The sequence below is a fragment of the Streptomyces sp. NPDC048383 genome (assembly GCF_040651775.1).
Taxonomy (GTDB): Bacteria; Actinomycetota; Actinomycetes; order Streptomycetales; family Streptomycetaceae; genus Streptomyces.
On record NZ_JBEZKS010000009.1, the window covers coordinates 54,771 to 110,017 of the forward strand.

55 protein-coding genes, 1 tRNA gene, 1 pseudogene and 1 riboswitch (2 of these 58 cut by a window edge) are annotated in these 55,247 nt (G+C 72.6%); of the genes and pseudogenes, 34 read left to right on the forward strand and 23 right to left on the reverse strand.

The window, feature by feature from the left end:
• Both AB0D46_RS09165 and AB0D46_RS09170 read left to right on the forward strand, forming a co-directional pair.
• Positions 1-227 carry the 3' portion of a hypothetical protein gene (locus AB0D46_RS09165; protein WP_362876658.1) on the forward strand. Its footprint begins 400 nt before the window's first position, so the window shows 227 of its 627 coding nt (coding positions 401-627); the start codon falls outside the window, past its left edge; the stop codon is at positions 225-227.
• Between the two features lie 115 nt (positions 228-342).
• On the forward strand, positions 343-681 hold the full coding sequence (locus AB0D46_RS09170; RefSeq protein WP_362876659.1) for a DUF2516 family protein: 339 nt from the start codon (positions 343-345) through the stop codon (positions 679-681).
• 53 nt (positions 682-734) lie between these two features.
• On the opposite strand, the gene AB0D46_RS09175 is transcribed toward AB0D46_RS09170, so the two are convergent.
• The 3 genes from AB0D46_RS09175 to AB0D46_RS09185 all read right to left on the reverse strand — a co-directional run bounded on the left by AB0D46_RS09175 (position 735) and on the right by AB0D46_RS09185 (position 4,675).
• The gene (locus AB0D46_RS09175; protein ID WP_362876747.1) at positions 735-2,063 is read right to left on the reverse strand and encodes a fused response regulator/phosphatase; all 1,329 of its coding nucleotides are present in this window, start codon (positions 2,061-2,063) and stop codon (positions 735-737) included.
• 425 nt (positions 2,064-2,488) lie between these two features.
• A complete protein-coding gene (locus AB0D46_RS09180) occupies positions 2,489-3,622 on the reverse strand; it encodes an NlpC/P60 family protein (protein WP_362876660.1) in 1,134 nt (377 codons plus the stop codon).
• A gap of 240 nt (positions 3,623-3,862) precedes the next feature.
• Positions 3,863-4,675, reverse strand: a complete 813-nt coding sequence (locus AB0D46_RS09185; RefSeq protein ID WP_362876661.1) for a class I SAM-dependent methyltransferase — start codon at positions 4,673-4,675, stop codon at positions 3,863-3,865.
• 275 nt (positions 4,676-4,950) lie between these two features.
• Between AB0D46_RS09185 and mshA the strand changes: the two genes are divergently transcribed.
• Together mshA and AB0D46_RS09195 are read left to right on the forward strand one after the other, a co-directional pair.
• Positions 4,951-6,300 carry a D-inositol-3-phosphate glycosyltransferase gene (gene mshA, locus AB0D46_RS09190; RefSeq protein WP_362876748.1) on the forward strand — a complete coding sequence of 450 codons (1,350 nt, stop codon included), beginning with the start codon at positions 4,951-4,953 and terminating at the stop codon, positions 6,298-6,300.
• Positions 6,293-6,787, forward strand: a complete 495-nt coding sequence (locus tag AB0D46_RS09195) for a YbjN domain-containing protein (protein WP_362876662.1) — start codon at positions 6,293-6,295, stop codon at positions 6,785-6,787. Before mshA ends, AB0D46_RS09195 begins: the two co-directional genes overlap by 8 nt.
• A gap of 51 nt (positions 6,788-6,838) precedes the next feature.
• On the opposite strand, the gene AB0D46_RS09200 is transcribed toward AB0D46_RS09195, so the two are convergent.
• Complete coding sequence (locus AB0D46_RS09200; protein WP_362876663.1) at positions 6,839-8,188, reverse strand: MFS transporter; 1,350 nt, start codon at positions 8,186-8,188, stop codon at positions 6,839-6,841.
• Positions 8,189-8,341: 153 nt separating this feature from the next.
• On the opposite strand from AB0D46_RS09200, the gene AB0D46_RS09205 reads away from it, so the two are divergent.
• Complete coding sequence (locus AB0D46_RS09205; RefSeq protein WP_281203648.1) at positions 8,342-9,103, forward strand: phosphoglyceromutase; 762 nt, start codon at positions 8,342-8,344, stop codon at positions 9,101-9,103.
• Between the two features lie 162 nt (positions 9,104-9,265).
• Here the strand turns inward: AB0D46_RS09205 and AB0D46_RS09210 are convergent, their stop codons facing one another.
• On the reverse strand, positions 9,266-9,415 hold the full coding sequence (locus tag AB0D46_RS09210; protein ID WP_362876665.1) for a hypothetical protein: 150 nt from the start codon (positions 9,413-9,415) through the stop codon (positions 9,266-9,268).
• Between the two features lie 155 nt (positions 9,416-9,570).
• A complete protein-coding gene (phoU, locus tag AB0D46_RS09215; RefSeq protein WP_042813786.1) occupies positions 9,571-10,248 on the reverse strand; it encodes a phosphate signaling complex protein PhoU in 678 nt (225 codons plus the stop codon).
• Positions 10,249-10,443: 195 nt separating this feature from the next.
• Between phoU and AB0D46_RS09220 the strand changes: the two genes are divergently transcribed.
• Both AB0D46_RS09220 and AB0D46_RS09225 read left to right on the forward strand, forming a co-directional pair.
• The gene (locus tag AB0D46_RS09220) at positions 10,444-11,682 is read left to right on the forward strand and encodes an ATP-binding protein (protein WP_362876666.1); all 1,239 of its coding nucleotides are present in this window, start codon (positions 10,444-10,446) and stop codon (positions 11,680-11,682) included.
• The gene (locus tag AB0D46_RS09225; protein WP_037795450.1) at positions 11,679-12,359 is read left to right on the forward strand and encodes a response regulator transcription factor; all 681 of its coding nucleotides are present in this window, start codon (positions 11,679-11,681) and stop codon (positions 12,357-12,359) included. The genes AB0D46_RS09220 and AB0D46_RS09225 overlap by 4 nt, the downstream gene beginning before the upstream one ends.
• A 150-nt stretch (positions 12,360-12,509) precedes the next feature.
• Here the strand turns inward: AB0D46_RS09225 and AB0D46_RS09230 are convergent, their stop codons facing one another.
• Positions 12,510-13,181 carry a DUF461 domain-containing protein gene (locus AB0D46_RS09230; protein WP_362876667.1) on the reverse strand — a complete coding sequence of 224 codons (672 nt, stop codon included), beginning with the start codon at positions 13,179-13,181 and terminating at the stop codon, positions 12,510-12,512.
• A 555-nt stretch (positions 13,182-13,736) separates the two neighbouring features.
• Here AB0D46_RS09230 and AB0D46_RS09235 point away from each other — a divergent pair.
• The 6 genes from AB0D46_RS09235 to AB0D46_RS09260 all read left to right on the forward strand — a co-directional run bounded on the left by AB0D46_RS09235 (position 13,737) and on the right by AB0D46_RS09260 (position 20,109).
• Positions 13,737-14,219, forward strand: coding sequence for a CarD family transcriptional regulator (locus AB0D46_RS09235; RefSeq protein ID WP_003953493.1), 483 nt, complete (start codon positions 13,737-13,739; stop codon positions 14,217-14,219).
• Positions 14,220-14,469: 250 nt separating this feature from the next.
• Positions 14,470-15,216 (forward strand): 2-C-methyl-D-erythritol 4-phosphate cytidylyltransferase, encoded by a 747-nt coding sequence (ispD, locus tag AB0D46_RS09240; protein WP_362876668.1) that lies wholly within the window; start codon positions 14,470-14,472, stop codon positions 15,214-15,216.
• Positions 15,206-15,712 (forward strand): 2-C-methyl-D-erythritol 2,4-cyclodiphosphate synthase, encoded by a 507-nt coding sequence (ispF, locus tag AB0D46_RS09245; RefSeq protein WP_362876670.1) that lies wholly within the window; start codon positions 15,206-15,208, stop codon positions 15,710-15,712. The genes ispD and ispF overlap by 11 nt, the downstream gene beginning before the upstream one ends.
• A gap of 195 nt (positions 15,713-15,907) precedes the next feature.
• On the forward strand, positions 15,908-17,308 hold the full coding sequence (cysS, locus tag AB0D46_RS09250) for a cysteine--tRNA ligase (protein ID WP_362876671.1): 1,401 nt from the start codon (positions 15,908-15,910) through the stop codon (positions 17,306-17,308).
• A 91-nt stretch (positions 17,309-17,399) separates the two neighbouring features.
• Positions 17,400-18,371, forward strand: a complete 972-nt coding sequence (rlmB, locus tag AB0D46_RS09255; protein ID WP_362876672.1) for a 23S rRNA (guanosine(2251)-2'-O)-methyltransferase RlmB — start codon at positions 17,400-17,402, stop codon at positions 18,369-18,371.
• A gap of 184 nt (positions 18,372-18,555) precedes the next feature.
• Positions 18,556-20,109, forward strand: a complete 1,554-nt coding sequence (locus tag AB0D46_RS09260; RefSeq protein ID WP_362876673.1) for a DoxX family membrane protein — start codon at positions 18,556-18,558, stop codon at positions 20,107-20,109.
• Positions 20,110-20,248: 139 nt separating this feature from the next.
• Here the strand turns inward: AB0D46_RS09260 and AB0D46_RS09265 are convergent, their stop codons facing one another.
• From AB0D46_RS09265 to ugpC, 3 genes are all read right to left on the reverse strand, one after another.
• Positions 20,249-21,019, reverse strand: coding sequence for a nucleotidyltransferase family protein (locus AB0D46_RS09265; RefSeq protein WP_362876674.1), 771 nt, complete (start codon positions 21,017-21,019; stop codon positions 20,249-20,251).
• An 80-nt stretch (positions 21,020-21,099) separates the two neighbouring features.
• Positions 21,100-21,513 (reverse strand): hypothetical protein, encoded by a 414-nt coding sequence (locus tag AB0D46_RS09270; protein ID WP_281203635.1) that lies wholly within the window; start codon positions 21,511-21,513, stop codon positions 21,100-21,102.
• 219 nt (positions 21,514-21,732) lie between these two features.
• Positions 21,733-22,824: a sn-glycerol-3-phosphate ABC transporter ATP-binding protein UgpC gene (gene ugpC, locus AB0D46_RS09275; RefSeq protein WP_362876675.1), complete on the reverse strand. Its 1,092-nt coding sequence runs from the start codon at positions 22,822-22,824 to the stop codon at positions 21,733-21,735.
• A gap of 356 nt (positions 22,825-23,180) precedes the next feature.
• On the opposite strand from ugpC, the gene AB0D46_RS09280 reads away from it, so the two are divergent.
• Positions 23,181-23,255, forward strand: a tRNA-Thr gene (locus AB0D46_RS09280).
• Between the two features lie 68 nt (positions 23,256-23,323).
• Here AB0D46_RS09280 and AB0D46_RS09285 read toward each other — a convergent pair.
• Positions 23,324-24,703 (reverse strand): FAD-dependent oxidoreductase, encoded by a 1,380-nt coding sequence (locus tag AB0D46_RS09285; RefSeq protein WP_362876676.1) that lies wholly within the window; start codon positions 24,701-24,703, stop codon positions 23,324-23,326.
• A 434-nt stretch (positions 24,704-25,137) separates the two neighbouring features.
• Between AB0D46_RS09285 and AB0D46_RS09290 the strand changes: the two are divergent.
• The 3 genes and pseudogenes from AB0D46_RS09290 to AB0D46_RS09300 form a co-directional block, all read left to right on the forward strand.
• Positions 25,138-25,308: pseudogene (locus AB0D46_RS09290) on the forward strand (hydroxyurea phosphotransferase); the annotation flags it as partial.
• Positions 25,309-25,375: 67 nt separating this feature from the next.
• Positions 25,376-25,873, forward strand: a complete 498-nt coding sequence (locus AB0D46_RS09295; RefSeq protein WP_362876677.1) for a GNAT family N-acetyltransferase — start codon at positions 25,376-25,378, stop codon at positions 25,871-25,873.
• 44 nt (positions 25,874-25,917) lie between these two features.
• Positions 25,918-26,598: a pentapeptide repeat-containing protein gene (locus tag AB0D46_RS09300; RefSeq protein WP_362876678.1), complete on the forward strand. Its 681-nt coding sequence runs from the start codon at positions 25,918-25,920 to the stop codon at positions 26,596-26,598.
• Positions 26,599-26,629: 31 nt separating this feature from the next.
• Here AB0D46_RS09300 and AB0D46_RS09305 read toward each other — a convergent pair whose 3' ends face one another.
• From AB0D46_RS09305 to AB0D46_RS09315, 3 genes are all read right to left on the reverse strand, one after another.
• Complete coding sequence (locus AB0D46_RS09305; protein ID WP_362876679.1) at positions 26,630-27,133, reverse strand: hypothetical protein; 504 nt, start codon at positions 27,131-27,133, stop codon at positions 26,630-26,632.
• Between the two features lie 161 nt (positions 27,134-27,294).
• On the reverse strand, positions 27,295-27,918 hold the full coding sequence (locus tag AB0D46_RS09310; protein ID WP_281203616.1) for a response regulator transcription factor: 624 nt from the start codon (positions 27,916-27,918) through the stop codon (positions 27,295-27,297).
• The gene (locus tag AB0D46_RS09315) at positions 27,915-29,129 is read right to left on the reverse strand and encodes a sensor histidine kinase (protein WP_362876749.1); all 1,215 of its coding nucleotides are present in this window, start codon (positions 29,127-29,129) and stop codon (positions 27,915-27,917) included. Before AB0D46_RS09315 ends, AB0D46_RS09310 begins: the two co-directional genes overlap by 4 nt.
• Before the next feature lie 478 nt (positions 29,130-29,607).
• Here AB0D46_RS09315 and AB0D46_RS09320 point away from each other — a divergent pair, with 478 nt between their 5' ends.
• Positions 29,608-30,168, forward strand: a complete 561-nt coding sequence (locus tag AB0D46_RS09320; RefSeq protein ID WP_362876680.1) for a heme-binding protein — start codon at positions 29,608-29,610, stop codon at positions 30,166-30,168.
• A 275-nt stretch (positions 30,169-30,443) separates the two neighbouring features.
• A complete protein-coding gene (locus AB0D46_RS09325) occupies positions 30,444-31,802 on the forward strand; it encodes a M1 family metallopeptidase (RefSeq protein ID WP_362876750.1) in 1,359 nt (452 codons plus the stop codon).
• A 74-nt stretch (positions 31,803-31,876) separates the two neighbouring features.
• Here the strand turns inward: AB0D46_RS09325 and AB0D46_RS09330 are convergent, their stop codons facing one another.
• On the reverse strand, positions 31,877-32,422 hold the full coding sequence (locus AB0D46_RS09330; RefSeq protein WP_362876681.1) for a GNAT family N-acetyltransferase: 546 nt from the start codon (positions 32,420-32,422) through the stop codon (positions 31,877-31,879).
• Positions 32,423-32,548: 126 nt separating this feature from the next.
• On the reverse strand, positions 32,549-33,124 hold the full coding sequence (locus AB0D46_RS09335; RefSeq protein ID WP_281203612.1) for a TerD family protein: 576 nt from the start codon (positions 33,122-33,124) through the stop codon (positions 32,549-32,551).
• Positions 33,125-33,276: 152 nt separating this feature from the next.
• Here AB0D46_RS09335 and arfB point away from each other — a divergent pair, with 152 nt between their 5' ends.
• Positions 33,277-33,702 carry an alternative ribosome rescue aminoacyl-tRNA hydrolase ArfB gene (gene arfB, locus AB0D46_RS09340; RefSeq protein WP_362876682.1) on the forward strand — a complete coding sequence of 142 codons (426 nt, stop codon included), beginning with the start codon at positions 33,277-33,279 and terminating at the stop codon, positions 33,700-33,702.
• Positions 33,703-33,812: 110 nt separating this feature from the next.
• On the opposite strand, the gene AB0D46_RS09345 is transcribed toward arfB, so the two are convergent.
• Positions 33,813-34,364, reverse strand: a complete 552-nt coding sequence (locus tag AB0D46_RS09345; protein WP_362876751.1) for a flavin reductase family protein — start codon at positions 34,362-34,364, stop codon at positions 33,813-33,815.
• A gap of 339 nt (positions 34,365-34,703) precedes the next feature.
• Here AB0D46_RS09345 and cdgB point away from each other — a divergent pair, with 339 nt between their 5' ends.
• Entirely contained in the window at positions 34,704-36,416 is a 1,713-nt protein-coding gene (gene cdgB / locus AB0D46_RS09350; protein WP_362876683.1) for a diguanylate cyclase CdgB, read from the forward strand.
• 68 nt (positions 36,417-36,484) lie between these two features.
• Entirely contained in the window at positions 36,485-37,504 is a 1,020-nt protein-coding gene (locus tag AB0D46_RS09355; protein WP_362876684.1) for a CBM35 domain-containing protein, read from the forward strand.
• 87 nt (positions 37,505-37,591) lie between these two features.
• Here AB0D46_RS09355 and AB0D46_RS09360 read toward each other — a convergent pair whose 3' ends face one another.
• The 3 genes from AB0D46_RS09360 to AB0D46_RS09370 all read right to left on the reverse strand — a co-directional run bounded on the left by AB0D46_RS09360 (position 37,592) and on the right by AB0D46_RS09370 (position 40,724).
• Positions 37,592-38,509 carry a 1-phosphofructokinase family hexose kinase gene (locus AB0D46_RS09360; RefSeq protein WP_362876685.1) on the reverse strand — a complete coding sequence of 306 codons (918 nt, stop codon included), beginning with the start codon at positions 38,507-38,509 and terminating at the stop codon, positions 37,592-37,594.
• Between the two features lie 131 nt (positions 38,510-38,640).
• Positions 38,641-39,792: an N-acetylglucosamine-6-phosphate deacetylase gene (nagA, locus tag AB0D46_RS09365; RefSeq protein WP_362876686.1), complete on the reverse strand. Its 1,152-nt coding sequence runs from the start codon at positions 39,790-39,792 to the stop codon at positions 38,641-38,643.
• The gene (locus tag AB0D46_RS09370) at positions 39,792-40,724 is read right to left on the reverse strand and encodes an ROK family protein (protein ID WP_362876752.1); all 933 of its coding nucleotides are present in this window, start codon (positions 40,722-40,724) and stop codon (positions 39,792-39,794) included. The genes nagA and AB0D46_RS09370 overlap by 1 nt, the downstream gene beginning before the upstream one ends.
• Before the next feature lie 212 nt (positions 40,725-40,936).
• Here AB0D46_RS09370 and AB0D46_RS09375 point away from each other — a divergent pair, with 212 nt between their 5' ends.
• From AB0D46_RS09375 to otsB, 3 genes are all read left to right on the forward strand, one after another.
• Positions 40,937-42,241, forward strand: a complete 1,305-nt coding sequence (locus tag AB0D46_RS09375) for an extracellular solute-binding protein (RefSeq protein WP_362876687.1) — start codon at positions 40,937-40,939, stop codon at positions 42,239-42,241.
• A gap of 103 nt (positions 42,242-42,344) precedes the next feature.
• Entirely contained in the window at positions 42,345-42,605 is a 261-nt protein-coding gene (locus tag AB0D46_RS09380) for a DUF3263 domain-containing protein (protein ID WP_362876688.1), read from the forward strand.
• A gap of 120 nt (positions 42,606-42,725) precedes the next feature.
• Positions 42,726-43,580 (forward strand): trehalose-phosphatase, encoded by an 855-nt coding sequence (otsB, locus tag AB0D46_RS09385; protein ID WP_362876689.1) that lies wholly within the window; start codon positions 42,726-42,728, stop codon positions 43,578-43,580.
• Between the two features lie 49 nt (positions 43,581-43,629).
• Here the strand turns inward: otsB and AB0D46_RS09390 are convergent, their stop codons facing one another.
• Both AB0D46_RS09390 and AB0D46_RS09395 read right to left on the reverse strand, forming a co-directional pair.
• Positions 43,630-45,093 carry a trehalose-6-phosphate synthase gene (locus AB0D46_RS09390; protein WP_362876690.1) on the reverse strand — a complete coding sequence of 488 codons (1,464 nt, stop codon included), beginning with the start codon at positions 45,091-45,093 and terminating at the stop codon, positions 43,630-43,632.
• 62 nt (positions 45,094-45,155) lie between these two features.
• A complete protein-coding gene (locus AB0D46_RS09395) occupies positions 45,156-46,106 on the reverse strand; it encodes a glucosyl-3-phosphoglycerate synthase (RefSeq protein ID WP_362876691.1) in 951 nt (316 codons plus the stop codon).
• Between the two features lie 185 nt (positions 46,107-46,291).
• Positions 46,292-46,449, forward strand: a riboswitch (SAM riboswitch).
• 17 nt (positions 46,450-46,466) lie between these two features.
• On the opposite strand from AB0D46_RS09395, the gene thrC reads away from it, so the two are divergent.
• The 4 genes from thrC (at position 46,467) to groL (ending at position 50,670) form a co-directional block, all read left to right on the forward strand.
• Entirely contained in the window at positions 46,467-47,756 is a 1,290-nt protein-coding gene (thrC, locus tag AB0D46_RS09400) for a threonine synthase (protein WP_362876692.1), read from the forward strand.
• Between the two features lie 34 nt (positions 47,757-47,790).
• Entirely contained in the window at positions 47,791-48,066 is a 276-nt protein-coding gene (locus AB0D46_RS09405; protein ID WP_281203600.1) for a MoaD/ThiS family protein, read from the forward strand.
• A 420-nt stretch (positions 48,067-48,486) separates the two neighbouring features.
• Complete coding sequence (locus AB0D46_RS09410; protein WP_008743607.1) at positions 48,487-48,693, forward strand: cold-shock protein; 207 nt, start codon at positions 48,487-48,489, stop codon at positions 48,691-48,693.
• 354 nt (positions 48,694-49,047) lie between these two features.
• On the forward strand, positions 49,048-50,670 hold the full coding sequence (gene groL, locus AB0D46_RS09415) for a chaperonin GroEL (protein ID WP_281203599.1): 1,623 nt from the start codon (positions 49,048-49,050) through the stop codon (positions 50,668-50,670).
• 98 nt (positions 50,671-50,768) lie between these two features.
• On the opposite strand, the gene AB0D46_RS09420 is transcribed toward groL, so the two are convergent.
• Positions 50,769-51,197: a GNAT family N-acetyltransferase gene (locus AB0D46_RS09420; RefSeq protein WP_362876693.1), complete on the reverse strand. Its 429-nt coding sequence runs from the start codon at positions 51,195-51,197 to the stop codon at positions 50,769-50,771.
• A 207-nt stretch (positions 51,198-51,404) separates the two neighbouring features.
• Between AB0D46_RS09420 and AB0D46_RS09425 the strand changes: the two genes are divergently transcribed.
• The 5 genes from AB0D46_RS09425 to AB0D46_RS09445 all read left to right on the forward strand — a co-directional run.
• Complete coding sequence (locus tag AB0D46_RS09425) at positions 51,405-52,019, forward strand: phosphoribosylanthranilate isomerase (protein WP_362876694.1); 615 nt, start codon at positions 51,405-51,407, stop codon at positions 52,017-52,019.
• A 126-nt stretch (positions 52,020-52,145) separates the two neighbouring features.
• Complete coding sequence (locus AB0D46_RS09430; RefSeq protein ID WP_362876695.1) at positions 52,146-52,886, forward strand: SDR family oxidoreductase; 741 nt, start codon at positions 52,146-52,148, stop codon at positions 52,884-52,886.
• Positions 52,887-53,129: 243 nt separating this feature from the next.
• Positions 53,130-54,311: a S8 family peptidase gene (locus tag AB0D46_RS09435; RefSeq protein ID WP_362876696.1), complete on the forward strand. Its 1,182-nt coding sequence runs from the start codon at positions 53,130-53,132 to the stop codon at positions 54,309-54,311.
• Between the two features lie 349 nt (positions 54,312-54,660).
• On the forward strand, positions 54,661-54,930 hold the full coding sequence (locus AB0D46_RS09440; protein ID WP_362876697.1) for a hypothetical protein: 270 nt from the start codon (positions 54,661-54,663) through the stop codon (positions 54,928-54,930).
• 114 nt (positions 54,931-55,044) lie between these two features.
• Positions 55,045-55,247 carry the start of a hypothetical protein gene (locus AB0D46_RS09445; protein ID WP_362876698.1) on the forward strand. 253 nt of this gene lie beyond the right edge of the window, so only the first 203 of its 456 coding nucleotides appear in the window; its start codon is at positions 55,045-55,047; its stop codon lies off the right edge, out of view.

The window sequence follows — 55,247 nt, forward strand, 5'->3', positions numbered from 1 at the left end:
ACATCGTGGACCTGGCCGACGTCGTGGAGCCCGACCCGAAGCCGAAGCCCGCCCAGGAGTCCGGCGCCGGGGCCACCGAGGCCGCTGCCTCCGACGCCCAGGCCACCGACGCGGCGGCCGCCGAGGCCGCGGATGGTTCCGCCGAGGCGAAGCCGGCGGCGCGGAAGACCACGGCGCGCAAGAGCACGGCCAAGAAGGCCGCCGCCACGACCGGCGGCGAGGCCTGATCGACGGATCGGACCGGGCACCTGAGCGGTGCCCGGTTCGTTCTCGTTTGGGAAGACGGCTCCGGCGGTAGCGTGGAGACAGGCGTGCCGGACGGGACAGAGGGCGGTTGAGACGATGCTGATGCAGGGGTTCGACAACGGGGTGCTCCCGCTGTTCGGCTACGCCATGCTGGCGCTCGCCGTCGTGGCGTTCGTCATGGCCGCGATGCCGAGCGCGCAGGCCTACACGGCGGCCGACAAGCAGACCAAGACCTTCTGGCTGGTCATCCTCGGCGTCACCGTGGTGGTGGACTTCTTCCTCGCGATGCTGTTCCTGCAGATCGCGGGCCTGGTGGCCACCATCGTCTTCTTCGTCGACGTCCGGCCGGCGCTCAAGCAGATCACGGGCGGCGGCGGCAAGCGCCGCGGCAGCAGCAGCGACGGCCCGTACGGGCCCTACAACGGCGGCCGGTAGTCCCGAGCGGTGGGCGCCGGCCGGCCGGCGGGCGTCGCCGGCCGGGTTCCGGCTCAGCCCGCGTTGCGGGAGAGCAGGACCACGGCGACGTCGTCGGTGAGTTCGCCGCCGTTGAGGCGGCGGGCCTCCGTGACGGAAGCCTCCAGGAGTGCCTCGCCGGTCAGTCCCCGGTCCAGGTGACGGTTGATCATCTCGACCATGCCGTCCTGCCCGAGGCGCTCCTTGCCCTCACCGATGTGGCCCTCGATCAGGCCGTCGGTGTAGAGCATCAGGCTCCAGGTGCCGCCCAGTTCGACCTGGCGGCGGGGCCAGCGGGCCCGGGGCAGCAGGCCGAGCGCCGGGCCGCTGTTCTCGTACGGCAGGAGCCGCGCCGGTTGGCCCGGCCGGGATATCAGCGGGGCCGGGTGCCCGGCCAGGCACAGGCCGGCGCGGCGGCCGTCCGGGGCGATGTCGACCGTGCACAGCGTCGCGAAGATCTCCTCGCAGGGGCGCTCGACTTCGAGCACTTCCTGGAGCGTGGAGAGCAGGTCGTCCCCGCACAGGCCCGCCAGGGTCAGGGCGCGCCAGGCGATGCGCAGCTCGACGCCGAGGGCCGCCTCGTCCGGGCCGTGGCCGCAGACGTCGCCGATCATCGCGTGGACGGTGCCGTCGGGGGTGCGGACCGTGTCGTAGAAGTCCCCGCCGAGCAGGGCCCGACTGCGGCCCGGTCGGTAGCGGGCGGCGAAGCGGAGGTCCGAGCCCTCCAGGAGGGGCGTGGGGAGCAGACCGCGTTCCAGGCGGGCGTTCTCCTGGGCCCGCAGTTTCGATTCTGCAAGTTTGTACTGGGCGATGTCCGCCCGCTTTCTCTCCACGGCGTAGCGGATGGCGCGGCTGAGCAGCCGGCCGTCGAGCTCGTCGCGGAAGAGGAAGTCCTGGGCGCCGACGCGGACCGCCTCGGCGGCGCGTTCGGCGTCGGACTCCGAGGTCAGTACGAGGACCGCGTGGCGCGGGGCCAGCCGCAGCACCTGGCGCAGGGTCGCGAGACCGTCCTCGGTGTCGGCGCCCGTGCCCGTGCCCGCGCCGGGGAGGGAGAGGTCGAGCAGGACGCAGTGCACGTCGGGGGTGAGCAGTCGCGCGGCCTCGGTGAGGTTGCGGGCGCTGCGCAGCCGGATGCGGTGGCCGTCGGCGTCGAGGATCTCGGGAACGGTGAGGCCGCCCGCGGGGTCGTCCTCGATCACCAGCAGGGTCAGTGACGTCTGGGGTGCCGGGGCGGGTGCGGGTACGGATGCGGTGGCCGGAACGGGGGCGGGGCCCGGTCCGGGTGTCGCGGGGGTGACGGAAAGAACCGCCGGACCGCTCTCCACGGGCGGGGTGTCCCGCTGCCGCGGTACGGGTACGGACATCGTCTCCGGTTCCTTCCCTCCCCCCGAGGGTGCGCTCATGGGCCGACCCTAGCGGGAGGGTGGCGACGAACGGAATGCCGGTTGGGGGGAGGGCCTCCGTCATATGCCGTTATCGCGGGGGATAAGCGGGCCGATGGATGACCAACGTCACGGAACCCCCACAACCCGGTCCCGCTCACCGGGACCCCGCGCCCCACCGCCGAAGCCCGTGCCGGACCCCTGTACGTGACGTCGCGCACCCCGCCCCCGCCCCCACCCCACCGCCGTCCCACGTGACGCTGCACACCTCCGCCCCGCCGGGCCGCGCCCGCGGGCTTCTCCGGTCCGGCGCCGCCGACGGCCGCGTGTGGGCCGCAGTGACTCCGCCCCCACGACCCGAGCCCGCCCGCGGCCCCGCCCGGGACCCGAATCCGCCCGGCCGGGGCCTACGCGTCGGGGCGGACCACGGCCTTGATCGGCATCGAGCCGACGCCCGCCATCGTCACGCTCCGGCCGGGGCGGGGCGAGTGGACCATCGCGCCGTCCCCGACGTACATCGCGACGTGGCTCGCGTCGTCCCAGTAGATGATCAGGTCACCCGGTCGTATGTCCTTCATCGCCACCTTCGGCAGCAGCCGCAACTGCTCCTGCGAGGTGCGCGGGATGGCCTTGCCGGCCGCCAGCCAGGCCTGCGAGGTCAGGCCGGAGCAGTCGTACGAGTTCGGCCCGGTGGCGCCCCACACGTACGGCTTGCCCATCTGCGCCGTCGCGAACTGCACCGCCCGCTTGCCGGCGTCCGTCGCCGACCCCTTCGCTTCCTTCAGCGCGCCCGTCGACAGCCACTGCGTCTGCGCCTTGTACTGGGCTTCCTGCTCCAGCTGGATCAGCCGGGCCTTCTCCTCGGCCTCCAGCTTGTTCTCCAGCTCCTCCGCCGCCTTGATCTTCCCCTCGATCTCCTTCTTGGCGGCCTCCTGCTTGGCCCGGTTCTCCTCCATCTTCTGCCAGAGCGCGCCCGCGTCCTTCGCGTACCGCTCCAAGTCGCTCTGCGTGCGGTTGAGTTCGGACACCAGGTCGGTGGTGGCCTTCTCGCCCTGCCGCAACCGGTTCGCCCCGTCGAGGAACTGGCCCGGGCTGTCGCTCAACGCCAGCTGCGCGCCCGGCGGCAGGCCGCCCGAGCGGTACTGGGCGCGCGCCGCGGCGCCCGCGCGGGCCTTCAGGCCGGAGATCCGGTCCTGGCCCGCCACGACCAGCTTCGCGATCTCCACGATCCGCTCGGACTGGGCCTTGGTCTCGCTCTCCGCGAGGTTGTACGCGTCCGTCGCGCTGCCGGCCTGCCGGTACAGCCCCTCTATGTCCTTGCGGGTCTGCTCCAGCGACTTCGCCCCGGGCGCCGGCGTCGGTGCCACGGGCGACCCGGGCGTCGCACCCGGCGCGGGCGGCGCCGGGGACGGGACCGGCGCGGCCGGGGCCGCGTACGCGGTGCCCCCCGCGATCGCGGGGGCCGTCAGTATCGCCATCGCGCACAGCAGTGTCAGGGTCGATGCCCCGTGCCGACGCGACGCTCGCTTCGCGGTCCCCATGGCTCCCCCAGGCGCCCCGAGTCCGACCGGACGACAGGTGCCTCACCCGACATCAGATCTGACTATTCATCAGTAACTTGTCACTGTCTCCGGGATGGTGCCACGACTCGGTGAATTCCAACACCCTTGCGGGTCACGGTCCGATCATGACCGGCCACGCCCCGCCCACCCCTGCCGACTCAACGGGCCGCCCACGGAGCCGGTTCCCCGTCGTACGAGGTTCACCCCATCGCGTGCGCGTCACCCCACCGGGCGCAACGCCTCCCACCGCACCGTCAGTTCCCCCTGGCGCCAGCGCACCGGGCCGTCCGCCAGCGGCCAGTCCCCGGACAGCGCCCGCGCCGTCCGGATCCACCGCTGCCGCGCCCCGTACGAGGCGTACGGGGCCGCGGCCGCCCACGCCCGGTCGAAGTCCCGCAGGAACGCGTGCACCGGCTCGCCCGGCACGTTCCGGTGGATCAGCGCCTTCGGCAGCCGCTCCGCCAGGTCCGACGGACGCTCCAGGGAGCCCAGCCGCGTAGCGAAGGTCACCGTGCGCGGCCCCTCCGGCCCCAACGCCACCCACACGTGCCGCCGGCCGATCTCGTCGCACGTCCCCTCCACGAGCAGCCCGCCCGGGGCCAACCGCGCGCGGAGCCGCTCCCACACCCGGGCGACCTGCTCCTCGTCGTACTGGCGCAGCACGTTCGCCGCGCGGATCAGCGCCGGGCGCTCGTCCCCGTCCAGCGGCACCTCGAAGCCGCCGTGCCGGAAGCTCAGCCCGTCCCGCTCGTACGGCTTGGCCCCCGCCACCCGCGCGGGCTCGATCTCGATGCCGACCACCCGCACCGCCGGCGCCGCCTCCCGCAGCCGCGCCAGCAGCTCCACCGCCGTCCAGGGGGCCGCCCCGTAGCCGAGGTCCACCGCCACCGGCGCGTCCGCGCGGCGCAGCGCGGCCCCGTGCGACGCCGCGATCCAGCGGTCCATGCGGCGCAGCCGGTTCGGGTTCGTCGTCCCCCGCGTCACGGTGCCCACAGGGCGCCTCGGGGGTGGTGGAGTGCTGCGGGAAGCCATGCGCCGAGCCTAAGCGGAGGGCCCTCGCCGGATAAAAAACCGGCAAACAGCGAAGGAAAGTCGGCCCGCCCCGGAATGCGGGCGGCGCCCGTCCGGGTTGCACTCCTTGCAAGGCGCCCCACAGCGCCCCCGCAGCCATGCCGCCCCACGGGGCGGACCGTCCCTCCGGGCCCCGCCCGGTCCGCCACCACCGTCCGTGCGCGTCGTCCCCGCGCGTCGTCCGAGCGAGAGGAACTGCTCCCTTGAGCCAGTACGTGTCCCGTCTCGGCGGCAGCATCAGCGGACGCCTCGCCGCCGCGCGCGGCACCCGCAGCGACGCGCCGCGACTGCGCCTGCCGGCCGTCGGCCACCACCGCAAGCCGCGCCGCGTCGCCATGCTCAGCGTGCACACCTCACCGCTGCACCAGCCCGGCACCGGCGACGCCGGCGGCATGAACGTGTACATCGTCGAGCTGGCCAAGCGCCTCGCCGCGATCAACATCGAGGTCGAGATCTTCACCCGGGCCACCACCGGCGGCCTGCCGCCGGCCGTCGAGCTGGCCCCGGGCGTCCTCGTACGGCACATCGACGCGGGTCCGTACGAAGGCCTCGCCAAGGAGGAGCTGCCCGCCCAGCTCTGCGCCTTCACCCACGGCGTCATGCAGGCCTGGGCCGGTCACCGACCCGGCTACTACGACCTCGTCCACTCCCACTACTGGCTCTCCGGCCACGTCGGCTGGCTCGCCGCCGAACGCTGGGGCGTCCCCCTCGTGCACGCCATGCACACCATGGCCAAGGTCAAGAACGCCGCGCTCGCCGTCGGCGACACCCCCGAGCCCGCCGCCCGCGTCATCGGCGAGACCCAGATCGTCTCCGCCGCCGACCGCCTCGTCGCGAACACCGCCGAGGAGGCCGACGAACTCGTACGGCACTACGAGGCCGATCCCGGCAAGGTCGCCGTCGTCCACCCCGGCGTCAACCTCGACCGCTTCACCGTCGGCGACGGCCGGGCCGCCGCCCGCGCCCGCCTCGGCCTGCCGCAGGACGCCGTGATCCCCCTGTTCGCCGGCCGCATCCAGCCGCTGAAGGCCCCGGACGTCCTGCTGCGGGCCGTCGCGGAACTGGTCGCCCAGGACCCGTCCCTGCGCCGCCGACTGTTCGTCCCCGTCGTCGGCGGGCCCTCCGGCAGCGGTCTCGCCAAGCCGGAGGGGCTGCAGAAGCTGGCCGCGAAACTCGGCATCACCGACCTCGTGCACTTCCACCCGCCCGTCGACCAGGACCGGCTCGCCGACTGGTTCCGCGCCGCGTCCGTGCTGGTCATGCCGTCCTACAACGAGTCCTTCGGGCTCGTCGCCCTCGAAGCCCAGGCCACCGGTACGCCGGTCCTCGCGGCGGCCGTCGGCGGACTGCCCGTCGCCGTCAACGACGGGGTCACGGGCATCCTCGTCCCCGGCCACGACCCGGTCGACTACGCCCGTGAGCTGCGCCGCTTCATCGACGACCCGGGGCTGGCCGACCGCCTGGGCGGGCAGGCCGCGCGGCACGCGCAGTTCTTCGGCTGGGACACCGCCGCCAGTGGCACCGCCGACGTCTACACCGCCGCCATGCATGATCATCGGCGTCGCGTACGCTCCCACCATGGCTGACACCGCCGCGATCATCGAGAGCGTCCTGACCGACGCCGAGCTGAGCTGGGAGAGCCCGCAACCGGGCTCGTACGTCGTCCGGCTCCCCGGCACGCGCAAGCTGAGCACCACCTGCTCGCTGCGCCTGGGCAAGCACTCCCTCTCCGTCAACGCCTTCGTGATACGCCACCCGGACGAGAACGAGGCCGGCGTCCACCGCTGGCTGCTGGAGCGCAACCTCAAGCTGTACGGGATGGCCTACGCGGTCGACCCGCTCGGCGACGTCTACCTGACGGCCCGCCTCCCGCTGTCCGTGATCACCCCGGACGACCTCGACCGGCTGCTGGGCACCGTCCTGGAGGCCGCCGACGGCGCCTTCAACACCCTGCTGGAGCTCGGCTTCGCGGGCGCGATCCGCCGCGAGTACGAGTGGCGCGTCTCGCGCGGCGAGTCGACCCGCAACCTGGACGCCTTCAAGCACCTGACCCGGCCGTCCCGCGAGGGGTGACGGCGGGGGCGCCGCCCTGACCGGCCACGCCGCCGGCGCCGCCCCGACCGGCTACGCCGCCGGCGCCGTCGCGATCGGCTTCGCGCCGGACGCCCCCGTACCCGCGACCTCGACCGCCACGGTCTCGACCGCGCCGGCCCGCCCGTCCGTGCCGCCGCCGGATTCCGCGTCCGCGTCGTCCGGCAGGTTCCGCATCAGTAGCCAGTACCCCGCCGCGGCCACCGTGCCGAGCACCCCGGTCGACCCCCACAGCCAGTGCGCGCCCAGCCGGTCCAGGACGATCCCGGCCATCAGCGGGGCCACCAGCGAGGCCACCGCCCAGGACATCGTGTACATCCCCTGGTAGCGCCCCCGCCCGTGCACCGGCGACAACCGGACGACGAGTCCCATCTGGGTCGGCGAGTTCACGATCTCCGCCAGCGTCCAGACGCACACCGTCAGCGCGTACGCCCACAGCGGCCCGGCGAACGCCGTCATCGCGAACCCGTACCCGGCCAGCAGCGCCGAGACCACCAGCAGCTTGCGCGGGTCCCGGTGCTCGATGAACCGCGTCACCGGGATCTGCAGGATCACGATCAGCAGCCCGTTGACCGCGATGACCAGGCCGTACTCGGCCGGCGAGAACCCGGCCGCGCCCATCGCCGCCGGCAGCCCCACCGAGCCCTGCATGAAGATCAGCGAGATGACGAACGACAGCCCGACGACCCCCATGAACCGCCCGTCCCGCAGCACCGTCCCCAGCCCCACCTCCGGCTCGGGGACGAACCCCTCGCCGTCGGCGTCCGACCCGGGCCGCCGCGCCCGCTCCGGCCGCGACTCCGGCAGCTTCGCGTACACCAGCACCGCGCACGCCAGCGTCAGCGCCGCCTCGCCCAGGAAGCCCGCCAGGTAGCTGTACTGCGCGATCAGCCCCGCCACCGCGGCGCTGATCCCGAAGCCGAGGTTGATCGCCCAGTAGTTCAGCGCGAAGGCCCGTGCCCGGTCCTCGGGTCGGACGATGTCCGCCATCATCGCCGAGACCGCCGGCCGCGAGGCGTTCGACGTCATCCCGACCAGCAGGGCCACCGCCGCGATCGCCGCCGGGCGCTCCATGAACCCCAGCAGCGCCACCGAGAACGCGGTCGACGCCTGCGCCACCAGCAGCGTCGGACGCCGACCCAGCCGGTCGGTCATCACCCCCGCCACCAGTGACGAGATGACGCCGCCGAGCCCGTGCAGGGCGACGACGAGGCCCGCGAAGGTGGCCGAGTAGCCCCGGTCCAACGTCAGGTACAAGGTCATGAAAGTGGCGACGAAGGCCCCGAGCCGATTGACCAGGGTGCTCGCCCACAGCCACCAGAACGCCCTCGGCAGACCCGAGACGCTCTCCCGGGCAGCCCGCCTCAGACTCTCAACGGACATAAGGGTCCCCCCGGGGATGTGTAAGTGTCCCTACTGAGCTCCGCACATTACGATCCAAGATCCCCGGACGGCCACTGAATTGTCACCATCCGTCAATCGACGGCCGTCCACACCGCGCGCGGGCGCCCCGGGCAGTCCATTAGGCTCGTACGCATGGCCGACGCACCGTACAAGCTGATCCTGCTCCGTCACGGCGAGAGCGAGTGGAACGCGAAGAACCTGTTCACCGGCTGGGTGGACGTCAATCTCAACGAAAAGGGCGAGAAGGAGGCGGTCCGCGGCGGTGAGTTGCTCAAGGACGCCGGCCTGCTCCCCGACGTGGTGCACACCTCGCTCCAGAAGCGCGCCATCCGCACCTCCCAGCTCGCGCTGGAGGCCGCCGACCGCCACTGGATCCCCGTGCACCGCTCCTGGCGCCTGAACGAGCGCCACTACGGCGCCCTCCAGGGCAAGGACAAGGCCCAGACCCTCGCCGAGTTCGGCGAGGAGCAGTTCATGCTGTGGCGCCGCTCGTACGACACCCCGCCGCCGGCCCTCGAGGACGGCACGGAGTTCTCCCAGTCCGGCGACCCGCGCTACGCGACGATCCCGCCGGAGCTGCGCCCGCGCACCGAGTGCCTCAAGGACGTCGTCGTCCGCATGCTGCCGTACTGGTACGACGGCATCGTCCCGGACCTCCTCGCGGGCCGCACCGTCCTGGTCGCCGCCCACGGCAACAGCCTGCGCGCCCTGGTCAAGCACCTGGACGGCATCTCCGACGAGGCCATCGCCGGCCTGAACATCCCGACCGGCATCCCGCTGGCCTACGAACTGGACGCCGCCTTCAAGCCCCTGAACCCGGGCGGCACCTACCTCGACCCGGACGCCGCCGCGGCGGCCATCGAGGCGGTCAAGAACCAGGGCAAGAAGAAGTAAGAAGAGCGATCATGCCCCCGACCTGCGCACACGTTGCGGGTCGGGGGCCCTCTTTTCCCCCGGGCCCACGGTTGACCCCCGTAGCGGCCCGCGACGAGGCGAAGGGCCCCCGCCCGCGAAGCGGGAAGGGGCCCTTCAGGGTCGGTCGGGGTCGGTCGGGGTTCAGCCGCCGCACTGGCAGGGCGCACCGGACTGGCAGCCGCAGCCGCAGCCCGATCCGCAGCCGCAGGCCGCGAGTAGGGGCAGGCGCAGCGGCTCCGGCCGTGGCGGCTGCTCCTGTTCCGGGGTGATGGGGACGGGGGAATCGGACATGGATCCTCCTCGTGGGGGCACACACGGCAGGTCGTACGCGTACGCGGTCGCCTTCGCCCTCATTCATGCCCAGCCGCACCGGCGCGTCAACGGCGCATTGGAGCGAGCCGCCGCACGCGGGGGCGACGGACCCGCTCGCCCCCGCGCGGCGGTCCTCAGACCCCGTCGACCTGCGTCGGCTGCTGGAGCTCGTCCGCGTGCTCGCCCGTCACCAGGTACACGACGCGCTTGGCGACCGACACCGCGTGGTCCGCGAAGCGCTCGTAGTAGCGGCCCAGCAGCGTCACGTCGACCGCCGTCTCGATGCCGTGCTTCCAGCGGTCGTCCATCAGGTGCTGGAACAGCGTGCGGTGCAGCTGGTCCATCTCGTCGTCGTCCTGCTCCAGCTGGAGCGCCAGGTCGACGTCCTTCGTGATGATGACCTCGGCCGCCTTCGCCATCAGGCGCTGCGCCAGCTGACCCATCTCCAGGATGGTCGCGTGCAGGTCGCGCGGCACCGCGCGGTCCGGGAAGCGCAGCCGCGCCAGCTTCGCCACGTGCTGGGCGAGGTCGCCCGAGCGCTCCAGGTCGGCGCTCATCCGCAGTGAGGTGACGACGATGCGCAGGTCGGTGGCGACCGGCTGCTGGCGGGCCAGCAACGCGATGGCGCGGGCCTCCAGGTCGTGCTGGAGGTCGTCCACCTTCTGGTCGGCGGCGATGACGCTCTCCGCGAGCTTCAGATCGGCGTCGAGCATGGAGGTGGTGGCCCGCCCGATCGCGGAACCGACGAGCCGGGCCATCTCGACCAGGCTTTCTCCGATCGAGTCCAGTTCCTCGTGGTACGCGTCCCGCATTGGTGTCCCTCTCTCGCCGACTCGCTACTGCTGCGTGGCTTCTTGCCCACGTTGACACGTTCGGCCCTGAACGCGTCCGACTCCGACATCACAAGTGAATCAACCCCGTCGCCAGGGTGAACTCTGGGCGACGAGTGTTCGAGGTGCCACCCGAACGGCTGTGGAAGTGCCGTCGTGCCTGCTTAACCTGGATGCATGGACGTGAACGCGGCGGTCGCCGCAGCTGCAGCGATCGCCGGTTTGTGCACCGGTGTGATCGCCATGCTGGCGTTCCGCTGGAGCGAGCGCGACCAAGCCCGCCCCACCAGGAGCTCCATGCGCCCCGACATCAACGCGGTACTCCCGCCCGGTGTGGACACGGTCCTCTCCGTGCTCCGCTCCTCCGCCGTCGTCCTCGACGAGGGGGACGCGGTCGTCAAGGCCAGCTCGGCGGCGTACGCCCTCGGCCTGGTCCGCGGCGGGAAGCTCGCCGTGGAACCGATGCTCCACATGGCCCGCGACACCCGCAGGGACGGAGAGATACGCCAGATCGAACTCGACCTCCCCAGGCGCGGCACCGGCCGCGGCGAGGCCCTCGCGGTCTCGGCGCGCGTCGCCCCGCTGGGCTCACGGCTCGTGCTGCTGCTCGTCGAGGACCTCACGGAGGCCCGCCGCATCGAGGCGGTCCGCCGTGACTTCGTCGCGAACGTGTCGCACGAGCTGAAGACCCCCGTCGGAGCGATCTCCCTGCTCTCGGAAGCGGTCATGGACGCCTCCGACGACCCGGAGGCGGTCAGCCGCTTCGCGGGCCGCATGCAGATCGAGTCCGCCCGCCTGATCAACCTCGTACAGGAACTGATCGACCTCTCCCGGGTGCAGAACGACGAGGCCCTGGAGGACGCCGAGCCCGTACGCGTGGACACGCTGGTGGCCGAGGCCATCGACCGCTGCCGCCACACCGCCACCTCCAAGCAGATCACCATGGCCGCGGGCGGCACCGCCGACCTGCGGGTTTGGGGACACCGGGGGCAGCTCGCCGCGGCCCTCGGCAACCTGGTGGAGAACGCCGTCAACTACAGCCCGGCCCGCACCCGCGTCGGCATCGCCGCGCGCCGGGTGACCGCGCCGGGTGGAGACTTGATCGAGATAGCCGTGACCGACCAGGGCATCGGCATCCCGGAAAAGGACCGCGAGCGCGTCTTCGAGCGCTTCTACCGCGTGGACCCGGCCCGCTCCCGCGCCACGGGAGGCACCGGCCTCGGCCTCGCGATCGTGAAGCACGTCGCCGCCTCGCACGGCGGGGAGGTGTCGGTCTGGAGCTCGGAGGGCCAGGGCTCCACGTTCACCCTGCGGCTCCCCGAGGCACCCGCACCGGCGCCCGCGCCGGCCCCCGCACCCGTCCGACCCCTGCCCCGACCAGAACCAGTCATCCCTGCCCCGGAGGTCCTTCCGTGACCCGAGTGCTCGTCGTCGAGGATGAGGAATCCTTCAGCGACGCCCTGTCCTACATGCTCCGCAAGGAAGGCTTCGAGGTCGCGATCGCGGCGACCGGGCCCGACGGGCTCGACGAGTTCGAGCGCAACGGCGCCGACCTCGTCCTCCTCGACCTGATGCTGCCCGGCCTGCCCGGCACCGAGGTCTGCCGGCAGCTGCGCGGCCGTTCCAACGTTCCCGTGATCATGGTGACCGCCAAGGACAGCGAGATCGACAAGGTCGTCGGGCTGGAGATAGGAGCAGACGACTACGTCACCAAGCCCTTCTCCTCGCGGGAGCTGGTCGCCCGCATCCGCGCGGTCCTGCGCCGCCGCGGCGAGCCGGAGGAGGTCACCCCGGCGGCCCTGGAGGCCGGCCCGGTACGGATGGACGTCGACCGGCACGTGGTCACCGTCGGCGGCGGCAAGGTGGACCTCCCGCTGAAGGAGTTCGACCTGCTGGAGATGCTGCTGCGCAACGCGGGCCGCGTGCTGACCCGCATGCAGCTCATCGACCGGGTCTGGGGCGCCGACTACGTCGGCGACACCAAGACCCTCGACGTCCACGTCAAGCGCCTGCGCGCGAAGATCGAGCCCGACCCGGGCGCGCCGCGCTACCTGGTGACGGTCCGCGGCCTGGGCTACAAGTTCGAGCCGTAGACCGCGGCGCCGCGCAGCCGCGAGGCGGCACATGCGCACAGCCGTGAGCGGCGGTCGGGTCCGGCGGCCCGCACGACCACGGGGAAGGCCCCCAGCCACATCGGCTGGGGGCCTTCCCCGTGTACGTAGGCCGCTTCGCGCGGCCGGGCCTCAGTGGCCGGCGCCGTGCGAGGCGGAGCCGGACGGCTTGCCCGACGGCGCGCCCGCGGCGCCCGACGGCGAACCGGACGGCGCGCCCGAGGGCGCGGGCGTCCCGGAGGGCGTGCCCGACGGGGACCCGGACGGGCTGGTGGAAGGCTCGCCCGGGGCCGCGGTGGGCCCGTAGCCGGCGTACATGCCGGAGGCGGGCACGATGAAGGCCTGGAGGGCGACGTCGCCGGTGCTGCTCAGGTCGAAGACGACCTCCTGCACGTCGCCGTCCACGACGGCGGTGCGGCCGCCCTCGATCACGGCGGAGGCGTTGCCCTGGCCGCCCAGCACCACGGAGCCGCCGGCCGGCACGGTGATCTTGCCGGAGCCCTCGGCGGCCTTCAGGACGACCTTGGACTTGCCACCCTTGAGGGTGATGCCCTCCAGGGTCTGCGGCTTCGTACCGTTGTTGAAGACGGTCGCCGAGACGACGGCCGGGCCCTTCTTTTCCTTCTCCGCCTGGGTGATCACCAAGGCGTTCTGGATCTGGATGTCGCCCTTGGTGACGGCGGCGTTGTCCGGCTTGATCTGGAGAGTCTGCGCGTCGTTGCCCGCACCGCACGCGGCGAGCGAAGCGATCGAGAACACGACGGCAGAAGCGGCGAGGGCGCCGCGTCGAAGGCTGCGGCTCACGGCGGCGGCAACTCCTAGGACGTACGGACGGAAGGGTGGACGCTCGGGACGGCCGAGGTAAAGCCGCCCTAAGGGTGTGTCAGCGCGCTTAGGTTACCGAGCCGCCGCCCCGCCCCCGCACCCGACCCTCCGCAGCGGACGCACGGCCCTGGACGGCCTCGGCGATCTTGCATTCGGGATATCGCCGCCGGGGCCGCCCGATGATCAATTCCGGGATTCCGTCGAACGTGGCTCCGTGATCAATTTCGGATTGGGCCGGAACCCGCTCCGTACGGGCGGCCGCCAGTCGAACGGAGTACTTCGGTTTCCGACTCCCGAACCCGGCAAAACGGGACGTACGTCACTCCCGTGGACTCGTCCGCCAGGTGTAACGTGGCCGTTTCGCCCGGTCCGCACAACACCTCCGACCTGCGAATACCCCCTTCCGCAAGCCCTTCGCAGCACGTTCGTGTCGCTGTTGTCAAGCCCCGAGATGTGCCCTGACCTGCGAAAACGCCATTCATAACAGTCAGTTCTCGTGTTACCCTGGATAGCCACGGAAGGGGTACCTGTCACATGACGTTCAAGGTTGGCGACACCGTGGTCTATCCCCATCACGGGGCCGCGCTGATCGAGGCCATCGAAACTCGCCAGATCAAAGGCGTGGACAAGACCTACTTGGTGCTCAAGGTCGCCCAGGGCGACCTGACGGTTCGTGTGCCTGCGGACAATGCGGAGTTCGTCGGCGTTCGCGACGTAGTCGGCCAGGACGGGCTGGACCGGGTCTTCGAGGTGCTCCGCGCACCGTATGCAGAAGAGCCGACGAACTGGTCCCGGCGCTACAAGGCAAATCTGGAGAAGCTCGCTTCTGGCGATGTCATCAAGGTCGCCGAAGTGGTGCGCGACCTGTGGCGTCGTGAGCGTGAGCGCGGACTCTCCGCGGGTGAGAAGCGCATGCTCGCGAAGGCTCGCCAGATTCTCGTCAGCGAGCTCGCGCTCGCGGAGAACACCAACGAGGACAAGGCCGAGGCCCTCCTCGACGAGGTTCTCGCGTCCTGACGCGAAAACCGTACACAGTTGTGCCGCGGTGCCCGATGACAAGCTCCCTCCTCCACGAGGGAGCTGTTGCCGGGCGCTGCGGCATGTCTGTACCCACGCCTTTTTCGTACCCACTGCTTTTTCCTGGCGTGCCGAGTTCGGGCAGCCCTGCTCGACCGGTCTTCACGGAAGGGGCGAGGGGCATCGCACCCGGCACGCTTCAGGCCATACCCATGTCGGCCGAAGTCACAAACCTGGCTCGGAGCTACTGATGTCTGACGAAACGCGTCCGCACCGCACGGCCGCGGTGATCCCGGCCGCCGGCCGCGGGGTACGCCTCGGTCCCGGTGCCCCCAAGGCCCTGCGGGCCCTCGGCGGGACGCCCATGCTCATCCACGCCGTCCGTGCCATGGCCCGCTCCCGCGCCGTGTCCCTCGTCGTGGTGGTCGCCCCCTCCGACGGGGCCGCCGAGGTGCGCCGGCTGCTCGACGAGCACGCGCTGCCCGACCGTACCGAGGTCCTGGTCGTCCCCGGCGGGGAGACCCGACAGGAGTCCGTGCGCGCCGGCCTGGACGCGCTGCCGCAGGACGTCACCTCCGTACTCATCCACGACGCCGCCCGCCCGCTCGTCCCCGTCGACACCGTGGACGGCGTCATCGACGCCCTGCGCGACGGCGCGCCCGCCGTCGTCCCCGCGCTGCCGCTGGCCGACACCGTCAAGGAGGTCGAGCCGGGCGAGCCCGGCGAGCCCGAGCCGGTCGTCGCCACGCCCGAGCGCGCCCGGCTGCGCGCCGTCCAGACCCCCCAGGGCTTCGACCTGGCGACCCTGCTGCGCGCGCACCGGGAGATCGCCGTCCTCGGCGAGGGCGCCACCGACGACGCCGGCATGGTGGAGCGCCTCGGAGTCACCGTCGTGACCGTCCCCGGCCACGACGAGGCCTTCAAGGTCACCCGTCCGCTCGACCTCGTCCTCGCCGAGGCCGTACTCGCCCGCAGGAGGGCCACCGATGCCTACTGATCCCGCCGCCGCGCCCGTGATGCCGCTCGTCGGCATCGGCACCGACGTGCACGCCTTCGAGGCGGGCCGGGAACTGTGGTGCGCCGGTCTGCTGTGGGAGGGCGAGGACGGCCTCGCCGGGCACTCCGACGGGGACGTCGCCGCGCACGCCGCCTGTGACGCCCTGTTCTCCGCCGCCGGCGTCGGCGACCTCGGCGCGCACTTCGGCACCTCCCGTCCGCAGTGGTCCGGCGCCTCCGGCGTCACCCTTCTGGCGGAAGCCGCGCGCATCGTGCGGGCCGAGGGCTTCGAGATCGGCAACATCGCCGTCCAGGTGATCGGTGTCCGCCCGAAGATCGGCAAGCGGCGCGAAGAAGCGCAGAAGGCGCTCTCGGCCGCCGCGGGCGCCCCCGTCTCGGTTTCCGGCACCACCACTGACGGCCTCGGCCTCACCGGTCGGGCCGAGGGGCTCGCCGCCATCGCCACCGCCCTCGTCCACCGGACGAGCCCGGCCTGAGTCCGGGCCCCGCCCGGGCGGGTGTCCGGCCGGTGCCGTGGCCGCGCGGCGACGGAGCGGGGTCGGCACCAACCGGGAAAACCGCCCGTACGGGACTCCGTGCGCGCCCCCTTCGCACCGCCGCGCCGACAAAGCCCACCCCCGGGCCCCCAAAGGGTCGCGGGGCACTGCTAGAGGCGCACTACCCTGGATGCCGTGACTATTCGCCTGTACGACACCAGCGCCCGGCAGATCCGTGACTTCACCCCGCTCGTTCCGGGCTGCGTCTCGATCTACCTCTGTGGCGCGACCGTGCAGGCCGCTCCGCACATCGGCCACATCAGGTCGGGCCTGAACTTCGACATGATGCGCCGTTGGTTCGCGTACCGCGGCTACGACGTGACCTTCATCCGCAACGTCACGGACATCGACGACAAGATCATCGCGAAGTCCGCCGAGCAGCGCCGCCCCTGGTGGTCCATCGGCTACGAGAACGAGCGCGCCTTCAACGACGGCTACTCCGCCCTCGGCTGCCTCCCGCCCACCTACGAGCCCCGCGCGACCGGACACGTCACCGAGATGGTCGAGATGATGCGCGGGCTCATCGAGCGCGGCCACGCCTACGAGTCAGAGGGCAACGTCTACTTCGACGTGAAGTCCTTCCCGGGCTACCTCTCGCTGTCCCGCCAGGAACTCGACAACATCCGTCAGCCGGAGAGCACCGGCGAGACCGGCAAGCGCGACGCGCGCGACTTCGCCATGTGGAAGTCCGTCAAGCCCGGCGAGCCGTCCTGGGAGACGCCCTGGGGCCGCGGCCGTCCCGGCTGGCACCTCGAATGCTCCGCCATGGCGCACAAGTACCTCGGCGAGGCCTTCGACATCCACGGCGGCGGCCTGGACCTGATCTTCCCGCACCACGAGAACGAGATCGCCCAGGCCAAGGCCTTCGGCGACGAGTTCGCGCACTACTGGGTCCACAACGCCTGGGTCACGATGTCGGGCGAGAAGATGTCCAAGTCCCTCGGGAACTCGGTCCTCGTCTCCGAGATGGTCAAGCAGTGGCGCCCGATCGTGCTGCGCTACTACCTCGGCACCCCGCACTACCGGTCGATGATCGAGTACAGCGAGGAAGCGCTGCGCGAGGCGGAGTCCGCCTTCGCCCGCATCGAGGGCTTCTACCAGCGCGTCATCGAGAAGGCGGGCGGTCCCGTCGAGGCCGCGGCCGAGGTGCCGCCGGCCTTCGCCGAGGCGATGGACGACGACCTGGGCGTCCCGCAGGCGCTCGCCATCGTGCACACCACCGTCCGCCAGGGCAACAGCGCGCTCGCCGCCGACGACAAGGACGCGGCGATCGCGCGCCTGTCGGAGGTGCGGGCCATGCTGACCGTGCTCGGCCTGGACCCGCTCGACCCGCACTGGGCCGGCGAGTCCGACCGCGGCGAGGACCTCCACGGCGCCGTGGACACCCTCGTACGCCTCGTCCTGGAGCAGCGGGAATCCGCCCGGGCCCGCAAGGACTGGGCGACCGCCGACGCCATCCGCGACCAGCTCCAGCAGTCCGGTCTGGTCGTCGAGGACAGCCCGACCGGTCCGCGCTGGACGCTCGGCCCCCGCTGAGCCGGAGCGGCCCGACTGTGCCGCCCGGCGCTCCGGGCGGCACACTCTTCATACGTACATATCGCAGCATCAACGAAAACAGGTAGAGGTCATGGCCGGGAACAGCCAGCGCAGGAACCGCCGCACGTCCAACAAGAAGGGCGCCACGGTCGGTAGCGGTGGCCAGCGGCGCCGGGGCCTCGAAGGCAAGGGCCCCACGCCCAAGGCCGAGGACCGCAAGAAGCACAAGGCGAATCGGATCAGCAACGCCATCGCCCGCCAGGCCGCCAAGCGCCGCCCGGCCCCGCGCCGCGGCGGCCCCAAGGGCACCAGCGAGATGGTCGTCGGTCGCAACCCGGTCTTCGAGGCGCTGCGCGACGGCGTCCCCGCCACCACCCTCTACGTCCAGCAGTTCATCGACAACGACGAGCGCGTGCGCGAGGCCCTCCAGCTCGCCGCCGCGCGCGGCAACATCAACCTGATGGAAGCCCCGCGCCCCGAGCTCGACCGGATGACCAACGGGCTCAACCACCAGGGCCTGGTCCTGCAGGTCCCGCCGTACGAGTACGCGCACCCGGAGGACCTCACGGCCGCCGCGTACGACAACGGCGAGGACCCGCTGATCGTCGCCCTCGACGGGGTCACCGACCCGCGCAACCTCGGCGCCATCGTCCGCTCCGTCTCCGCCTTCGGCGGCCACGGCGTGGTCATCCCCGAGCGTCGCGCCGCCGGCATGACCGCCGGTGCCTGGAAGTCCTCGGCCGGCACCGCCGCCCGTACCCCGGTCTCCCGCGTCACCAACCTGACCCGCGCCCTCCAGGACTACAAGAAGGCCGGCATCACCGTCGTCGGCCTGGCCGCCGAGGGCACGCACACGGTCAACGACCTGGAGCAGCTCGCCGGCCCCGTCGTCATCGTCGTCGGCTCCGAGGGCAAGGGCCTCGGCCGCCTCGTCGGCGAGAACTGCGACTACCTGGTGCGCATCCCGATGCCGGGCGGCGCCGAGTCGCTGAACGCCGGCGTCGCCGCGGGCGTCGTCCTCTACGAGGCGGCCCGTCGCCGCGCCGACCGCAGCCGCGCCTGATCGCGGGTCGGGGCTGAGCGCCGGGTGGGCCGGACCCGTCCGCCCGGCTTGATCCACTTGGCTCACGGAAGTGACCCGTGAGCGTGTCGCCCCGCCCGATCCGGGCGGGGCGACTTGATCTTGACGGGTCTCGGACAGATCCCTGATGTCAAGGCAGTGTCCTAAACACGGATCACTCGGTTAGATGAGTGTGGACACCAGAACGTCAGGGTTCGACGACCAGCCCGCGCTGAGCATGGTCAAGGTGCCGTGCGACCCCGCACAGGTCATCGTCAACCACGCCAGCTTCCGCGTGCGGCTCGCACCGAGCCCGAGCGCGCGTTCCAAGCCCGCGAATGCCCCCGGCCGCGCGCCCGTCCTCGGCGTCGCCGCGGCCGCCGCCGCCGGAGCCCGCCGCCGCCGGGCCCCCGTCGTGTGGAGCGGCAGGTCCGACCCCGGCGACGCCGCCGCGACGGGCGGCCTGCTCCAGGCCGTACGCGAGTCCGGCCGCGGCCACGACGAGTACGACGGCGGTGCCACCCAGGTCATCCCGCGCGTGGACCTGGACCACGACCTCGCCGAGGACACCCTCGCCACCCCGACCGTCATCGGTCAGCGCAGCTACGGGGACCCCGAGGAAACCCGCCCGCTGGCCGCCGTACGGGACCTGCCGCGCGAGCCGTACGGGGCCCAGTACCCCGGCGGCGATCCGGACGGCGACTCCCGACGGGTCGGCGACGCCCGCGGCCAGGCCTCCTACTACCCCGGCCGCCGGATGAACCTCGGCGTGGTGCTGCTCCCGCTGCGCGTCTTCCTCGGGTTCATCTGCATCTACGCCGGCATGGGCAAGCTGTGCGACCCCGTCTACTTCGACGGCGGCGAGCGCGGCTCCATGGTCACCTGGCTCCGGACGCTGCACCCCTGGGCGCTGGCCGAGCCGCTGCGCGACTTCGCGCTGGCGCACCCGGTGGGCGCGGGGCTGAGCGTGGCGTTCCTCCAGGTGATCGTGGGCGTCCTGACGGTCTTCGGGTTGTGGCAGCGGTTCGCCGCCTGCATCGGGGCGCTGCTGTCCGCCGCGCTGCTGATGACGGTGAGCTGGAAGACCGTCCCCGCCTACGACGCGCCCGACATCATCTACCTGGCCGCCTGGAGCCCGCTGATCATCGCGGGCGCGCCCGTCTACTCCCTCGACGGGCGGCTCGCGGGCGAGGCGTGGCGCACGCTGGGCCCGCGTTCGGAGGTCTGGCGGCTGCGACGCCGGGTCCTGCGGCGCGGAGCCGTCATGGCCACCGTCGTGTGCGGGCTCACCCTGCTCGTCGGCTCCCTGCTCGGCGGGGCCGTCCGGTCCTCCACGGTCGTCACCGTGCCCGGGCCGGGTCAGGCGCCGAGCAACTACCTGCCCGGTACGCCGCTGCCGAAGGCCTCGGTCAAGCAGTCCGAGCCGGCGCGGGGGCAGCAGCCGTCGAAGCAGGCCGCGTCGCCGTCCGCGGCGCCTTCGGTGGCGCCCTCGAAGCCGGCCCGAAACGGCAGCAGCGGAGCGCCGGTGCGCGAGAGCGCCGGTACGGGCGCCGGCACCCCCTCCGCCACCAAGGGCGGCGGCACGGGCAGCGGGCAGTCCCCGCGCAGCAGCGCCCCGAAGCAGTCCACCCCGCAGAAGCCGCCGACCACGTCCTCGGGGAACCGCCCCGAGAGTGGCAGCGGCGGTGGCGGCGACACCCCGACGAAGAAGCCGGGGTTGGTGGGCGGCCTGCTGGGCTGACCGCCCGGCCCGATCGGGTTCCGCCGGTTCGGCCCCCGGGGCCCGGTGCGCGAGGAGCGCACCGGGCCCTTCGGCGCGCCGGGGGAGGCGTACGGGCTCGTGCTCGCGGCCGAGTTGGGGGTCCGGGGCGTGCGGGGGCTCAGGGGGCGTTCTGGGCGGCCAGCTCGCGTGCGGCCTCGGTGAGGTCCTTGACGGTGTCGATCGCCCGCCAGTAGGCCCCCTGGGGAAGCGGGTAGCCCGCGAGGCGGCGTTCGCGGGCGAGGCGCGGGAACGTCGTCCGCTCGTGGTCGCCCAAGTCGGGTAGCAGCGCGGTGAATTCGGGGGAGAAGACGTACACCCCGGCGTTGACCGGGTAGGGCGACGGCGGCGCCTCGATGAAGTCCAGCACCTGCCCGTACGCGTTGGTCTCCACGACCCCCCACGGGATCCGCGGCCGGGCGAGCGCCAGGGTGGCCACGGCGTCGCGTTCGGCGTGGAAGGCGGCCATGTCGCGCAGCGGGAAGCGGGTCCACACGTCGCCGTTGGTGGCGTACCAGGGGCGGTCGGCGTGCGGGAGCCGGCGGGCGGCGTACTTGAGGCCGCCGCCGCGTCCCAGTGGTTGTTCCTCGACGACGGTGGTCACGCGCAGCGGCAACGGGGCCTGCGCGAGCCATTCCTGGAGCACGTGGGCGAGGTGCCCGCAGGAGACGACGGCGTCGGTGACCCCTTCCGCCGCGAGCCAGGCCAGTTGGTGTCCGATGATCGGCAGGCCCGTCCCCGGGATCTCGACCATCGGCTTCGGCCGGTCGTCCGTGTACGGCCGCAGCCGCGAACCCTGGCCGCCCGCCAGGACGACCGCCTGGGTGGGTGGGGCCGGGGACGCGGCCGCGAGGTCGGTGGATCGGGGAGGTACGGGGGAGGCGTCGCTCATGGCCGTCAGCGTAGGGACGGCCCCTGCCCCGGCGGGGGCAGGCGCGGCGGAGCCGGCGAGGAGCGCGGGGGCGGCCGGTGTCAGCCCATGGAGGCGACGCCGGTCGCGTACGAGGTGTCGCAGACGGGACGCGCGAAGGACTGGGCCTTCGTGGGTCCGTACGCGTCCACCGCGGCCCGGCCCAGGGCGCGCGCGATGCCCACGCAGTGCGCGGCGAGCGACGGCCTGCGGTCCACCTCCTGCTGGAGGTGCGTGAGGACGGCGCCCGGCTCCTGGCCCTGCTGGAGCTCGCTGAGCAGCTTGTCGCGCAGGAGGTCCTGGGCGGCGCGCGGCTTGGCGGGTACGGACACGTCCTCGGCGGAGGCGGTGAGGATCTGGGAAGGGGTGTTGTCCGCCCAGGGGACCATCGTGACCGCGAGGGTCCCGGACAGGACCAGGACGACGGGCAGGACCAGGGCGAGGGAACGGCCGATACGGCGGGCAGTGTGGGTCACGAGGGCGAGATTAGCGCTCGGTGAAGAATTGGCGACATTTAGTCACCCTGTCGGGGGATGGTTCGACGTGGCTTTTCGAATATGGGGTTGACGGATGCGGCCGAATGGCCCGGTCTGCCGGGGTTTGGCGCGGGGTTGGCGGGGGGACGGCGGCAACTGCCGAAGAAGGGGCGCCCCTTGATGGGGCGCCCCTTGGGGTTTCGGTCGCGGCGACGGGTGTCAGCCCGAGAGGCGGGCTCCCGAGGACGTCGAGAACACGTGGATCTCGTCGGCGCGCGGCACGATCTGCAGCGTCGAACCCTTCTCCGGGACCTGCCGGCCGCCGACGCGGACGACGATGTCCTTCGCCTTGTCGGCGCCGACCGCGGCGCTGCCGTAGACGTAGCCGTCGGCGCCGAGTTCCTCGACGACGTTCACGGTGATGGTCAGGCCGCCGGTGTCACCGATGTCGAAGTGCTCGGGACGCACGCCGACGGTGACGGTGCGGTCGCCGGCGTCGGCGGCGGCGGACAGCGCCTCGCGCGACACCGGGACGATGCTGTCGCCGAACTTCACGCCGCCGTCGGCGATCGGGACCTCGACGAGGTTCATGGCGGGCGAGCCGATGAACCCGGCGACGAAGAGGTTCGCGGGGCGGTCGTACATGTTGCGCGGGGTGTCGACCTGCTGGAGCAGACCGTCCTTGAGGACCGCGACGCGGTCGCCCATCGTCATGGCCTCGACCTGGTCGTGGGTGACGTAGACCGTGGTGATGCCGAGGTCGCGCTGGAGCGCGGCGATCTGCGTACGGGTCGACACGCGGAGCTTGGCGTCGAGGTTCGACAGGGGCTCGTCCATGAGGAAGACCTGCGGCTTGCGGACGATCGCGCGGCCCATGGCGACGCGCTGGCGCTGGCCGCCGGAGAGGGCCTTCGGCTTGCGGTCGAGGTAGCTGGTGAGGTCGAGCATCTTCGCCGCGTCCTCGACCTTGCGGCGGATGGTCGCCTTGTCCTCGCCGGCGATCTTGAGCGCGAAGCCCATGTTGTCGGCGACGGTCATGTGCGGGTACAGCGCGTAGTTCTGGAACACCATCGCGATGTCCCGGTCCTTGGGCGGCAGGTGCGTGACGTCGCGGTCACCGATGCGGATGGCGCCGCCGTTGACGTCCTCCAGGCCCGCGAGCATGCGCAGGGAGGTGGACTTGCCGCAGCCGGAGGGGCCGACGAGGACGAGGAACTCGCCGTCCTCGATCTCCAGCTCCAGCTGGTCGACGGCGGGCTTGTCGCCGCCGGGGTACAGACGGGTCGCCTTGTCGAAAGTGACGGAAGCCATGGTGATGAATCCCTTCTACCGGCAGGAACGTGCCGGACGATCCGAGTGGAAGGTCTAGTCCAGTGCCCTGGACTCCGCCCGACGCTACCTGGCGCCGCGCTTCCTGTCAGCACCCGTGTGCGGTGACTTCGTACTCCGTGCGATCTGTCGGAGCGGGCCGTTCGGACGGCGGAACCGACGCGGCGGCGGTCCACCGGGTCCGGGCGGAGCGCGCGTCGGCGGAGGCGCCGCCGGTTCGCCGGGCCTTCGTACGGCCGTCGTACGGCCTTCGTACGGCCGTCGTCGGGGCGGCGCCGGTGGCGGCGGAAAGGTGATGGCTCGGCGAATCGGCTGCTGTGTAGAGTGAGTGCGGCCCTGCCTCCTTAGCTCAGTCCGGCCAGAGCAACGCACTTGTAATGCGTAGGTCGTCGGTTCGAATCCGACAGGGGGCCCTGCGGAAACCCCGGCTCAGATCCGTTCTGAGTCGGGGTTTCGTCGTATGGAGCGGGCGGCCGGGCGCTCAGTGGCGGCCCGAGACGCGGTCGGCCAGGCGGGCCAGGGGGGTTGTCGTGGGTCGGTGGGTGGCCGTTTCGTGGCGGTCCGCTTCGCGGTAGGCGGCGTACAGGGCCTGGACGCCGAGCCAGCGGAAGGGTTCCGGTTCCCAGCGTCGGACGCGGTGGTCGACCCAGGGGAGCGAGGTCAGGTCCGTCGGGTTCTCCAGGATCAGGTCGCGCAGGGTGCGGGCGGCGAGGTTGGCGGTGGCGACGCCGGAGCCGACGTAGCCGCCGGCCAGGCCGAGGCCGGTGGTGCGGTCCAGGGAGACGGCGGCGCACCAGTCGCGGGGCACGCCCAGGACGCCGGACCAGGCGTGGGTGATCTCCGTCCCGGTGAGCTGGGGGAAGAAGGACGTGAGCAGCGAGGTCAGGGCGGTGATCGTGGCCGGTTGGGTGCGGCCGTCGTGGTCGGTGCGCGAGCCGTAGCGGTAGGGGACCCCGCGGCCGCCGATCGCGATGCGGTCGTCGGCGGTGCGTTGGGCGTACATGTACGCATGGGCCATGTCACCGATCACCTCGTGGCCCGACCAGCCGAGGGAGTCCCACACCTCCGCCGGTAGCGGGGCCGTGGCGATCATCGAGGAGTTCATCGGGAGCCAGGTGCGCTTCTGACCCTTGAGGGCCGCCGTGAAGCCCTCCGTGCAGCGCAGGACGAACGGGGCACGGACCGTGCCGTACGGGGTGACGGCGCGGCGGGGCGCGATCTCCGTGACGGGGGTCGACTCGTGGATGACGACCCCCAGGCGTTCGCAGGCGGCGGCGAGGCCCTTGACCAACTTCAGCGGGTGGACGCGGGCGCCGTGCGGGGTCCAACTGGAGCCGACGGCGTCGGCGATGTCGACGCGTGCCCGGGTCGCGGGGGCGTCGTGGAACGTGCGGTCGGTCTCGCCGAAGCCGAGCTCGGCGGTGTGGAACGCCCTGAGGCGGCTCAGCTGGGCGGGGCTGCGGGCGACTTCGAGGACGCCGCCGCGGTGGACGTCCGCGTCGATGCCCTCCTTGGCGGCGACGTCGATGACCTCCGTGACGGTGTCGTTCATGGCCTGCTGGAGGCGGAGCGCCGCCGGGTGGCCGTGCAGTTCGGCGTACCGGTCGCGGCCGGCGATGCCGTTGTAGAGCCAGCCGCCGTTGCGGCCGGAGGCGCCGTAGCCGCAGAACTTCTGCTCCAGGACGGTGACGCGCAGGTCGGGCGCGGACGCCTTCAGGTAGTAGGCCGTCCACAGGCCGGTGTAGCCGCCGCCGACGATGACGACGTCCGCCGTGGCGTCGCGGGTGAGGGGGGCGCGGGCCGGTCGGGGGGCGGTGGTGTCCGTCGCGTACCAGAAGGAGATGCCGCCGTTGATCGTCATGGGGGAGTTGGTACACGGGCTGTCGGTGGGGTGTCCAGGGCCGCGGTGTCGTGATTCGGGACGTGTTTCCGGGCCGAATGACCCATGCGGCTGGGGTGGGAGGGGTCGTAGGGTGCGGTGGGGGGTTTGCGGAGTTTGCTGATGTTTGTGCCCTTGGTGCGTGGGGGATCGACGTGCGCGCGCCGGGGCCGATGCGGAGAGATTCGGTCGTGGGCATACGTGGTGCGGGGCGTGCGAGGCCTTCGAGGCGACGGGCGTGCGGGGGACCCCGGCGGTGCTGGTCGACGGGAAGTCGATCGGCGCGAAGGACGGCTCGATGTTCGACGCGGCGGCCTTCGCGCGCACGTTGGCGGCGGCGGGCATCGGCGGCTGAGGCGCCGCGCGGGCCGGGCCTGGGGTCGGGGCGGGTGCGGGCCCTCGGGGAACTCCCGGGTCGGCTGACGTCCGTACCCGCCCCCGCCGGACTGCGCGGCCTGGACGCGGTCGCGGCGCGGATGCTGGACGAGGCGCCCCGGGCGGCGGCCCTGTTGGCCGAGCCGCGGGACCGGCGGCCGCCGCTGGACTGCGCGGCGGCGGTCGCCGAGGTGGCGGGCGAACCGGGTGACACCGGTTGCCCCCCGACCGACGGGCCTGCCCGGATCGACGCCGAGGCGGGCGACCTAGGGTGACCGCATGATCCGTGACGCCGAAATCGCCGATGTCCCCGTCATCCACGCCATGATCCGTGAGCTCGCCGCGTACGAGAAGGTCCCGCACGAGGCACGCGCGTCCGAGGAGCAACTGCGTGAGGCCCTCTTCGGGGCACGGCCGGCGGTTTTCGCGCACATCGCGGAAGCGGAGGACGGGGAACCCGTCGGCTTCGCGGTGTGGTTCCTCAGCTTCTCGACGTGGCGCGGGGTCCACGGCATCTACCTGGAAGACCTGTACGTACGCCCCTCCGCGCGCGGCGGCGGCCACGGCAAGGCCCTGCTCGCGGAACTGGCGCGCACGTGCGTGGAGCGCGGGTACGCGCGCCTGGAGTGGTCGGTCCTGAAGTGGAACGCGCCGACGATCGCGTTCTACGAGTCCCTGGGCGCGCGCCCGCAGGACGAGTGGTCGGTCCACCGCCTGACGGAGGACGCGCTCACGGCGCTGGGGGCTTCGGGGGCGGGGGTCCGCCGGGGCGGGTGACGCGGCGGCGGTCGGATGTCGGTGGGGTGGGTCAGGATGAGGGGATGGCACGCAGTGGTGGGCAGCAGCACGGGACGGTCAAGGCGGCGCGGCGGCCGGAGGTGAGGTTGCCCGAGCTGACGGCGTGGGACGGCGGCCCGCTGGAGCCGGACGGCGACTACGACGGTCTGGAGTTCGCCGACCTCGACCTGGCGGGCCAGGAAGGCTCCGGCGCGCGGTTCATGGACTGCGCGCTGCGACGGTGCGCGCTGGACGAGGCCGGGCTGGCGAAGGCGCGGTTCATGGACACGGTGCTGGACGGCGTCCGGGGTGTGGGCACCGACCTGTCGGAGGCTTCGTTGCGGGACGTGGAGCTGCTGGACGCCCGGCTGGGCGGGGTGCAGCTGCACGGGGCGGTGCTGGAGCGGGTCCTCGTACGGGGCGGGAAGATCGACTACCTGAACCTGCGGAAGGCACGGCTCAAGGACGTGGTGTTCGAGGGCTGCGTGCTCGTCGAGCCGGACTTCGGGGGCGCGGTGCTGGAACGGGTCGGCTTCCGTGACTGCACGCTGCGCGGGGCCGACTTCAGCGCGGCCCGGATGAAGGACGTCGACCTGCGGGACGCCGCCGAACTGGGGATCGCGCGCGGGGTGGAGGCGCTGGCCGGAGCGGTGATCAGCCCGGCGCAACTGTTCGACCTCGCCCCGGCCCTGGCGGCGCAGCTGGGGCTGCGGGTGGTGGGGTAGGGGGCTGCGTACGGGTCGGCGTACGGGCCGGTCAGGCCGGGACGCGGGGGAAGCGGGCCTGGAGGGTCCAGATGACCGGGTTGTCGGCGAGTCCGTCGTGCATGTCGACGAGGTCGGCGATCAGGTCGTGCAGGAAATCGCGGGCCTCGCGACGCAGCAGGCGGTGGCTGAAGGTGATCGGGTCCTCTTCGGCCGCCATCCAGTCGGCCTCGATGTCGACCCAGCCGAAGCGGCGCTCGAAGAGCATCCGGTCCGCCGACTCGGTGAAGTCGAGCTCGGCGTACTGACGGTGGGCGGAGCGGCTGCCGCGCGGGTCCTCGTCGAGCTTCTCGACGATGTCGCAGAGCGCCCAGGCGAAGTCCAGGACGGGAACCCATCCCCAGGCTGTGGATACTTCCCGGTCCTTGTCGGTGTCGGCGAGGTAGACGTCACCGCAGAAGAGGTCGTGGCGCAGGGTACGGATGTCCGCCGACCGGTAGTCGGTCTGCGGGGGGTCCGGGAAGCGCCGGGAGAGGGAGTAGCCGATGTCGAGCACGTACCCGATGGTGTCACGGCTCCGACTCCCCTGACGCGCGGGTGGGGGTGGTGGGGTGGGGTCGGGGGTGGGGTGGGCGCTGCTGGGCGGGGTGGTTCCGCCGCCCCCGACCCCGCCCCCAAAACCGACCCGCCCCCGCCCCGACAACACCCCAACCCCCCTCACGACGGCAGGAGGCGTTGTTCCTTTGCCACCGCTACGGCGCCCGCGCGGGTGTCGACGCCGAGTTTGTCGTAGATGCGGCCCAGGTGGGTCTTGACGGTGGCCTCGCTGATGAACAGCGCGCGGGCGATGTCGCGGTTGCCGAGGCCGCGCGCCAGTTGGCCCAGGATGTCCAGTTCCCGGTCCGTGAGGGTGGGGCGGGAGCCGCGCATGTGGGCCATGACCCGGCTCGCCACGGGCGCGGAGAGCGTCGTACGGCCCGCCGCCGCCGAGTGGATGGCGGCGAAGAGTTCCTCGGGCCGTTCCGCCTTCAGGAGGTAGCCGGTGGCACCGGCGCCGATGGCGCGGGTGATGTCGGCGTCCGTGTCGTACGTGGTGAGGACCAGGACGTACGGGGGGTCGGGCAGGGCCGTGATGCGGCGCGTGGCTTCGACGCCGTCGATGCCCTCGCCCAGTTGCAGGTCCATCAGGACGACGTCCGGGCGGAGTTTCGCGGCCAGCGCCACCGCCTCCTCGCCGCTGCCGGCTTCGCCGAGCACCTCGATGTCCGGCTCGCTGCCCAGCAGGGCGAGGAGGCCGGCGCGGACCACGACGTGGTCGTCGCAGAGGAGGATCGTCGTCATCCTGTGGGCTCCAGGGGGATCGAGGCCGAGAGGACGGTGCCCTCGCCCGGGGTCGATTCGATGGTGAGGGTTCCGCCGAGCTGGCGCACGCGGGCGCGGATCGCCGGTAGGCCGTGGCCCCGGTCGGGGCCGGCGCTGCGGGGTTGCGTGAAGCCGTCGCCGTCGTCGGCGATGTCCAGGACGACCTGGTCGCCGAGGAAGCTCAGGGTGAGGGCAGCCGTACGCGCACCCGAGTGCTCGCGGATGTTGGACAGGGCGCCCTGCGCGATGCGCAGCAGCGCCGACTCGGCGCGGTCCGGGAGCGGGGCCGAGGTGCCCTCCAGGTGGAAGCGGACGGTGATGTCCGGGCCGGCGTCCAGCGCGCGCAGGGCGTCGGCGAGGCCGGCGCCGTTCGCCAGCTCGGCCGGGGCGAGGTCGTGCACGAGGCGCCGCGCCTCGGCCAGGCCGCGCGCGGCGATGCCGGTGGCGGTACGGACGTGCGCGCGGGCGGTGCCCGGGTCGCTCTCCCAGGTGCGGTCGGCCGCCTGGAGCAGCATCTGCTGGCTGGACAGGTGCTGCGCCAGGGTGTCGTGGATCTCCATGGACAGCCGCTGCCGCTCGGCGAGGGTGCCCTCGCGGCGTTCGGTGGCGGCGAGCTCGCGGCGGGTCCGGATCAGGTCGTCGATGAGCGCGCGCTGGGCCTGCGTCTGACGCTCCATGTGGACGAAGACGGCGGTGGCGAGGGCGGCGACGGCGGGCGGCGCGAGGAACAGGTTCGGGTCGAAGGCGGTGGACAGCCGCACCTGGGCGGCGACGACGAACACCGTGAGCAGGGCGACCAGGACGATCGCGGCACGCGGGGGGAGGGTGCGCAGGGCGGTGAAGAAGAGCGGTACGGCGCACCAGGCGAAGCTCGGCGCGAGGACGACGAGCACCACCCAGGTGGCGACCACCAACCCGAGCCACGCCCGCCGGCGCAGGGTCGGACCGGTGGCCCGCCGGCCCCGACCGGGCGGGCGGGCAGCGGTAGCTGTCCCGCTGCCGGGGCCGGTACGGGTGGTGCCGCGGTGGGCGGGGGCGGCCGTGGTGGCTCCGACGACGGGGCCGAGGACGTACAGCAGCGCCAGCGCGATGCTCAGGGCGAGCACCCAGGGGGTGCGGGGCTCGCCGGGGTGACGCAGGAGGAAGCGGGCCACCGACGCGCCGAGGAGCAGGAAGAACGCCGCGTGCATGACGGTGGCCAGGGTGCGGGTGTCGGGGTCGGTCGAGGGGTGCGGCCGCGGGATGTGGCTCACGGCGGGGGCTCCTGGGGCTGAGGGTGGTATCCATCTTGCCCCTGCCCTGGCCGGGCGGGGGCGAGGGGGGGGCTCGGTCCTGCTCTGCCCCGGGTGGGCGGGGTGACGGCCGGCCCGCCGGCGCCCCAGCGGGGTACCGGCCCGGGTGCGTGCCGTTCCGTCTCGACTCGCGTGTGCGCGCCGTTCCGTGCCGGCCGGCGCGTGCGCGCTGCTCCGTACCGATCCGTGCGTACCGATCAGGAGAACCCGTGCCGGCCGGGCCGCGCATCGGCCGATCGGTTGACCCCTGGGTCAGCCGGTGCGGTGGTCGTTGGGAGCCGGTACGGCGACGGGGGCGGGGTGGTTGCGGGCCGAGGCTTGGAGCAGCGGTGAACGAGCCAGTCGGCGACCGCCCCTCCCACCACCAGGAGCAGAGATGAACACCCGCACCCGCGTCCTCACCGGTACCGCCCTCGCCCTCGCCCTCGGCGCCGGGACGTTCGGTGCCGTCAGCGCGAGCGCCACCCCCGCGTCCGCCCCCGCCGCGGCGGAGGCCGCCGCGCCGGCCGCGAAGAAGGACGACGACAAGAACTTCACCACCTCGACGCACCTCACCGTCGACGCCGCGTCCCGCGCCGCCCAGGCCGCGCTGCAGGCCGCCGCGAAGGAGAACCAGAAGGTGACGGTCGCCGTGGTCGACCGCAACGGCAACACCATCGTCACCCTGCGCGGCGACGGCGCGGGCCCGCAGTCCTACGAGTCGGCGCAGCGCAAGGCCTACACCGCCGTGTCCTGGAACGCCCCGACCTCCGTCCTCGCGGGCCGCCTCGCGCAGACCCCGAACCTGAAGGACATCCCGGGCACCCTGTTCCTCGGCGGCGGCACCCCGGTCCAGTTCAAGGGCGCCCCCGTCGCCGGCATCGGTGTGGCCGGCGCCCCGAGCGGCGACCTGGACGAGAAGTTCGCCAAGGCGGGTGTCGACGCCCTCGGCAAGTAGTCCAGGGCCCGCGGGCAGCCCGAGGCCCGAGCCCCGCAACCCGCCCGAGCCCCGCGAACCGGCCCGAGCCCCGCACCGGCCCGAGCCCCGCACCGGCCGGCGCCCCGCAACCGGCCGGCGCCCCGCAAGCACTCCACCGCTCCGGGTCGGGCCCCGCGCCCCCGCTTAGGATCGACTCCGTGGAACATCCCCGGATCATCCGGCGCACCAGGCGCACCACCAGGCTCACCCGCCTCGCCGCCCCCACCGTCTCGGCCGTCCTCTCCGTCGCCGTCCTGGCCACGGGGTGTACGGGCTCCCCGGTGCAGGGGCGGCCCGGCGCGTCCGGGGTCCGCGATCCGTACTTCCCGCGCGCCGGCAACGGCGGCTACCAGGTCGAGCACTACGACCTGGACCTCGCCTACGACCCCGCCGACGGGCGACTGCACGGCACGGCCGTCATCACCGCCCGCGCCGAGCAGGGGCTCAGCTCCTTCAACCTCGACCTCAGCGGCCTCAAGGTCGAGGGCGTGGAGGTGCAGGGCGCCGGCGCCCGCCACAACCGGAGCGGCACCGAGCTGACGGTGCGGCCCGCGAAGGACCTCAAGAAGGGCGAGGTCTTCCGTACGGAGATCGACTACTCCGGCCGGCCCAAGCCCGTGGTCGACCCCGACGGCTCCGAGGAGGGCTGGATCGCGACGGCCGACGGAGCGGTCGGCGTCGGGGAGCCCGTCGGGTCGATGGGCTGGTTCCCGGGGAACCACCACCCCTCCGACAAGGCGACGTACGACATCAAGTTGACCGTCCCCAAGGGGTACGAGGCGGTCTCCAACGGGGCGTTGCGATCGCGTACGGACGTCGCCGACGGGCGGACGGAGTTCGCCTGGCACAGCGCCGAGCCGATGGCGAGCTATCTGGCGACCGCCGCCATCGGGAAGTTCGACGTGACGACCGGCCGGACCCCTTCCGGCATCCCCCTCTACAACGCGGTGACGCCCGCCGAATCGGCGAAGAGCGCGCCCGCGCTGGAGCGGCTGCCGGAGATCGTGGAGTGGGGCAGCGCCAAGTTCGGCCCGTACCCCTTCGACACGGTCGGCACGATCGTGCTGCCGGGCGGGACCCTCGGGTACGCGCTGGAGACGCAGACCAAGCCCGTCTATCCCGGCGCCCCCGACGAGAACCTCATCCTCCACGAACTGGCCCACCAGTGGTTCGGCAACTCGGTGTCGCCGAAGTCCTGGAAGGACATGTGGCTGAACGAGGGCTTCGCCACGTACGCCGAGTGGCTGTGGGCCGAGGAGCACGACGGTCCGACGGCGCAGCGCCGCTTCGAGGCCATCGTCGACGGTGACACGACCGTGGACCAGGCCGCCGACTCGGAGTGGGACGCCTTCCCGCCGGCGGCCCCGCCCGGACCGGAGCACATCTCGGGTGACCCGGTGTACGTGCGGGGCGCGATGGTGCTGCACCGGATCCGGCAGGAGGTCGGCGACGAGAAGTTCTTCGCCCTGCTGCGCGGTTGGGCCACCGACCACCGGCACGGGAACGCGAGCACCGCGGACTTCACGGCGTACGCGCAGCGGCACACGGGCCACGACCTGAAGAAGGTCTGGGACGTGTGGCTGTACGGGGAGGACCGCCCGAAGGCCCCGTGACACGCGGGGCACCCGGGGCGCGCCCCTGTCAGCCCCGGTTCACGCCCCGGTCACCCGCCCGGTCACCCGCCCGGTCACGCCCCCGCGTCCACCCCCGCCTCCGGTGTCAGCGCCTTGCGCATCACCGTGCAGGGACGGCCCAGTTCGCGGTCCTTGGCCTGGCGCAGGGCCGTGTAGCCCTGGGCCTGCCAGAAGGCGAGCGCGTTGGCGTTGGCTTCGAGTACGGCGAGTCGTACGCCGGTCCGTCCCGCGGCACGGAAGCGGTCCTCGACGGCGCCGGCGACGGAGCGGCCGTAGCCCTCGCGGTGCGCGGTGGAGTCGATGAGCAGCAGGCCGATCCACGGGTCCGGGTCCTCGGACGCCGGATCGGGGTGCCGGTCGAGGGTCACGGCCAGGCCGACGAGGCGGCCGGCGGAGCGGGCCAGCAGCACTTCGGCGCCGTCGTGGGCGAGTTCGTCGGCGAGGGAGGCCGCGACCTGTTCGACGGTGATGCGGGCGGGATCGGGAAAGTCGCCGCTGATTTCGAAGAACGCGTGGTTCGTCGCGTAGAGCGTGGCGATTTCGGTGAGGACCGGCCCGGGCAGGGCGCCGTCCACGGGGACGAGCGGTTGGAGGATCACCTGGGGAACGGTAGCGAAGCTCCCGCCCCGCCGTACGACGGGGCGGGAGCTTCACCAGCGGCTATGCCGTGGACCGGAGTCGGATCACGACCTGCGAACGGACTCCGGACCGGCGGACGCCGACCGTCAGACGTTGACGCCGAAGTCCTGGGCGATGCCGGTGAGGCCCGAGGCGTAGCCCTGGCCCACCGCGCGGAACTTCCACTCGGCGCCGCTGCGGTAGAGCTCGCCGAAGACCATGGCGGTCTCGGTGGCCGCGTCCTCGGAGAGGTCGTAGCGCGCGATCTCGGTGCCGCCGGCCTGGTTCACGACGCGGATGTACGCGTTGCGGACCTGGCCGAAGTTCTGGCTGCGGGACTCGGCGTCGTAGATGGACACCGGGAAGACGATCTTGTCGACGTCGGCGGGGAGGCCCGCGAGGTTGACGTTGATGGCCTCGTCGTCGCCCGCGCCCTCGCCGGTGCGGTTGTCGCCGGTGTGGACGATGGTCTGGTCCGGGGTGGACTTGTTGTTGAAGAAGACGAAGTGACCGTCGGAGACGACCTTGCCCGTCGCGTTCACCGCGATGGCCGAGGCATCGAGGTCGAAGTCCACACCGGTGGTGGTGCGGGTGTCCCAGCCGAGGCCGACCGTGACGGCAGCGAGGCCGGGGGCCTCCTTCGAGAGCGAGACGTTGCCGCCCTTGGACAGGCTGACAGCCATGGGATTGTCCCTTTCCTCATCCAGCACGCACGTACAGGCGGTCAAAGTACCGCTGACTCCTCTAACGCGCCCGGGTACCCGCGGGGTTCCCGCGCGTCTTCCTCCGTGAAATATGAGTGACGGACCGGCCGCGGGCACGGATCATGGGGGGCATGCCTGGTCCCTATGTCATCCGCGGTTCTGTCGTGCTCCCCGAGTCGGAGCTCGCCTGGCGGTTCTCGCGTTCCTCCGGGCCGGGCGGGCAGCACGTGAACACCTCGGACTCCCGGGTGGAGCTGTTGTTCGACGTGGCCGCCACCAAGGCCCTGCCGGACGTGTGGAAGGAACGGGCGCTGGAGCGGCTCGCGTCCCGCCTCGTCGACGGCGTGGTGACCGTACGGGCCTCCGAGCACCGCTCCCAGCTGCGCAACCGGGAGATGGCGCTGGTCCGGCTGGCCGCGCTGCTGGCGGAGGCCACGGCCCCGCCGCCGAAGGCCCGCCGGGCGACGAGGATCCCGCGCGGCATCAACGAGCGGCGCCTGCGGGAGAAGAAGGCCCGCGGCGAGACGAAGCGCGGCCGCACCGGCCGCGACTGGTAGGAGCGCGAGCCCCTTCGGACGCGCGTGCCCCTTCGGACGCGTGAGCCCTTTCGGACGCGCGACCCCTTCGGACGCGCGAGCCCTTCCGGACGCGCGTGCCCTCACGCCCGCTACGGCGCGAGGTGCCGGTAGCGGCCCCGGAAGTACGTCAGGGGCGGTGCGTCCGGCGCCGGCAGGGCGGCGGTCAGGACGCGGCCGATGACCAGGGTGTGGTCGCCCGCCTCGACCCGGGACTCCGTACGGCACTCCAGCGTGGCGAGCGCGCCCGTCAGCAACGGCGATCCGGAGACGGCGCCCCGCTCCCACGGCACGCCCTCGAACAGCAGCCGGTCGCTGATCCGGCCCTTCATGGCGAACCGGCTCGCGATCCGGAGCTGGGAGTCGGCGAGGACGGACACCGCCCACAGCGGCTGCTCCGCCAGCAGGTCGTCCATCCTGGAGCCTTCGCGCAGGCTCACCAGGACCAGCGGCGGGTCCAGGGACACCGACATGAAGGCCGTGGCCGTCATGCCGACGTCCTCCCCGCGCGGTCCGTCGGCGGTCAGGGCCGGTTCGTGTGCGGTGATCAGGCACACGCCCGCCGCCAGCCGGGACATGGCCGCCCGGAACTCGTCGTTGCTCACCCCCTCAGGATGGGGGGTGCCGCCTTCCGGCGCGGTCAGGGGTACGGGGGTCGGGCTCGGGCTCGTCTTCGGCACGTGGGGAACGCTAGTGCGGCGACCGTACGGCGCACATCGGGCGCTGGTCCGAGCCGCGTCCCCGCCCCGGGGCCTAGGCCCCGACGTATCGTTTGCTCCGGGGAAGGGCGGGGAGCGCTCCCACCCAACAGGGGCCTTCTTCCGGTCTGTTGTTCATCTCATGTGACTTGAGTCACAGAGAGCAAGATTTGTTGACCCTGTGTACCTGCCGCACAGCTCACTGTGATTCAGTGGACGGGACACCGCAACGAAACGCCGATGACAAACCTGGAGTTGCTGTCGAGGTCTCGGGGAGAGCGAGCAATGGAGACCGAGTCGGAGCCGTACGTCCGTCTTGCGACCCTGCGGCAGCTGCACCAGGTGGTGGCCGAGCTCAACACGGCCCGGAGCCTGGCGGACACCCTGCAGACCGTCGTGGACGGCATCGTCGTCGGCCTCGGCTACGAGCTCGCCTGTGTCAACCTCGTTCGACCTGACGGGGACCTGGTCGTCGCCGCCTTCGCCGGGGACCCCGCCGCGGAAGCCCTGATCACCGGTCGCGTCGGCTCCCGCCCGTCCTGGGACCGGCGCCTGACCATGGGCGAGGACTGGGACGGCCTGCGCTTCATCCCGCACACCGAGGGCTGGGTCCTGCTGGAGGACGACGTCCCCCAGTGGCACACCGACGGCCCCGACCCGCGGTTCGAGGACGAATGGCATCCCGAGGACCGGCTCTACGCCCCCATGTACGCGACCGGCGGGGAACTGCTCGGCGTCATCTCGGTGGACAGACCCCGCAACGGGCGCCGACCCGGCGCGTGGGGCCGCGAAGCGCTCCAGATGTACGCCTTCCAAGCGGCCATCGCGATCAGCAACGCGAGGCTCCGCGCGAACATGCAGCGGGCCCTCGTCCGGCTCGAACGGGAACAGCAGGCCCTGCGCGCCAGTGAGGAATCCTTCCGCCAGGCCTTCGAGTACGCGCCCAGCGGCATGGCCATCGCCGAAATGGGCGGCGACCAGCACGGCCGGCTGCTCCGCACCAACGACGCGCTCTGTCGCCTGCTCGGTCGGCCCGCCTCCGTCCTGCGCCGCTACTCCTTCTCCGACCTCGTCCACCCCGAGGACATCGGGACCCTGCTGCGCACCTCGGCCGAGGGCGGCCGCGCGGAGCTGCGCCTCGGCCGGCGCGACGGCACGTACGTCTGGGTCTCGCTGCGCAACTCCGTCGTCGCGGACGCCGCCGACGGGCCCCGCTTCCTCCTCACCCACGTCGAGGACATCGAGGAGCGCAAGCGGCACGAGCTCCAGCTCGCGCACCGGGCCAGCCACGACTCCCTGACCGGCCTGCCCAACAGCGCCGAGCTGCGCTCGCGGCTCGGCGCCCGGCTGTGCCGGCGGCCGCAGTCGGTGCTGGCCACGGCCGTGGAGGCGCTCGACGCGGCCTACGAGTCGAGGCCCGGGGCGGGTGGTGCCGTCGAGCACGGCTTTCAGCCGGAGGCCCCCCACGGCTACCCCGGGGCCGGCCGCGTCGACTACCCCGAGTTCCCGGACTTCCCCGGCGCGACGGGTGGGCGCCCGGAGGGCCCGTACGACCACCACGTGCACACCGTCGCCCCCGCCACGGACGTCGACGACGGGACGAAGGGGCTCGCGGTGCTCTTCTGCGACCTCGACGGCTTCAAGTCGATCAACGACCGCTTCGGGCACCACACCGGGGACGCCGTCCTGATCGAGGTGGCGCGGAGGCTGACGACCGGGGTCCGGGACGGGGACACGGTGGCCCGGCTCGGTGGTGACGAATTCGTCGTCCTCGCGGACGGACTGGGCGCCGCCGACGCCGCCGACCTCGCCGTTCGACTGCGCAACGCGATCATCCCGCCGATCCGGGTGGACGGGCGGGCGGTGCGCGTGGGGGCGAGTTTCGGGATCGGCTGGGCCGGCTGCGGGATGTCCGCGGACGAGGTGTTGCGCTCCGCCGACCAGCGGATGTACATCGAGAAGCGGTCCCGTTCCAAGGCCCACCGCAGGGCCGGCTGAGTGGATCGGCCGCTCCTGGGCGCACGTGTTCGGGGTAGGCTCCCGTGGGTCGAAAGGAGTGACCTGCGATGACGACGCCCGCGAACAACGGCCCGCACGGTGGGGCGAACCAGCCCGAGGACGACGATCCGTTCGGCTACCTCTACGCGGACGGCCAGGCCGCCGGAGCCACCCCGCCCGGTTCGGGTGGTGGGTACGGCTACCCCGGTCCCGCGGTCGGCGGTCAGCCCGGCGTGCAGCCCGGCGTCCCCCGTACCTCGTACAACCAGGTGCGCACGGTCGGTGAGCGGACGTACGGCGGCCAGCGCGGCCCCGTGCCCGCCCAGCAGCAGCCCTACCAGGCCCAGTACCAGGCGCCGGAGGCGCTGCAGGCCGGCGGTTACGGCGTTCCGCAGCAGCCGTCGCCGCAGGACCGGACCCGGACGATCCAGCCGCAGGGCGGCGGCGCCGGCCGCGGCAACGGCGGCGGCTCCAGCCGCAAGGGCCTGCTCATCGCGGCGGTCGCGGTCGTCGCGGCGGTGGCCATCGGCATCGGCGCGGCGCTGGCCTTCGGCAAGGACGACGACAAGAAGAACCAGGCGGACCCGGGCCCGGCCCAGTCGGCGGCCCCGCCGAACAACTCCGACGCCCCGAAGCCGAGCGGCTCCCCGGCGCCGTCGCCGACCCCGCTGCCGAAGGCGGACGCCTCGGGGTCGGGCATGGCCCTGACGGGCGGTGCGACCCTGATGAAGGCGGTGCCGGGGGCGAAGAGCGCGGACGGCCAGTACGTCGGCAACTTCAACCAGGTCGGCGCGGCCGTCACCTGGACCCTGGACGTGCCCAAGAACGGCCAGTACAAGGTGAAGATCACCTATGGGGTGCCCGGCAAGGACGCGAACAGCACGCTGACCGTGAACGGCGACGCCCAGTCCCGTCCGATCAACATGAAGAACTACTCCCTCGCCAAGCCGGGCGAGTGGGACAAGGGCTGGACGCACACGTACTCGCTGGTGCAGCTGAAGAAGGGCACCAACACGATCAAGGTCTCCTGCGAGCAGGGAAACCTCTGCGAGATCAACATCGACCAGCTCTGGCTCGAACAGGGCTGATCCGACCCTGCCCCGCCGCCGGCCCTGCCCCGCACCGACCCCCACACCCGTCCGCGGTGCGGGGGTCGAGTCGTCCCGGCCACAGCGCTAGACGGCGGTCACGGTGACGGATCCGGTGAGGGACGCGTACGACGCCGGGTCGAACTCGCCCGCCGTCCGGGCGTGGACCGTGGCGGCCGAGAGGGCCACCGCGCGGGTGAGGCGGGCCGGCCAGTCGAGGCCCTCGGTGAGGGCGGACAGCAGGCCGGCCACCGCGGAGTCGCCCGCGCCGGTCGGGTTGCCGCTCAGGGCGCGGGGCGGGGCGGCCCGCCAGGTGCCGTGCGCGGTGGCGGCGAGGAGGCCCGCCGGGCCGAGCGAGGTGACCACCGCGTGGGCGCCCCGGCGGCGGGCGTCGCGGGTGGCGGGGAGCGCGTCGTGGGAGCCCGTCAGCTCGGCGAGCTCGGCGGCGTTCGGCTTGATCATCTCCGGCCGGGCGGCGACCCCCCGGCGCAGCGCCTCACCGCTGGTGCCCAGGAGTACGGGGACGCCGGCCGCGCGGGCCGCCCGTACGAGGGCGGCGTACGCGCCCACCGGCACGCCCGGCGGCAGGCTGCCGCACAGGGCCACCGCCCGCGCCCCGGCGACGAGTTCGGCGTAGTGCGCCTGGAACGCCGCCCACTCGACGGCGGTGATCTGCGGTCCGGGTTCGTTGAACTGGGTGGTGTCACCGGTGGCCTCGTCGACGACGGCCAGGGTGCGGCGGGTGGTGCCCGCGCAGGGGAGCAGGGCGTCGACCACCCCGGGCGAGGCGGCCAGCAGCGTGCGGACGACCTCGCCGGTCGGGCCGCCCGCGAAGCCCGTCGCCGTGACCTCGTGGCCGAGGGCGGCGAGCACCCGGGCCACGTTCAGGCCCTTGCCGCCGGGGCGTTCGGCGACGGCGGTGACCCGGTGGGAGGCGTGCGGACGCAGCCTCGGCACCCGGTGGGTGATGTCGAGCGCGGTGTTGAGCGTCACGGTGAGGATCATGACCGGTCCCGGTTTCGGTGTGTGCCGGGATCATGCCAAACGGAGGCCGGTCGGCCCAGTCCCCCGGGCTCCGGGCCCGCACCGCCCCCACCCGAACGGGGCGCGGCAGCCCCCCGCCCGCAACGCCCCGTTCAGCCGAGCGGGTTGACGATCCATTCGCCGCGCCGCATGACGCCCTTGACGTCGAACTCGGCGTCCAGGACGACGAGGTCGGCGTACTTGCCCGGGTCCAGCGAGCCGACCCGGTCGTACAGGCCGAGCAGCTTGGCCGGGTTGGCGGAGATCGCCTGGACGACGGATTCGACTGGGAGCCGGTCCAACGTCACCGACCGCTTGAACGCGGTGTCCAGGGTGAGGGTGGAGCCGGCGATGGAGCCGCCCTCCACGAGCCGGGCGACACCGTCCTTGACCTCGACCTCCAGCGGACCGAGGTGGTAGGTGCCGTCGCCGAAGCCGGCCGCGTCCATGGCGTCGGTGATCAGCGCGACGCGGTGGGCGCCCGCGTGGTGGAAGGCCAGCTCCAGCATCGCCGGGTGCAGGTGGGTCCCGTCGTTGATCAACTCGACGGTGACCCGCTCGTCCTCCAGCAGCGCCGCGATGGGGCCCGGGGCGCGGTGCTCCAGCCCCGGCATCGCGTTGTACAGGTGGGTGGCGACGGTGGCGCCCGCGTCGATCGCCTGCCGGGTCTGGTCGTACGTGGAGTCCGTGTGGCCGATCGCGGCGATGACCCCGTGCTCGGCCAGCAGCCGTACGGAGTCCAGCCCGCCCGGCAGCTCGGTCGCCAGGGTGAACATGCGGGCCGCGCCGTGCGCGGCGTCGATCAGCTTGCGGACCTCGGCCGGGTCGGGGTCGCGCAGGAGTTCCTCCTTGTGCGCGCCCTTGCGGCAGGGGTTGATGAACGGCCCCTCGAAGTGGATGCCCGCGATCTCGCCCTGTTGGGTGAGCTCGGCCAGCAGTCCGGCTCGCCGGGCCAGTTCGGTGAGGTCGCCGGTGACCGTGGACGCGACGAGGGTCGTCGTGCCGTGCTCGCGGTGGGTGCGGACGCCCTTGAGGACGTCCTCGGCGGTCCCGGAGGTGAAGGAGGCGCCGCCGCCGCCGTGGTTGTGCATGTCCACGAAGCCGGGGACGAGCCAGTGCCCGGACAGGTCGACGTGCCGCGCGCCCTCGTCGGCGCTGCCCGCGATGCGGTCTCCGGAGACGATGACCCGGCCGCCCGCCACGGTGCCGGTCGGCAGCACCACCCTGGCGCCGGAGAGAACGGTGCTGTGTGCGCTTCCGGACATCAGGCAGGTACCTCCGTGGCGAGTAGGTCCCAGGCGAGCAGCCCTGCGCCCAGGCATCCGGCGGTGTCCCCGAGGGCCGCCGGAACGATCTCGGGCAGCCGCTGGAACGTCACGCGTTCCTCGACGGCCGTCCGAAGCGGTGTGAACAAGGTTTCTCCCGCCTCCGCCAGCCCGCCACCGATGATCAGCGTGCGCGGGTCGAGCAGGGTGATCGCGGTGACGAGCCCGTCGGCGAGGGCGCCGATCGCGGACAGCCAGACCTCGCGGGCGCGCGCGTCACCGGACTGGACGGCCTTCGCGCAGTCCGCGGCGTCCGCCTCGGGGTCGCCGGACGCGGCCGCCCAGGCGCGGCTGACGGCGGCGGCGGAGGCCAGGGTCTCCAGGCAGCCGTGCTGGCCGCAGCCGCAGGCGGGTCCGCCGGGCCGCACCACGATGTGACCGATCTCGCCCGCGTAGCCGTGTGCGCCGGCCTCGATGACCCCGGCGATGCCGATGGCCCCGGCGATGCCGGTGCCGAGGGGGACGAACAGGAAGCGGTCGGCGCCGTGGCCCGCGCCGATGCGCCCCTCGGCGAGGCCGCCCGTGCGCACGTCGTGGCCCAGGGCCACCGGGATGCCGCCGAGCCGTCTGCCGAGGAGCTCGCGCATCGGTACGTCGCGCCAGCCCAGGTTCGCCGCGTACACGGCGATTCCCCGGTCGGCGTCGACGATCCCGGGGACGGCGACGCCGGCGGCCGAGGCGGCGGCGCCGAACCGTTCCCGGCCCAGCACCAGCAGCTCGGACGCGAAGTCCAGGATCGTCTCGACGACGGCCTCGGGGCCCCGCTCGCGGTCGGTGGCGCGGCGCGCCTCGTGCAGCAGGGTGCCGTCCTCGGCGATGAGGGCGGCTTTCATCCCGGTGCCGCCCACATCGAGGGCGATGACGTGTTTCACGGGTTTCACAGGTGACAGTCTCGCGTGCTCGGCGGGCAAAGGTCTAGTCCATTGGGTGGGATTGTTGAGTGGCCATACAAATTCGGGAGCTTGGTCCGGCTACGGTCCGGACACAGTCCGGGCGCCGCGTGCGCGGGGGGTGTGAGGGAGCCGCCAAAGTGGTGTAGACCTTACGTCGAATCGTACGTACGACAAGGGGTGGATCGAGAACCGTGAAGGGCCGTTACCTGAGCCTGGCCGCGTCCGGCGCCGTGCTGTGCCTGACCGCCGTGACGCTGACCGGCTGCGGCAGCCTGGAAAGCCTCACCGGGGACAACGAGGTGACCCTGCGGGTCGTGGCGGCCGACTACGGCGACAATCCGCAGAACTCCTCGACGGGCTACTGGAAGGACCTCGCCGCGGCCTTCGAGAAGGACAACCCGAACGTCCGGGTCGAGGTCAGCGTCTACTCCTGGTCGGAGGTCGACGCGAAGGTCGCCGAGATGGTCAAGGCGGGCAAGGCCCCCGACATCGCGCAGATCGGCGCCTACGCCGACTACGCGGAGGCGGACAAGCTCTACACCGTCGACGAACTGCTCTCGGTGAAGACCGAGGCCGACTTCCTGGCCCCCCTCGCCGACGCCGGCAAGGTCAAGCGGGTCCAGTACGGCATGCCGTTCGTGGCCAGCACCCGGCTGCTCTTCTACAACACCAAGCTCCTCGGCGACGCCGGCGTCATCCCCAAGGACGGCGCGACCCCCTGGCAGCCCAAGAGCTGGGCCGACCTGGAGGCCGCGGCCAAGAAGCTCAAGGCCGCGAACGTCCCCACCCCGCTGGCCGTGCCGCTCGGCCGCGAGGAGGCCCAGGCCGAGTCGATGATGTGGATGCTCTCCGGCGGCGGTGGCTACACCGACAACGAGGAGGGCTACCAGATCGACTCCCCGGAGAACGTCAAGGCCTTCGAGTTCCTCCGCGACAAGATGGTCGGCCAGGGCCTGACCGGCTCCGTCGAACCGGGCAAGCTCGACCGCCAGGCCGCCTTCGACGCCTTCAACCGGGGCGAGGTCGGCATGCTCAACGGCCACCCCACCCTGCTCAAGCAGGCCACGGGCAAGGGCGTGAAGTTCGGCATGGTGCAGATGCCGACCGTCGACGGCACCGACCACTCCACGATGGGCGTCGCCGACTGGGTCATGGCCTTCAAGAACGGCCACAAGAAGGAGTCCGGGAAGTTCCTGGACCACCTGTACTCGGCGAAGAACGTGACGACCTTCACCAACCAGTACGACCTGCTGCCCGTCACCACCAGCGGTTACCGGGCCATGGAGGCGAGCACCGGCGGCTCCGCCGCCCAGCTGAAGACCTTCCTGACGGCCCTGCCCAACGCCAAGCTCTACCCCGTCGGCAAGAAGTCCTGGGCCGGGGTCAGCGAGGACGTGAAGGAGAACATCGGCAAGGTCGTGCAGCCCGGCGGACAGCCCGCGAAGGTCCTGGAGGACATCGCGACGTCCGCGAGCAAGGCCGACGGCGACCGCTGACCCCGCCGCCCCGGGCACCACGCCGGCCACCGACCCGCGGCCCCGCGGCGCCACCGACACTCGCCACGCCGCGGGTGTCGGTGGCCGCCGTTAATCTGGCCGTATGACGGACGACGGGCAGGCGGAGCGGCGGCCGGCGACCCGGCTGACCGACACCGAGGCCGCCGTACTCGCCTACGAGGGGCGCAGCTGGCCGGGGCCGGGCGCCAAGGAGCGGGCGATACGCGAGGCCCTCGGGCTGACCCCCGTGCGCTACTACCAGCTGCTCAACGCCCTCATGGACGACCCGCGCGCCCTGGAGCACGCCCCGGGCACCGTCAACCGGCTCCGCCGCGTCCGCGAGGCCCAGCGCGCCCGACGATGATCCGCCCGCGATCCGATGGTCATCCGCCGGGGCCGCGCGCCCGACGGTTCGGGTCGGGCGGCGGTCCCGGTCCGGAGGTGGTCTGGGCGGAGGGCGGATTACGCCGGTAGGGTCATCGGTATGGGGAGCCGCCCGCACGACCTGCCGATGCCCGAGCCCGTCACCGCCGCCGGACGCGAGGGCCTCCAAGCCCTCCTCCGCGCACCCCGCAGGGCCGTCGTCGCCCTCGACTTCGACGGCACCCTCGCCGACATCGTTCCCGACCCCGACCAGGCCCGCGCCCACGCCGACGCCGTCCCGGCGCTCGCCGCGCTCGCGCCCGAGGTCGCCGCCGTCGCCGTCGTCACCGGCCGCCCCGCCGGGGTCGCCGTACGGTACGGCGGGTTCGCCGGGGTCCCGGGACTGGAACACATGGTGGTCCTCGGCCACTACGGCGCCGAGCGCTGGGACGCCGTCACCGGCATCGTCCACGCCCCCGCCGATCACCCGGGCGTCGCGGCCGTACGGGCCGAGCTGCCCGGCTTCCTCGACTCCATCGGTGCCTGGCGCGGCACCTGGATCGAGGAGAAGGGCCGCGCGCTGGCCGTCCACACCCGCCGCGCCGCCGACCCCGAACAGGCCTTCGCCGCCCTGCGGGAGCCGCTCGCCGAGCTGGCCGCGCGGCACGGGCTCATGGTCGAGCCCGGCCGGGCCGTCCTGGAACTGCGACCGCCCGGCATGGACAAGGGCGTCGCCCTGACGGAGTTCCTCGCCGAACGCGACGCCGAGGCCGTCCTGTACGCGGGCGACGACCTGGGCGACCTCGCCGCCTTCTCCGCCGTCGAGAAGCGCCGAGCCGACGGACTGCCCGGACTGCTGGTGTGCAGCGGCTCGGCGGAGGTGCCCGAGCTGGCCGCCCGCGCCGACCTGGTCCTGCCGGGACCGGCCGCCGTCACCGCCTTCCTCGCCGCGCTCGCCGAGGCCCTGCGCGCCTGACCGGCGCCCGCGCCGTACCGGGATCCGCCCCGGTACGGCGCGCTCCGGGTCAGGCCCCGGGCTCCAAGCGGTCCAGCTGGGCCGTGAACCAGGCCGCCGGGGGCAGTGCCGTGGCCGCCGCCGCCAGCCGCTTCGTACGCTCCGCCCGCTCCGCAGCCGGCATGGACAGCGCCGCGTGCAGGGCCTCGGCCGTCCGCGTCACGTCGTACGGGCTGACCACCAAGGCGTCCTCCCGCAGCTCCTCGTACGCCCCGGCCCCCGTGGACAGGACCAGCGCGACGCCCGCCTCCGACACCACCGGGATCTCCTTGGCCACCAGGTTCATGCCGTCGCGCACCGGGTTGACCAGCGCCACGTCCGCCAGCCGGTAGGCGGCCAGCGACCGCGCGAAGTCGTCCTCGACGGACACCAGCACCGGCTGCCAGTCCTCGGTACCGAACTCGGTGTTGATCTCCGCCGCCAGGTCCCGCACCGCCTGCGTGTACGACCGGTACGCCGCCAGGTCCTGCCGGGACGGGTACGCGGAGGCCAGGTGCACCACCTCGCCCCGCCACTCGGGGTGCGTGGTGAGCAGCTCCCGGTAGGCGAGCAGCCCGCGCAGGATGTTCTTCGACAGCTCGGTGCGGTCCACCCGGACGATCGCCTTGCGGCCCGCGACCTCGGTCCGCAGCGCCGCCAGCTTGTCGTCGACCTCCGGCCGGTGGGCCAGGGCCCGCAGGTCGTCCCCGTCCACGCCCAGCGCGAAAACCGCTACGTCCGTGCGCCGGTGGCGCACCGGCCCCGACGGGCTCTTGTCCACCCAGCGCGCCCCGGACGGCTCGACGCCCGCCGGGGACATCGGTCGGGCGGTGCCCCGCTCGTCGTCCAGGTGGGCGCCTGCCATGAAGCCGTCGGCCCACGCCCAGGTGTGGAAACCGACCACGTCCGCGCCGAGCATGCCCCACACCAGCTCCGAGCGGATGTCGTCGGGGAGCATGCGCAGGTACTCGGACGACGCCCACGGCGTGTGGGTGAAGTGCCCGATCCGCAGGTCCGGTCGCAGCTCGCGCAGCTGACCGGGTACCAGCGCCAGGTGGTAGTCCTGCACCAGCACGCGGGCGCCCGGCGCGGCCTCCTGCGCCAGCGCCTCGGCGAACGCCCGGTTGTAGGCGGTGTACGAGGCCCACTGCCGCCGGAAGGCCGCGTCGAAGACCGGCTCGCGGGGGACGTCGTACAGGTGGTGGTGGGTGAACCAGAGCACCGAGTTGGCGATGCCGTTGTACGCGTCGTCGTACACCGCGGGGTCGATGTCGAGCATCCGCACGCCCGGCTCGGCGACGCCCCGGCGCACCGCCTCCCGGTCGGCGTCGGACAGGGCCGCGCAGATCCACACGGCCTCCGGCTGCCGGGCGAGGGCCGCGGAGAGACCGGAGACGAGACCGCCCCCACCGCGCCGGGCACTGAGGGTGCCGTCCTGATCGAGGGTGTACGAGAGCGGGCCGCGGTTCGCGGCGACGAGTACCTGAGAAGCCATGCGGCCAACCTAGCCAGGCCCGCCCCCGGTCAAACGCCCGTACGCCGAGGGCCCGCGGAGGATTACGCCACGCGACGGCCCGCGTACTCCTCGATGCCCGCCATCGGCGGCCGCTCCTCGGTGTCCACCGGGTGCGTGCGCGGCACGAAACCGGCCGGCCCCCGCTCGAACTGCGTCAGCTCCGGCCGTACGAGGTGCCCGCGCGAGAGCCGCAGCTGCGCCGTGCGGTAGATCGCCGCGGCCATCCGACCGAGCGCCTGCCCGTCCTGGTGGCGGTGCAGCCGGACGCCCACGTCGACCTGGGCCAGCGCGTCCAGTCCGACGGTGTGCAGCGCGTCCACGAGCAGGCCCAGCTCGACCCCGTACCCGACGGGGAACGGCAGCCGCTCCAGCAGCGAGCGGCGTACGGCGTACTCGCCGCCCAGCGGCTGCACGAAGCCGGCCAGCTGCGGCCAGTGCAGGTTCAGCAGCGGCCGGGCGACCAGCTCGGTGACCCGGCCGCCCTGACCGGGGGCGTCGCCCAGTGGGCGGTCGTACATCGCCTTGACGAACTGCACCTGCGGATCGGTCAGCAGCGGACCCACGATCCCGGACACGAACGCGGAGTCGAAGTCCCGCAGGTCGGCGTCGACGAAGCAGACGACCTCGCCGGTCGTCGCCAGCAGCGAGCGCCACAGCACCTCGCCCTTGCCGGGCAGCGCCGGAATGCGGGGGAGGAGCTCGTCACGGTGCACGACCCGGGCGCCGGCGGCGGCGGCGACCTTCGCCGTCCCGTCCGAGGAACCCGAGTCGATCACCACGAGTTCGTCGACGAGCGCGATGGCCGGGCCGTCGATCAGATCGCGCCGGATCACCTCGACGATCCGCCCGACGGTGGCCTCCTCGTCGAGGGCGGGCAGCACCACGCTGACCGTCGTGCCCGTCGCCCGTTTCCGGTCGAGGAGCTGGTCGAGCGGTCGGTCGGCGGCGGACCAGGAGCGGGCGGCCAGCCAGCGCTCCACCTCTTCCAGCACTCTCGGGACTCCCTGCTGCGTCGGTGGTTTGGACCGAAAAGTGATCCATCTCGCGGTTCGGACGGCTGTCTCAACCACCCGGACCTTCGGTTACAGTCTTGAACAACGCGATGGCCCACCGCATGCCGGGGGTCCCGCGCACAAACGCCCGGACACGCCATGGAGCGCGCCGTCCGGTGCCATACCGCTCATCCAGAGGGGCAGAGGGATACGGCCCGTTGAAGCCCCGGCAACCCTCCAGTCGGTTCTCGCGATGCGTCCACGACGCACTCCCGCGAGGTCCCCGACTAGGGAAGGTGCCAATTCCGTCTCATGGCGAAGTGCGCCATGGGGAAGATGAGGAGAAAGGGCCTCGCCATCATGGCTGCACAGACCGTCGCCACCTCTGCCGAGCAGGCGTCCGTTGATCTCGGACCCGCCACCGGCCTTTCCTGCCGCGAGTGCGGAACCCGCTTCGAGCTCGGTCCCATTTTCGCCTGCGTCGAGTGTTTCGGACCGCTGGAAGTCTCCTACGACCTGCCCCTCGGCGACCCCGAGGCCCTGCGCGCCGCCATCGAGGCCGGCCCCGACAACATCTGGCGCTACGCCCCGCTGCTGCCCGTCCCGGCGAACGTGGCCTCCAAGCCGAACCTGAACCCCGGCTTCACCAAGCTGGTCGACGCCGCCAACCTGGCCAAGGAACTGGGCGTCACCGGCAAGCTGTACGTCAAGGACGACTCCGGCAACCCGACGCACTCCTTCAAGGACCGCGTCGTGGCCATCGCCGTCGAGGCCGCCCGCGCCTTCGGCTTCACCACCCTGTCCTGCTCCTCCACCGGCAACCTGGCCGGCGCCGTCGGCGCCGCCGCCGCCCGCGCCGGCTTCCGTTCCTGCGTGTTCATCCCGCACGACCTGGAGCAGGGCAAGGTCGTCATGGCCGGTGTCTACGGTGGCGACCTCGTCGGCATCGAGGGCAACTACGACGACGTCAACCGCTTCTGCTCCGAGCTCATCGGCGACCCGCTGGGCGAGGGCTGGGGCTTCGTCAACGTCAACCTGCGCCCGTACTACGGCGAGGGCTCCAAGACCCTGGCGTACGAGATCTGCGAGCAGCTCGGCTGGCGGCTGCCCGACCAGATCGTCATCCCGATCGCGTCCGGCTCCCAGCTCACGAAGATCGACAAGGGTCTGCAGGAGCTGATCAAGCTCGGCCTCGTCGAGGACAAGCCGTACAAGATCTTCGGCGCCCAGGCCGAGGGCTGCTCCCCGGTGTCCACCGCCTTCAAGGCCGGTCACGACGTGGTCCGCCCGCAGAAGCCGAACACCATCGCCAAGTCCCTCGCGATCGGCAACCCGGCCGACGGCCCGTACGTCCTGGACATCGCGCGGCGCACCGGCGGATACGTCGAGGACGTCAACGACACCCAGGTCGTCGAGGCCATCAAGATCCTCGCGCAGACCGAGGGCATCTTCGCCGAGACCGCGGGCGGCGTCACCGTCGGCGTGACGAAGAAGCTCATCGAGAACGGGCAGCTCGACCCGACGCTGACCACCGTGATCCTGAACACCGGCGACGGCCTCAAGACCCTGGAGGCGGTGGCCGCCGACAGCGGTCAGACCGCCACCATCCGCCCGAGCCTGGAAGCCTTCCGCGCCGCCGGCCTTGCCTGATCCTCCCCACGACACCCGGAAAGGCGGTAGCGCCATGAGCGTCAACGTCCGCATCCCCACCATCCTGCGCACCTACACCGGCGGCGTCGCCGAGGTTCCGGCCGAGGGCGCGACCCTGGCCGAGGTCATCGACTCCCTGGAGAAGAGCCACCCGGGCATCGCCGCGCGCGTCCTGGACGACCAGGGCAAGCTGCGCCGCTTCGTGAACGTCTACGTCAACGACGACGACGTGCGCTTCGAGGGCGGGCTGCAGACGGCGACGCCCGACGGCGCCGGCGTCTCGATCATCCCGGCCGTCGCCGGCGGCTGATCGTTCGCCCGCTCGCCCTCCCCGGGCGGCCGGCGCCGCCGTCGATTTCCGAATTGCCCTCTCCGTCAATAAGTGGAGGGGGCAATTCTGCTTGATTGATAGCGGTAGAGTTGGGGAAGTCCCCTCCGCTGTTCTTGCCCGCCGCATATGAGCGGGGCCGGGGAGGGTTGACATTGAGTCAACATGAGTGCGCGCTATGGGGCTTTGGCGTGGATTGTCAGGCCCGAGTTGCCCGAGAGTATGCCAAATTTTCACTCTATTTCAATGTTTTCGCGTGTCCGGAATTCTCGTCGGATTGACCTGTTGCAGACAGCAGCGGTGCGGATACATTCAGCCCCGGTCGAGGCGTTCCGGCGCAAGTTCTGACCCGGGTTCGCGAAGCGCGGACCTGCGCAAGGGCCAGTAATAGGGGAGTTAGGCATGGCTCAGGGCACCGTCAAGTGGTTCAACGCGGAGAAGGGCTACGGCTTCATCGCGGTCGACGGTGGCGCGGATGTGTTCGTCCACTACAGCGCCATCCAGATGGACGGGTACCGCACCCTTGAAGAGGGTCAGCGGGTCGAGTTCGAAATCTCGCAGGGCCAGAAGGGCCCGCAGGCGGACATGGTCAAGCTCGCTGCCGGCTGAGTCCCGAAGCGCGATCGACCACCGACGCACTCACACACGAGGGGCCCACATCCCGGACACGGGGATGCGGGCCCCTCGTGCGTGTCGGCCCCGGGGCCCTTGCGGCGCCCGGCCCCCGAGCCGCCGGCGGCCCCGGCGCGGGGCGGACATTGCTCGAAGCCGCTTGCACTCGCGGGGGTCGAGTGCTAATCATTGGCGTTAGCACTCTCCAGGTGAGAGTGCTACTAAGACGAGGACCGGGCCGGTGAGGCCCGCAGGGTCCGGCGGGAAGGAACCGCCGAATCCGCAGGCCGTCCGTCGCGGGCGCGGGCGCGGTCCGGAGCAATCCACCCCTGTCCGGGAGGACCACTTCAGATGGCCAAGATCATTGCGTTCAACGAGGAGGCCCGGCGCGGCCTTGAGCGTGGGATGAACCAGCTCGCCGACGCCGTCAAGGTCACCCTTGGCCCCAAGGGTCGCAACGTCGTCCTTGAGAAGAAGTGGGGCGCCCCCACGATCACCAACGATGGTGTCTCCATCGCCAAGGAGATCGAGCTCGAGGACCCGTACGAGAAGATCGGCGCCGAGCTGGTCAAGGAAGTCGCCAAGAAGACGGACGACGTCGCCGGCGACGGTACGACCACCGCCACCGTGCTCGCCCAGGCCCTCGTGCGCGAGGGTCTGCGCAACGTAGCCGCCGGCGCCAACCCGATGGCTCTCAAGCGCGGAATCGAGAAGGCCGTCGAGGCCGTCTCCGCCGCCCTGCTGTCGCAGGCCAAGGATGTCGAGACCAAGGAGCAGATCGCTTCGACGGCCTCCATCTCCGCCGCCGACACCCAGATCGGCGAGCTCATCGCCGAGGCGATGGACAAGGTCGGCAAGGAAGGCGTCATCACGGTCGAGGAGTCGCAGACCTTCGGCCTGGAGCTTGAGCTCACCGAGGGCATGCGCTTCGACAAGGGCTACATCTCGGCGTACTTCGCCACCGACATGGAGCGCATGGAGTCGTCCCTCGACGACCCGTACATCCTGATCGTCAACTCCAAGATCGGCTCGGTCAAGGACCTGCTGCCGCTCCTGGAGAAGGTCATGCAGTCCGGCAAGCCGCTGCTGATCATCGCCGAGGACGTCGAGGGCGAGGCCCTGTCGACCCTGGTCGTCAACAAGATCCGCGGCACCTTCAAGTCCGTCGCCGTCAAGGCCCCGGGCTTCGGCGACCGCCGCAAGGCCATGCTCGGTGACATCGCCATCCTCACGGGCGGCACGGTCATCTCCGAGGAGGTCGGCCTCAAGCTGGAGAACGCCGGTCTCGACCTGCTCGGCCGCGCCCGCAAGGTCGTCATCACCAAGGACGAGACCACCATCGTCGACGGTGCCGGTGACAGCGACCAGGTTCAGGGTCGCGTCAACCAGATCCGCGCCGAGATCGAGAACTCCGACTCGGACTACGACCGTGAGAAGCTCCAGGAGCGCCTCGCGAAGCTGGCCGGCGGCGTGGCCGTCATCAAGGCCGGTGCCGCGACCGAGGTCGAGCTCAAGGAGCGCAAGCACCGCATCGAGGACGCCGTTCGCAACGCGAAGGCGGCCGTCGAAGAGGGCATCGTCGCCGGCGGTGGCGTGGCCCTGCTCCAGGCCTCCTCGGTCTTCGAGAAGCTGGAGCTCACCGGTGACGAGGCGACCGGCGCCAACGCCGTGAAGCTCGCGCTGGAGGCCCCGCTCAAGCAGATCGCCGTCAACGGTGGTCTCGAGGGTGGCGTCGTCGTCGAGAAGGTGCGCAACCTGCAGATCGGTTGGGGCCTGAACGCCGCGACCGGCGAGTACGTCGACATGATCGCCGAGGGCATCATCGACCCGGCGAAGGTCACGCGCTCCGCGCTGCAGAACGCCGCGTCGATCGCCGCGCTGTTCCTCACCACCGAGGCCGTCATCGCCGACAAGCCCGAGAAGGCCGGTGCCCCCGCGGGCGGCGGCATGCCGGGCGGTGACATGGACTTCTGATCGGCCCCTGGCTGATCGGCTGTTCTCGAACGAGGGCGGCACCCCACGGGGGTGCCGCCCTCGGGCGTTCGGGGGGCGTTGCGGGTTCCGAAACCGGGTCAGGTGAGGGGCTTGAGGAGCCAGACGTCCTCGTGGGACGCCGGGAAGCCGGGGACGCGGGCGACCTCGCGGTAGCCGTGGCGGGCGTAGAAGGCCGGGGCCTGGAAGGTGAACGAGGAGACCAGGATGCTCACGCAGCCCCGTCGGCGGGCCTCCTCCTCGGCCGCCAACAGCAGTTCGGCGCCCCGGCCGGAGCCCCGTTGGTCCTCGCGGACCCAGGTCATGCCGATGCCCGCGCGGTCGCCCCAGCTCCAGCCGGAGAGCCCCGCGACCAGCTCACCGTCCGCGTCGGTGATCCGTACGGTGAACTCCGACTGCGCGTGCCCCGCCGTCGCCGCCTGGTTGAAGGCGTCCAGTTCCTTGCTCAGCCGCGCGTCGAGCTCGGCGTCCGCGCCGCCTGTGGTGACGTCCACCCCGTTGTCGTTCATGGGCCCATTCTGGGCGGCCGGGCGGCCCGCGCCGAACGGTTTCCGGAGCGCGGGGCATCAGGAGCCGGTGGTGTCGAGCGGGTGGGCGAAGGGGGGCGGGGCGTGGAGCGGCTCGCCGAAGGAGACCGTGACGCGGGGGTACGGGCCGGCGTGCCCGGTGCTTGGGACGGGTCGCTTTCGGGTGGGGCGGTTTGGTTGGATCGGGGTATGAGCGAACGCAGCGTGCCCTTCGTCAAGATCTGTGGTCTGAAGACCGCCCGCGACGTCGAGGTGGCCGTGGCCGCCGGGGCGGACGCCGTCGGCTTCGTCTTCGCCCCCGGCAGCCCCCGTACGGTCGACGCCGGCGCGGCGCGGGCGCTCGCGGTGGCGGTGCCGGACGGGGTGCTCACCGTAGGGGTGTTCCGGGGGCAGTCGGTGGCGGAGGTGCGCCGGCTCACGCAGGAGAGCGGGGTGCGCGCCGTGCAGCTCCACGGGGACGAGGGCCCGGAGTACTACGAGGACCTGCGCGCCCCCGGCCGGACGCTGGTCCGGGCCACCGCCGAGCACGTGCGCCGGTGCGGGGAGCTGGGGGAGGACCTGTTGCTGCTCGACGCCCCGGACCCGGGCTCCGGCAAGCCCTGGAACTGGGGCTCGGCGGGGTTCGTGGCGCCCGAGGGGCGGTGGCTGCTGGCCGGCGGACTCACCCCCGCCAACGTCGCGGAGGCCCTCGCGGCGACGGGCGCGTGGGGCGTGGACGTCTCCAGCGGGGTCGAGAGCGAGCGCGGGGTCAAGTCCCCGCAGCTGATCCGAGCCTTCGTCGCGGCGGCCCGGGCCGGGAGCTGACCGCCGTTCGCCCGGCTGCGACCCGGCCGGGGCGCGCGCCCCGGCGAAAGATTCCGTAGCGATCGTTATGGATCTTGTGCTACGTTTATTCTGTAGTGATCGCTATTGAATTCAGGGGGATCCGTCATGGAGAAGAACGCGCTGGTCACGGGTGGCAGCAGGGGTATCGGGCGGGCCGTCGCCGAGCGGCTCGCGGCGGACGGCGTGAGCGTCGTGCTGACGTACGCCAGCGATGGGGCGGCGGCCCGGGAGACCGTCGGGAAGATCACCGCGGCGGGCGGTCGGGCCCGCGCGCTGCGCGCGGAGTTCGGGCGCCACGGGGACGCGGCCGCTCTCTGGGAGGCGTACGACGCGCTGGAGCCGGGCGGGGTCGACATCATCGTCAACAACGCGGGCATCGGACTGCCGCTTCCCCTCGGGCAGGTCACCGAGGCGGACTTCGACCGGGTCTTCGCCGTGAACGTCCGCGCGCCGTTCTTCGTCGTGCAGGAGGGCCTCGGCCGGCTGCGCGACGGCGGCCGCGTCATCAACGTCTCCAGTGGCGCCGCGCGCCTCGCGATGCCGGAGATCCTCGCCTACGGGGCCACCAAGGGCGCGCTCGACAACCTGACCCTGAACCTGGCCAAGGAGCTGGGCCCGCGCGGGATCACCGTCAACTCCGTCGCGCCCGGCATCGTCGACACCGACGTCAACGCCGGTTGGCTGCGCGGCAACCCGGAGGCCGAGGCGCACGCCGCCTCCCTCGCGGCGCTCGGCCGGGTGGGCCGGCCGGAGGACATCGCCGACGTCGTCGGCTTCCTCGCCTCGGACGCGGCCCGCTGGGTCACCGGCCGCGTGGTCGACGCCACGGGCGGCGCGGGCCTGTAGCGGCCCCGCCGGGCCGGACCCGGGGGGTCGACCCCGCGACCGGATGCCCGCCCCGGCGACGGTCCCGGCTCGGCGCCGCCGCCCGCCGGCGGCGCGGCCGTACGGGTGGTCTTCGGGTGGCGGTCGGAGGCCGGGCGGGCCGCGCGGGGGCACGGATGGGAGGGAGCCGGCCCCGCGGAGGCACCCGTCGCGGTGGGGACGGCCGACCGTGCCGATCTCCGACCCCGTCAGGGAGTTCCCTTCATGCGCCTGCTCGCCCGCGTGGCCACCGCCGCGCTCCTCGCCGTGACCCCCGTGATGGCCGGTACGGCCTCCGCCGCGGCGCCGGAGCCGACCCCGGCGCCGCTGTTCACCGCCGCCGACGCGGTGCCCGGCCGGTACCTCGTGACCCTGGAGCAGGGGGTGGACGCGGAGCGGGCGGCCCGGGGCCTGGGCCTGGAGCCGTCGTTCCTCTACACCTCGGCGCTGAACGGTTTCGCGGCGGCGCTGACCCCGCTCCAGCTGGCGGCGGTCCGCGACAGCCCGGGTGTGCGCTCGGTGGAGGAGGACGCCGAGGTGCGGTCCGTGCCGCGGCCCTCCGCCGCCCCCGGATCGCGGGCGCCGGCCGGCTCGTGGGGTCTGGACCGGATCGACCAGGAGCGGCTGCCGTTGGACGACGACTACACCGTCCGCGGCACCGGCGCCGGGGTGACCGTCTACGTACTCGACACCGGCATCGAGCGGGGCCACGAGGAGTTCGGCGGCCGGGCCTCGTCCGGCTTCGACGCCGTCGACGACGGCCGCGAGGGGGAGGACTGCCAGGGCCACGGCACGCACGTCGCGGGCACGGTGGCCGGCCGGACGTACGGGGTGGCGAAGGAAGCGGGCCTGGTGAGCGTCCGGGTCCTGCGCTGCGACGGCACCGGCACGTACTCGGGGATCGTCGCCGGGTTGGACTGGGTGGCCCGCAACGCCGTCCGGCCGGCCGTGCTGAACGCCTCGCTGGCCGGGGACCGGTCGGAGACCGTCAACAACGCGGCGACCGCGCTGGCCCACGCGGGCGTCCTGCCCGTCGTCGCCGCCGGCAACGCCACCCGGGACGCCTGCGCGTTCTCGCCCGCCTCCGCCGCGAAGGTGGTGACGGTCGCCGCGTCGGACGAGCGGGACGAGCAGCCCGCCTTCACCAACTCCGGCCCGTGCGTGAGCCTGTACGCGCCCGGCACGGACATCGTCTCGGCCCGGCTGGGCGGCGGGAGCGTGGCCCACGACGGTACGTCGATGGCCGCACCGCACGTCACCGGCGTCGCCGCGCTCTACCTGGCCGAGCACCCCGAGGCGCTGCCGGCGGAGGTCGCGGAGTTCCTCGTCGCCGCGTCCACGAAGGACGTCCTGACCGGCTTCGGCGACGGCAGCCCGAACCGGCTGCTGTTCACCGGCGGCCTCTGAGCGGTCTCCGAGCGGGCGGGGGAGGGCGGACGAGCGGGGGAGAGCAGGGGGGAGCCGGGGAGGGCGGGCCGGCGTCCGGGAGTAAGAGGTGCCCGTACAGGTGCCCCCACCGGTCCCCCGTACACGTGAACTTCGCGGGGCCGTGCCGACGTCGGGCGCACGCACGTCGCGGACAGGGTCGGCGGCACGACGTACGGGGTGGCGCGCTAGGCGACCCTGGTCAGCGTCCGCGTGCTGGGCTGCGACAACCGCGACGCCTGTCAGGTCTCGCCCGCTCCGCCGCCCGCGTGGTGACGGTCGGCGCGACGAACCGCTTCGACGAGGAGACCGACTTCTCCAACTGGGGCCCGTGCCTCGACCTCTACGCCCCGACGAACGGCCGGGCGGGCGGCTGCTGGACGCGGTCGCGGAGTTGTGCGCGGAGATCCGTACCGGGCACGGGTTGCTGATGACCGGGCTCGGCATCGACGAGCTGTGGGAGTGGTCCGAGGACGGGACGGACGGCTGGGGCGCCGAGATCGTCGGGCAGTTGTTGCCGATGGCCGTCGAGCGGGGCCCGAAGCTCGGCTACGGGGTGCCCGACCTGGCCGGCTTCCGGAAGGAGGCCACCGGAGTCTGACCAGCCGCTTCCGGGGAGCTCGGACCCGTGGACCCCCGCCCCGCGCGGGGCCTCGCGCGTAACGGACCCGTCACAGAGGGCGCACGAGGCTCCCCGGGCCGCCACGATGGCCCGATGCGCACCCACCACATCCCCCTCACCCTGACCGTCGCCGCCGCCGGGCTCCTCGTGCTCACCGGCTGCGCCGAGGTCACCCCGGCCGAGTCGAAGCCGGCGGCGTTACCGTCCACCGCGAAGCCGTCGGTGGCGCCCTCGTCCGCGACGCCCGACCCGGACGCCCTCCGGGCGGCCGTCGGCCTGCCGCCGGCGCCCAAGGG

Coding starts and splice junctions, on each gene's coding strand:
- AB0D46_RS09170 (WP_362876659.1), top strand. CDS start 343: ATGCTGATGCAGGGGTTCGACAACGGGGTGCTCCCGCTGTTCGGCTAC.
- AB0D46_RS09175 (WP_362876747.1), bottom strand. CDS start 2,063: ATGTCCGTACCCGTACCGCGGCAGCGGGACACCCCGCCCGTGGAGAGC.
- AB0D46_RS09180 (WP_362876660.1), bottom strand. CDS start 3,622: ATGGGGACCGCGAAGCGAGCGTCGCGTCGGCACGGGGCATCGACCCTG.
- AB0D46_RS09185 (WP_362876661.1), bottom strand. CDS start 4,675: ATGGCTTCCCGCAGCACTCCACCACCCCCGAGGCGCCCTGTGGGCACC.
- AB0D46_RS09195 (WP_362876662.1), top strand. CDS start 6,293: ATGGCTGACACCGCCGCGATCATCGAGAGCGTCCTGACCGACGCCGAG.
- AB0D46_RS09200 (WP_362876663.1), bottom strand. CDS start 8,188: ATGTCCGTTGAGAGTCTGAGGCGGGCTGCCCGGGAGAGCGTCTCGGGT.
- AB0D46_RS09205 (WP_281203648.1), top strand. CDS start 8,342: ATGGCCGACGCACCGTACAAGCTGATCCTGCTCCGTCACGGCGAGAGC.
- AB0D46_RS09210 (WP_362876665.1), bottom strand. CDS start 9,415: ATGTCCGATTCCCCCGTCCCCATCACCCCGGAACAGGAGCAGCCGCCA.
- phoU (WP_042813786.1), bottom strand. CDS start 10,248: ATGCGGGACGCGTACCACGAGGAACTGGACTCGATCGGAGAAAGCCTG.
- AB0D46_RS09220 (WP_362876666.1), top strand. CDS start 10,444: ATGGACGTGAACGCGGCGGTCGCCGCAGCTGCAGCGATCGCCGGTTTG.
- AB0D46_RS09235 (WP_003953493.1), top strand. CDS start 13,737: ATGACGTTCAAGGTTGGCGACACCGTGGTCTATCCCCATCACGGGGCC.
- ispD (WP_362876668.1), top strand. CDS start 14,470: ATGTCTGACGAAACGCGTCCGCACCGCACGGCCGCGGTGATCCCGGCC.
- ispF (WP_362876670.1), top strand. CDS start 15,206: ATGCCTACTGATCCCGCCGCCGCGCCCGTGATGCCGCTCGTCGGCATC.
- rlmB (WP_362876672.1), top strand. CDS start 17,400: ATGGCCGGGAACAGCCAGCGCAGGAACCGCCGCACGTCCAACAAGAAG.
- AB0D46_RS09260 (WP_362876673.1), top strand. CDS start 18,556: ATGAGTGTGGACACCAGAACGTCAGGGTTCGACGACCAGCCCGCGCTG.
- AB0D46_RS09265 (WP_362876674.1), bottom strand. CDS start 21,019: ATGAGCGACGCCTCCCCCGTACCTCCCCGATCCACCGACCTCGCGGCC.
- ugpC (WP_362876675.1), bottom strand. CDS start 22,824: ATGGCTTCCGTCACTTTCGACAAGGCGACCCGTCTGTACCCCGGCGGC.
- AB0D46_RS09285 (WP_362876676.1), bottom strand. CDS start 24,703: ATGACGATCAACGGCGGCATCTCCTTCTGGTACGCGACGGACACCACC.
- AB0D46_RS09295 (WP_362876677.1), top strand. CDS start 25,376: ATGATCCGTGACGCCGAAATCGCCGATGTCCCCGTCATCCACGCCATG.
- AB0D46_RS09300 (WP_362876678.1), top strand. CDS start 25,918: ATGGCACGCAGTGGTGGGCAGCAGCACGGGACGGTCAAGGCGGCGCGG.
- AB0D46_RS09310 (WP_281203616.1), bottom strand. CDS start 27,918: ATGACGACGATCCTCCTCTGCGACGACCACGTCGTGGTCCGCGCCGGC.
- AB0D46_RS09315 (WP_362876749.1), bottom strand. CDS start 29,129: ATGCACGCGGCGTTCTTCCTGCTCCTCGGCGCGTCGGTGGCCCGCTTC.
- AB0D46_RS09320 (WP_362876680.1), top strand. CDS start 29,608: ATGAACACCCGCACCCGCGTCCTCACCGGTACCGCCCTCGCCCTCGCC.
- AB0D46_RS09335 (WP_281203612.1), bottom strand. CDS start 33,124: ATGGCTGTCAGCCTGTCCAAGGGCGGCAACGTCTCGCTCTCGAAGGAG.
- arfB (WP_362876682.1), top strand. CDS start 33,277: ATGCCTGGTCCCTATGTCATCCGCGGTTCTGTCGTGCTCCCCGAGTCG.
- cdgB (WP_362876683.1), top strand. CDS start 34,704: ATGGAGACCGAGTCGGAGCCGTACGTCCGTCTTGCGACCCTGCGGCAG.
- AB0D46_RS09355 (WP_362876684.1), top strand. CDS start 36,485: ATGACGACGCCCGCGAACAACGGCCCGCACGGTGGGGCGAACCAGCCC.
- AB0D46_RS09360 (WP_362876685.1), bottom strand. CDS start 38,509: ATGATCCTCACCGTGACGCTCAACACCGCGCTCGACATCACCCACCGG.
- nagA (WP_362876686.1), bottom strand. CDS start 39,792: ATGTCCGGAAGCGCACACAGCACCGTTCTCTCCGGCGCCAGGGTGGTG.
- AB0D46_RS09380 (WP_362876688.1), top strand. CDS start 42,345: ATGACGGACGACGGGCAGGCGGAGCGGCGGCCGGCGACCCGGCTGACC.
- otsB (WP_362876689.1), top strand. CDS start 42,726: ATGGGGAGCCGCCCGCACGACCTGCCGATGCCCGAGCCCGTCACCGCC.
- AB0D46_RS09390 (WP_362876690.1), bottom strand. CDS start 45,093: ATGGCTTCTCAGGTACTCGTCGCCGCGAACCGCGGCCCGCTCTCGTAC.
- thrC (WP_362876692.1), top strand. CDS start 46,467: ATGGCTGCACAGACCGTCGCCACCTCTGCCGAGCAGGCGTCCGTTGAT.
- AB0D46_RS09405 (WP_281203600.1), top strand. CDS start 47,791: ATGAGCGTCAACGTCCGCATCCCCACCATCCTGCGCACCTACACCGGC.
- AB0D46_RS09410 (WP_008743607.1), top strand. CDS start 48,487: ATGGCTCAGGGCACCGTCAAGTGGTTCAACGCGGAGAAGGGCTACGGC.
- groL (WP_281203599.1), top strand. CDS start 49,048: ATGGCCAAGATCATTGCGTTCAACGAGGAGGCCCGGCGCGGCCTTGAG.
- AB0D46_RS09420 (WP_362876693.1), bottom strand. CDS start 51,197: ATGAACGACAACGGGGTGGACGTCACCACAGGCGGCGCGGACGCCGAG.
- AB0D46_RS09425 (WP_362876694.1), top strand. CDS start 51,405: ATGAGCGAACGCAGCGTGCCCTTCGTCAAGATCTGTGGTCTGAAGACC.
- AB0D46_RS09430 (WP_362876695.1), top strand. CDS start 52,146: ATGGAGAAGAACGCGCTGGTCACGGGTGGCAGCAGGGGTATCGGGCGG.
- AB0D46_RS09435 (WP_362876696.1), top strand. CDS start 53,130: ATGCGCCTGCTCGCCCGCGTGGCCACCGCCGCGCTCCTCGCCGTGACC.